This window comes from Streptomyces sp. NPDC012825 (genome assembly GCF_042900925.1).
In the GTDB taxonomy this organism is placed as follows: Bacteria; Actinomycetota; Actinomycetes; order Streptomycetales; family Streptomycetaceae; genus Streptomyces.
Window position 1 is genome coordinate 1 of record NZ_JBIBBZ010000013.1, and the last position, 44,086, is coordinate 44,086.

Consider the following 44,086-nt stretch of genomic DNA (forward strand, 5'->3'; position numbering starts at 1 on the left):
CAACCCGCAAGACAACGCCAATCAGCCCACAAACCGCACCCACCCATCTGGACAGCGAAACGAGAACCACACCGGACAAGAACGCGAGAACTCCCACGCCGCCCACGAGCGGGCAAGCGAGCGGGCCGGCGAGCGAGCGTTGAACCCGGACTCAGAGTCAGGGACGGGCGAAGTGGCGGGCGGCGGCCACGAAGGCCTCGGTGGCGCCTGCGGCGTCCTGCCGGAGGCACGGCGTGTCGGCTTCCGGAGCGCCGCGCAGGGCGTAGGAGGCCTGCGCGGCGCGTCCGCGGCCGACGCCAGAGCAGGGACGAGGATCGCGACCAAGACCCGCGGGGTCTCGATCACGGTCCGGGTGGCGTGCAGCTCCGTACCGACCGGCAACCAAACGACCCGCATCATCACCACAAACGTCAGCACCAAACCGGCATCCCTGACAACAGCCGAGCCACCCACGACAACCCACTGAACAGCAGAGAGCTCGATACTCACCCACTGACATCACAATGCCGAACCACCACCGACAAAAACCCGCAGATCATCACAGTCATGGACTGGCCCCTAAGGGGGTGTCTGATCTGATCGCTGCCCTCGTGTTGTTGGGTAAGAGGATCTCTTCCGAACACTTGGGGAACTGGTTGAAAAGCGATAGGTCTTTGGTGAAGTGGTTCAACCCGGCCAATATTCGAGGGTCGGTTGCTATCGGTCTTCTGACCGGAGCGCTCCTTCTGGGTGCCGATGTCGCGCTCAATGAATGGGTGCTCGATGAGCCTGGTAATAAGATTGTCGTGGAGGTTACTCCACCCATTCCGAGATGCACTGTGGCACAGATTCCGGCTTCTTAAGTAAAGGGGGGCGGAGAGGAGCCCAGCACCCCCGGTGCTGGGCTCCTACCACTACTACTGTACAGTCTCTCTACGAGACTTTACTGATCATCTTAACATGCGAATCACTCCCTTCCTCATTCTCTTTGCACTGTCGAGCAATTCTCACCCTTGCCCGACGTTCGGCGTTCGGTTTCCTTGGGGTTTGGCCTAGCCCGTGCTTCCTCCTTGCGCGGCCCTTAGCTGTTCTCAGACCTCTTTTCTGGTGTGGACGGTTGCGATCCTGCCTGTCGCGGCCGTCAGGGTTCTTCAGTCGTCGGCGAGCATCATGATGGCTACCGAGTCACCTTGCAGTGCTGCCCGGTGCCACCAGATCTGAGCTTCTTCTTCGCCTTCGAACAGTTCGGTCAGCTCTGCGACCCTGCGCAGAGCGTGGCTTTCAAGTGGCTCCTTATTTTCTCGTTCCAACAGGGTCTGAAGCTCTGCCAAGAAGCGTGGATCCGACGCTTCTTGGGAGGTGCTTCGGTGCGCTGGCCGGGGATCTCCCCCCGAGGAGGGGAGGGAAAATCCCTCCCCCCGCCGGTCGAGTTGCCCGGCGCCGGCCGTAGGAGTGTGGACGACATCGAATGCCGTGACCATCAGTTCCTCGATAGCTGCGCTGGATTCCCTCTTGAGGTAATCAGCGGCCAGACTCAGACGCGCTTCTAGTGCGTCCATTGTCTGCCTCTTTCCCTAACGCTCTCCGAGGAGCTCACGCAACATCTGCATGGCCTTGATGCGGTAGCGGCTCGCGGTCTTCGGGGCGAGGCCCTCGGATTCGGCGAACGCTGCCACGGTGTTCCCGTCGAAGTAGACGGACTCGATCAGCCTCCGGAAAATTTCCGGGAGCTGCTCGAGGGCCTGCAGTACTTCACGTACGCTTTCGGTAGCGATGAGCTCTGCTTCAATATCGCTTTCACCGACCACGTCATAGCTGGTGAGGTCGGTGGGCACGTATCCGTTCGACTTCTTCCTCTTGTAGTCGATGAATGCGCGGTTAACGGTCTTGTACGCGAGAGCCTTCTTGTGCTCCGGGTCGTGGGAGTGGTAGTCCTCCCACTTCTCCCAGAGGTTGAGGTACGCCATCTGGACCAGGTCTTCCGCCGGCGCGGCGTCGCCGTACCGCCAGAAGGCCCATCCGACCAGACGGGGCCTGGTGGTCTCCACGAACTGCGTGAAGTCCGCGTCCAGTTCGCAGGTCATGCTGCTCGTGTCGAAGGACACGGGCAGCCGGCCCACGGATACCTCGGTGGTGATGCAGTGCCGCACACCGTCGGACTCGGAGGAGGACCCGAGCGGACAGTGGACCGCACACAGAGACGTCGTGGAACCCACGGCTTCTCCCCAATCAACTCGCCGGCCCGGCAGGTGGGCCGGGGGGCCAGTACAACGCGGACGCGCTGCACCCCACTACACGAGACCAGAAGCAGACTCGGACACCCCTAGGACAGAAAACTTTTCCATTCGACCCTTGTGAATGGGCACGCCCTAGCAGCTGGCCATACACGCGACGAGCCCACGATGGCAGCGGCTTGGTCACCTCATGGCAGCCACGATCATCATCGCTGTACAGCGGGAGCCGGTCTGAACCCAGTCCTCGTTGATGACGCCCATCCAGTGCCACTGCCACGCCCGTTCACACCGGGCATCAGTCCGTCAACTCACTTCCCGCGGCCGAACCGCGCCGGTCAGCCCGTTTCCGAGGGAAGCCGGTACTCGTACTTGCGGGGCCTGAGGTCTTCCTCGGCCGGCTCCCAATCGGTGTAGAGCGTGACCTTGTCACCGCTGGCGGTGTACGGGTCGGTGCTCGTATCGATCTTGATGTCACTGACCACGTAGAGGTCAACGGTGTTGTCCTTGTCCCGTGCGTGCAGGACCTCGTTGATCGTCAGCTCCACGCTCGTCGGGGCCCCCGTGGTCCCCTTGACCTCGACATGGCGTTCCTCAGTGCCGCGCGTGCAGCGCAGGTCGTAGGGCTTGCCCAGTTTCTCGACCGTCCAGCCGTCCTTTTCGTAGTGGGCGACCGCGTGGTCCTCGGCATGCAGTTCTATGGCTTTGCGCTTCTTGGGGTCGGAGATGTAGCCGGCGCCGCGGCGGCGGCGCTGGGGTTTCTTCTTGCCCTCGACCTGCTCGGCGGTGAATCCGGGTGATTTGTCCAGGGGGACGTCTGCGGGCTGGTCGGGGTCGACGGGGATGCCGGCGAGTTCCAGGAGGCGCTGGGCGGGCATCTGGACGAGTTTGCCCATGCCGCGGTCGGTGCCGGAGCGGCGGATGGCGTCGCTTCCGGCTTCGGTAAGCGGGCCATCGGGGCCCAGGGGGACGTTGTCGAGCTTGGCCAGGGGCTCGATGCCGAAGCGCTGGGGGTACTTCAGGCGTCTCTCGGCCTCCTCGTCGGGCCAGTGCCAGGACGTGCCCTTGTAGAAGCCTCCGCGGACCTGGAAGAGGTAGAGGGTCGCGGTGTCGCTGAGCCAGTTCTCGAGCTGGACGCGCGGGGAAGCGCCCGTGGCCAGGACGGCGAACTGCGGCTCTGCGCCCTTGTACTCGGGCTTTTCTTCAGGGAAGCCCCAGGACAGGGTCTCGATGCCATGCTCGAGGTTGCGCTGGGACTCGATGCTCTGTCCCACGTGGACCATGACGAACGTCGAACTCTTCATACAGGGCATGATAAGCATGCTGTTATCGAGCCGTCGATAGAGATTCAAGTTTGATAGCCTGCTGCGGTCGGGTTCGACAGATGACGACAACTCCCAGCGTAGTGACGGCCGCTGACATTGGCTCAGCTTCGGTGTCCGCAGCGACAGGGTTTCCAGACGTTGCGGACGGGCGGCTTGAGATGGTGGTCTGGGCTGCTGGGGGTGGTGAAGAACCGGGGGAAGCGTATGTCCGACCAGTCCGCGAGAGCATCCGTGCCCGACAGCGTCACGCTTCCCGCCCCACGCACCCGGCCGGGCGCAGCGGTGCCGGGGTCACCGGTGGGCAGCGTTGCGTGTGCGGCGGGCGGGCAGGTGGGTGAGATCGCCGCCCTGGTCAACGATCCTTCGTTCATCGCCCAGTGCGTGGCCCGGTACACGGCGGCCGGGTTCGGGACGCCGGGCGCGGCCGAGGTGCGTAGCTGGCGCAACAGCTGGCCACCATTGCTCGAGGCGCTGGTGCGGGGTGGGTTGTCGGATCTGCAGGTGTATCTGGAGTACGGGACTCCGGGGGGTGGGCGGCGGCTGGACGCGTTGCTCGTCGGCGCCGGAGCGGACGGGGTGCTGGGGTTGGTGGTGGTCGAACTGAAGCAGTGGCAGACCTGCCGCGTCCTGGACGCGACCCGGGTCCAGCGCGGCGACGGGGTGGTGACGGCACATCCGGTGCATCAGGTCCACGCGTACCGGAGTTTCTTTCAGCACTGGCGGCCCAAGGCGGCGCCTGGGCTTGACGTGCGCGCGGTGGTGGTGTTGCACAACGCCAGTGCACAGGAAGGGGCGGCTCTACTGGCCGGGTCCGGCGGCGGTGCGAGGGCCGGTATTCCGGTCCTGACCGCCGACGACCTGTCCGGGCCGGCCGGGGCGCTGGCGGGGCGGCTGCTCGCCGGGGACCTGAAGGCACCGGATGCCGGTCAGGTGCAGGCGTTCGAAGGTATTCGGTGGGAGCCCTCCAGTCGTCTGCTGGAGCACGTAGGGGCCGAGCTGGAGGGCAGCAGCACGTTCGCTCTCGTAGGCGCCCAGCAGGACGCGTTCCTGCGGATCCGCGCCGCTGCGGCCCGTCACCTGCCCCCTCTCGGCGAAACCATGGTGCGGGAGGGGCCGGTCAAGGGTGCGGTCATCACCGTGAGCGGCGGACCCGGCAGCGGCAAGACCGCGCTCGCGGTACGGCTGCTCGGCCACCTCATGCGTGCCTACCCCGCGACGCGTCCCTGCTTCATCACCCCGTCCGGCACCTTGCGCGCCCACCTCCTGGACGCCGTGAGCGGACACAGCGCCGCCCGCGAACTCTTCCCCGCGGCCGGATTCCTGCGCAGCACCGCGCACCGGGCGGGCGCGCTGATCATCGACGAGGCGCAGCGCATCAAGCGCGGCGCTTCCCCGGGGCTGGCGCCGGACCTGGTCGCGGTGGTGAAGGAGGTTGCACTGGCTGTCATCTTCCTCGACGAGCGGCAGGTCATCCGGCCCGACGAAGGCGCGAGCGTCGGAGAAATACGCGCGGCCGCCCAGGGCCTGGGGCGCGAACACCACCATCTGGAACTCACCGGGTCCTTCCGCTGCGCCGGCTCGGCCGCCTACACCGCCTGGGTCGATGCGCTCCTGTACGGGACACCGGTCCCTTGGAGCGGGCACGCCGAGTACGAACTGGGTCTTGCCGGGGATCCCTTCGAGCTGCAGGAATGGATCGAGCAGGCCACCGCCGATGGGCACAGCGCCCGCACCGCCGGCGGGTTCTGCTGGCCCTGGCCCCGCACCCGCACGCGCGGAGCCACTGCCCTCCCTCTCGACATCGCCATCGATGTCCCCTGCCCCACCGGCGAGACACGTGTCTGGAGAGCAGCCTGGAACGCCCGCGACACCCTCACCGACCCCAGCGGTGCTCCCCTCGCCCCCCGCAGCCAGCTCTGGGCCACCCACACCGGCGGGCACCAGCAGATCGGCTGCATCTACACCGCCCAAGGCCTCGAGTACCACCACGCCGGCGTCATCGTCGGCCCCGACCTCACCTACAACCACGACCACTGGGAAGCCCGCCCCCACCACAGCCACGACGAAGCCCTCCGCGATCTGCCCCCGGAGCAGTACTTGCGCTACGCGCTCAACACCTACCGCGTCCTACTCACCCGCGGCACACACACCACCCGCATCCACGCCACCGACCCCACCACCCACCAGTTCCTCACCCGGCTCATCCCTCCACAGCCACCAGCTGACAAGCCGCAGAGGCGATCAAGCGCACGCCCCTGAGTTGGGACGCTGGATTCCGACGAGCCGGCCTCTGGACTGGGTGCAGGCCCAAGAACGGGCGTGCGCAAATGGTGGAACGGGAGCCCCCACCCCTTGGATCTCACACTCGCCAGGGGAACGCTCGAAGGAGCTACACAGAGAAGGCCTCTGCTATACATAGATGATGGTAGTTTAGGGGCGTCGACATGAGGGGGATCCGATGAGGGTGACCGTGTTCCAGTTCGAGGGAACTCCTGAGGAACTGGATGCCTCGCAGGTACTGAAGGAGTTGGCAGACCAACACCGTGGCCCCGTTTCGGTGACCACCAAAGACGGCCCGGACGATGTGATGCTGCCGGCCCGAATTCCGGGAGTGGCCGACGAGGGGCAGGAAACAGTACGTCAGCTACTGGGCCGCAGCCCGGCTCCCGACCTGTTCATCCGGTTTCTCCAGAAAACGACCCAGTGGGACAACGTCGGCGTCTACGGCATCAAGCGTAAGAACGCACTGCCCGACGCTCCCCTGGACTACAGCCGCTACCTGCGCCTGCGCCGGCAGGGATCCCAGTTCGGCGGCTTCGCCTACGTCTACGCGGAGTACAGCACCATCAATCTCCGGCTCAGCTACAGCCAGCAGCAGCTCGACGAGCTCGGCATCAAAGCCGCCCGGACCCTAACCACCGGGCACCGGGAGTACCGCGTCAGCGTCGACCTCACCGACGAGACAAGCCTGACCGACGCCCTTCAGCTGGCCGAACTCGCCTACAGCGTCACCTGAACGCAGTCGGCACATCGCACCGAGCAGTCAGGCGAAGCGGCGGGCGGCGGCCACGAAAGGCCTTAGTGGCGCCCGTGGCGTTCTGCCGGCCCGGTGACACAGGAACAGCGCCTGTCCGGGAGCTGCGCCAGTCGACTTACGGAGCTCGGCACCCGGTGGCAGGACGGCCTTCTGCTAGTCGGGAATCTGCAGGGTGCGACAGGCCCAGCGCTGGTTCGGGAGAAGCGCAAATCGATTAGCGCTAGTCGCCATCGCGGTGGCGGGACGTGAAAGCAGAGCTAGGCCGTGGCAGGAGCCGTCAGCGCTTGGTCGCCTCGTGTCAGCTGTGACCACCGTCGCTGCACAGCGTGGGCAGGGCTAGTCCTTGCCGTCTTCGCTGGTACCTGTTCAGTGCCGCTGCCGCGCCCATCCGCCTCAGGGGGCCGTACCGCTGGCCTGTCCTGTCGTCATCTGCGGTGGAGAAGCCGACAGCGGCCCGCCCAGTGTGGGCGAGCCGCTGTCTCAACGAGTCGTTGTGCCTCAGCGTGAGGCACGCATGATGGGACTGCCTATAGAGCTGCTCCTAGGTGTAGGCATGACAGAAGGATGCTAGGCATTAGCGTCGCCTTCCATCTGTCATTCGATCGGGATGCTGCAAGTACTCCTCGATTTCTCTCACCAGGCGTTTTGCGTCTTCGCTCATCTCTGTGCCGGACGCAGCGCTCAGCGCAAGTTGAACAGCGGCGAATGTGCACGATCCGGCACTTGTGTCACTGGCTTTCCACACATACAGCGCTGAACTACCTTCTAGTACTGGGGACGAGGGCGATTCGACTGGCTGGTTATCTTGCTCCTGCCTTTCGGCATGGATGAGTTCAAGATAATCCTGCGCGTCTTCGTCGCCTCGCTCTGCCGCCAATTGCCACCAGGGAAACGCTTCATCGTCCCGGTTCAGGTATTCCAGGAGTTCTGCGATTCGGCGTGTTTCCTGTGCGGTGGCTGTGTGGGAGCACTCTCGTGCCAGCAGAAGTACTAGTTCGCTCTTGGCCTCGGTTTGCTCCCGGTCGTCCGGGCAGGGGGCGGGGGGCGGGGGCCAGCCCGAAGGCTGGCCCTCCTCCGCCTGTACAGAGTCCTCGGGTGTCCGAGGACTTGTCGAAAGGGCCTGCTCGGAGCGTTCGAGCAGGGCCCATACGGCGAGGAGCCGGATGACGTTCTGCTCGTGTTCCTTGTCCCAGGTGCTCATACGGTTACCTCCTCGCCGGTCTCGTTGATGTGCTTCTTCAGGTTCTTGATGGCCATGCGGATGTAACTCTTCACCGACTCCTCCTTAAGGCGCGGGCGCTTCCCGGCGTCTTCAGGACTGAGCTCCTGGAGGACGCACAGGGTGATGACCTGCCGCTGCCGGTCGGGAAGTTTGGCAACTAGTTCATCGATACCCTCTTTAATCATCTCGTAGGCGGCATCGGGGATGCCGATCCTGGATTCCTGTTCGGGCAGTTCCTGTATCGGCGCAAGGGCGATGCGCTGGTTACGCCGGAATTGGTCGATCACCGCGTTCTTGACCGCGGTGCGGCCGTAGGCGGCCGGGCTGCCCGGCCGCGCGATGATCTTTTCCCACGACGTGAACATGCGCATGTAAGCGACCTGTACAGCGTCTTCGGCGCTGTACAGGTCGCCGCCCGCTTCGGCCCGGGCTACGCGGAAGAACGCCGCGCTGGTCTCGAGGACGAACGCCTCGAAGTCCATGCCCCGGTCGGGCTCGGTCACGCAGCCTCCCGCGTGACGATCGCCAGATGGTCCTGCTGCGAGTGCTTGTAGAACAGCCACGCCGGCTGCCCTTCCTCGAAGCGGGCCGCGGCCCCGCCCTCCGGCAGCGCCGCCGCCATCGCGATCATCGTCGCGCGCTGCTCGCGCTCCGTGCGCGCCTGCAGGTACTCCTTCAGGCACATCTCCACCACGCTCTTCGAACGGCGCAGCGCGTAGTACGCCAGGAACATCAGCGGGAGCGAGATCCCACCCGCTCCCATCCACTCGAGCCAGGTCACCAGACCGGCCTCCCATCATCGACTCGTTGACGAGGGCGTTGACGCCCTCACCTCTTACACGCGCCGACGGGCTCGGATCCGGATGCCGCTGACCAACTTTTTTCCCGCCCACCCCAGTTGCCGCGAGTACACCTCTCTGATCAGCACAAACACAAGTCACCGTCATCACAGGGACCGGGACTTCTCCCGGCACGCCGCGCCTGAGGACGAAGGTGTGCAGAGGTGGGACCGTGTGCGCACTGAGGAACCCGCCGGTCTCGCAGGGGGTGCCCGCGGGGAGCTCCGCCGCGTTCTCGTGCAGCACGCTGGCATCCGCAGGCCGGCGAAGGCGGTCATCGGCGAGAAGAACGTCTTCGTCCCGGTGGCCCTCTCGTCGGCCTGTTCAGCGCTCCGGAACAGGGCGATAAACGGATCTGTGGAGCAGGGTTCGTGGGGCACCGCTGTCAGTGGTGGGTCTTACCGTGAGAGGTGCGGCCGAGGGCCGTCATCGCGTACCTCTCTGACTGATTGAGGGACGGTCCCCATGGCTCATCACGTTCGAGGTCACTACCGCAAGGACGGCTCCTACGTACGGCCCCATACGCGACGGTCCCGTCCGGCGTCGGGCCGTATCCCCTCCCCGCGCAGAGCCCCCGAAGCGCAGGCCGTGCCGGAGACCGTCCGCACCACCAGGGTGCGGGGGCACTACCGGGCCAACGGCTCCTATGTGCGGGCACATCACCGACAGATCGGGGCCCCGGCCGTGGTGGCGGCCGGCGGGAGCGGGTTGCTGGCGGTCGTGGTCCTGCTGATCCTGGCGGCGCTCGGCGGCGGAGGCGGCGGCGCGACGCAGGTGCCCGCTCCGTCGGCTCCGGCGAGCGTGGCGCCCGGGTTACCCCAGTAGTCGGCGGCACGAGAACGAGGGGCCCGGCCAATGGCCGGGTCCCTCGCCCTATGAGCGGTTGCTCTTGCTTCAGATGCACGCCGGCGAAGGTGATGACGGTGCCGGCGGCCGCCACAGCCTTGATGAACCACGGCTCCACCAGGTCGCTGGGCTCGGCGGGGCCGGTCCCCGTGTTCCGCGCCGTCCCGCTACGACGGGGGCAGAAGCGCAGCTCCTCCTGCTCGGGGAGCTGGCCGGGGCACTCCAAGATCACGAGGAGTGGCTTGTGTGTGACCCACTGTCAGTGCCGGGGCCTACATTGGTCGATTGCGCGGGAAGCGCGCGATCGACCAGGGGAGGGGGCTTCGGCCTTGCCGTTCATCAGGGGATACGCCAAGCGGGACGGGACAGCGGTGCGGGCGCACTGGAGGGCGCCGGCCGGGACGCACAAGCAGACCGTGCTGGCCATCGGGATCGTGGCGGCCGTGTTCATCTTCGGCGGCTCCGGCACCCCGGCAGGCGGCGCGCCGGGCGGCGGGGAGCGGTTACCGGTGCCGCGGTCCTCGTCGGGCGTGACGTATCCGATCACGTGGCCGGGCTGGGAGAAGTCCGCGTCCGGTAAGGCGCCGGCGCCGGCTCCGACCGTGTCGTATCCGATCCGGTGGCCCGGGTGGAAGCAGGCCGCGCCGCGTCCGGTGCCGGCGGTGTCCTACCCGATCAAGTGGGACCGCAGTGGAGGCGGACGGTGAGCCGGCGGCGTTCTCGGAAGGCCGACGGCAGCGAGCAGCTCCTGCTGGCCCTTGGTGCTCTGGTCATCGCGGGGTGTGTGATCGCGGCGGTGGTGGACTTCGTACGCGCGCACCCCTGGGTTCCGGTCGTCCTGGTGCTCGTCGCCGGCGCCGCGCTGGCCCTGTGGGTGGTCGCCAGGCAACGGGCCGCGCGGTGGGAGCGGGTGCGCCTGCAGGGCCTGCGCTATGCGCTGGCGCAGCTAGACGCGCTGCATCACCGGCAGTTCGAGCACGCGGTACGGGACCTGATGCAGCGCGACGGATGCGCGGACGCGGTGCAGGTCGGCGGTGCCGGGGACAACGGCGCGGACGTGAAGGCCACCGACCCCTACGGGCGGCGCTGGGTGATCCAGTGCAAACACAGGAAGAACGGCCTGGCCGGGGCGGCGGTCGGCAGCCCGGACCTGCAGGTCCTCAACGGCACCGGCCGCCCCGTACACGGAGGCGACATCGTCGTCCTGGTCACCAACGGCAGATTCTCCAAACCCGCCCTCGAATTCGCCCGCTCCCAACGGCTGCACCTGGTCGACCGCACCCTGCTCGGCACCTGGGCCAGCGGCTCCAAACCCCTGTGGGAACTACTGCGGGCCGTGCCACCACCCCGCCGGCCACTGTAACGGCGGTGACGGCCTGGTGCTCGCGCACGTCGAGAAAAATTGTTCTCGCCTCATTAGGCGAGTGTCTCCCCGGCCTGGTGCGCGCGGCGGGAGAAGTTGGGGCGGCGCCGGCGGTACTGCGTCCCAGAGCGCGTCTGGGCGCCGGGCCTCACCCGTGCGCGCCATATCGGCACGGGCTGGTACGGACCCTATCCGCCCCGGCCCACTGTTCTCTGCCACATGATCTTGACTGTTTGCCAAGTGATCTTGACTAGCAGGCCCAGAGCGCCCGCCTTCGGAACAGGGGCGGATCGGGAGGAAGCCGCTGCGGGAGGCGAGCTCAGCAATGCGTCTCGATGAAGAGGAGAACACGGCCGTCGTCCGCGGTGAATTCGTATGCCTCATGGGCCGGCAGGTCGACGGCACCGAACCGGGCTTGCGCTTCACGCCAGGCGGCTGGGCGCTCGGCTTCCGGAAGGAAACGGGGAAGCCACCGCTCGACCTGGTCGTCGTAGTAGACGCCCATCGACATCATGTCGGCGTCGACTGCCAGCCGCTTGGCCCGGCGCGGGTCTAGCAGCCCACGGGCGAGTTGCCAGTAGCAGCCATCTGCGTCAGTGAAGCCACGTGCCGCCACAGGCGAGTCGTACGAACTACCCGACTCCTCCGCCACTCGTGGCGGCAGAGCCGCCACCACCTCGGCAAGGGTCGCGGTGCGCTTCTGCTTCTTCGACACCCGCCCAGGGTGCCAGAACCGCCGCGCCGACCGTCAGTCAAAGTCGCTCGGCAAATGGTCAAGATCATGTGGCAGAGGGCACCCACGTTACGGTGCTGGGGCCGTGGTAAGTCCCTCACAGTCACACAGATGCGCGCCTGCCCTTCCACTCCACAGGACACCGCGCGCCGTCCTGCGGAGAAATCCCTCGGTAGCCGAGCGGGACAAGGGGGTGCGGCACAGCCGGACAAGGGGGTGTTCGCCTTCGATCCCAAGGGCCGGGCCGGACAGTCACACAAGCGCAGTAACACACGGCGGGGGTTACGGGGGATCGGCGCACGTCAGCCGTGTGACTACAGGTCGTGTGAACCGCTGTGTGACAACCGGCGCGCCCGGCCGCCGAGGCGCCGGGCGGCGGTCCTTCGGGGCCCACCGCCGGGCACGGTCGGGGAGGAGAACGGGCCGCCAGGGCACCGGCCGACGAGGTCGCGTCCTGAGTCGCGCCTTCGGTCGCATCCTGAGTGCCACCCCGGGTCCCATCGCCTCCGGGACGGCGTGATGCCGGAAGGCGCGGTGACCTGCTGTGCAACCGGCGATCCGAGCGGCACGCCGCACCGACTACTTGCCCCTACGAGACCCTTTGAAGAGAGCGCGTACGAAGTCCGACCCGAAGATCGGCCGGCTTGGCCGAGGCGGGACGGTACGCGGCCTTTGTGCGAGAGCGCGGGCCCGATGCTCTCGGAAAGCCTTTTCTCACTTGGCGGCGGGTGTCCACGGCGTATCTGCCATGAAGCGCTTGCGGAAGACCGTTCCGGGATCGGTGAGGGCTGCCGCGACCGCCTCTTGCGGGATCCTGTTGCCCATGGCCCGCTTGGGGACCTTGCGGTAGCCCCGGGCCCGCAGGAGTTCCTTCGCTGAAACCCAACTGTCGGCGGCCACCACAACCTCGTCCACGGCGTCGCACGCGTTGGTCGCGTCGACCAGAACCGCGTACGCGACGACAAGACCCGCCACCCGCGCCCTGGCGTCCATCCCTCCCATGCCCACTCCCTGCGACGAAGACGATAAGGCCGTGTCCGTACGGCGATGAAGATCATTCTCGCCCAATTAGGCGAGTGCCTCCTTCGCCCCGGTGCTCACGCACGGCCAGGAGGAGAAGGACGAGGGCGGCCCGGCGGTACTGCTCCCAGAGCGCGTCCGGGCGCCGGGCCTCACCCACGCACGCCATATCGGCACGGGCTACCGCCAACCCTACGGCAGCGGCATGGACGCGGTCCCGGAATCAGCCGGACCATCGCCAAGGCACCGCCGCTCGGGCCGCGGCTTGGGGAGTCCGGCTGCGCCGGGGGCGGGTTCAGCGGCCCACTCGCCAGCGGCCGCGCGTTCAGCGGCGATGCGGGCGCGCAGGTCACGGACGGCGGGCTCGGGAAGAACGGGGCCGGGGCCGAGGGGACGGCGTCGTGCGGTACTCACCGCCCCAGTCTCCCGCCCCTGCACCACCCCGATTACCGGTTACAGGCCCGCGGAACGCCTTTCCACGCCGCTCAGAGGCCGGTCCGGGGCGATGCTTCGGAGCTGTAACCGGTAACCGGCCCGCCCCGAACACCTCCCGTGCCACCGTCCCCACGCCCGGCGTCGTGCGGTACTCACCGCCCGGTGGGGCCACCGGTGCCGACGGTGGTCCGGGCGTACGTCATCGAGGTGACATACCGCGCCAGCCGCAGACGTACACGACGAGCGCAGCCAGGCCCCTCATCCAAAGTCCACGGGTCCGCCCCGGGGCAGTGACCCAAACGGTGCCCCTCGCAGGTCAGGCGCCACCCGGCGCGGTGCCGGCCGGGGCTTGGTAAGCCTGGCGATATGCGGCCAGGGCCGTAGTGAGTGCCGCCGAGCCTTCGGGTACCGGCCGCCGGGCACGAGTGGGAGCCGGGGACTGGCCGCCGGGCCGGGGCGGGAGCGCCTGCCGACAAGGTCGCGTCCTGGGTCACGCCCTCGGTCCCCTCCTGGGTGCCGCCCCGGGTCGCGACCCAAGTGCCGCCCCGGGTCGCATCGCCTCCAAGGCGGCATGACGCCGGAAGGCGCGGTGACCTGCTGTGCAGTGGCCAATCCCGCCGCCCCGGCGCACCGACTACTTGTCCCTGGGGCTCTTGGTGACGCGTGACCCCAGGACTCAAGCAACGAGCGGCGGGCCTCAAGGGCCCGTCATGCGGTCCGTCGTGGAACGGATCTACGACGGACTTGCGACGGACCGGCATGACGGACCTGACCAGGGAGAGCACCGAAAACCCGGGAGAGAGGGAAAACGGCCCGCCCCGGGCCGGGGGCGGGCCGGCGGTCAGAGCTTCAGCGCGGCGGCCACCGCGGCGGCGAACAGGGCGCCGAAGGCCACGGAGACACCCAGCGGGGCGGCAAGGCGGGGGTGACGCCAGACCAGGTAGACCGGCACCGACAGCACCGCGAAGCCGGTGATGAACAGGAGCAGCAGGACCAAAGTGGTGGTCGTGGACATGGAGGGTCCCCTTGAGGTGTGGGTGTGCGATGGCCGGTCGGATAACGCGGCGGTCCGCACCCTGACCCGGCGGGAAGTTAGCCGCGCAACCCCGGCAGACTCACCCACCCCGCAGGCCCATTCAATAGATTCCGGAAGGGCCGGGACATGGCGAACGGCTCGCACCATCCGCCCGATGGTGCGAGCCGTTCGCCAACCCGAGAGCCGGCCGGAAGGGGGGAACCGGCCGACTCTTCCTTCACAGGGGGGGCCTGTGGACTCCACACCCGTATGCCCCCGAACCCCGCGCCCATCCCCCCGACTTTCCGGGAAGAGGCCGGCGGGTCAGGGCGGGCCGTCGTTGCTCGACGAAGTCGCCGCGGCCTACAGCAGGACCTCGGTGGCGATCCATGTGGCGAGCGCGTCGACTCCCAGGACGGTGAAGACGAGGCCCATGACCGAGGCCAGCCATCCTGCGAACGTGACGGCCAGCGTCACAAACAGCGTGTTTCGCAGTCTGTCATCCAGCTCGTCGTCCAGCCCCAGAAGTTTCGTGAGCAGTCCCAGAACGAAAACACGGCAGGCCAGGGCGACCAGGGCGGTCACGATCATCACGGCGATGCCGGGGCCCGGGTCGGCCACCAGTGCGGCCATGAACGTCAGCCAGAGCACCCAGCCGAGGTAGGTCGTCAGCGCGACGCAGCAGTAACCGAGCCAGGGTGGCCGCGCCTCCGCCTGCTCCTCCGGGGGCGGAGGCGGAGGGAAGTCCTCGATGCCATCGTTGGGCCGATGAATGGTGGGCGGGTGGGGCGGGGGGCCGCAGGTGACCGGGCCCGAGGTCGAGGTCGAGGTCGTGAAAGGGGTGTTCGGCGTTCCGAATTCGACGCCCGTGTCCGTGAAGAAGCCGGACTCCTGGTCAAGACCCTGAAAGGACCCGGCCCAGCGGTATCCCTCCGTGTGCCGGACGATCCTGCCGGGCCCGGCAGTCCTGACCGGCGTTGACACCCCGGGAACCGTGCCCGCCTGCTCCTCGATGAGCCGTCGGTTCTGCTTTCGCAGGACCTCGACCTCCCCGCGCAGCCTGTCGGCCTGTTTGTGCTGTTCGGCGAGCTCGGTCTCCATCTGGCGGGTGTAGTCCTGGGCGTGCCGCAGATTCTTGTCCTGCTTCTCGATCCGGCCGAGAGCCTGCCGCAGCTGGTCGGTGAGACGGCCGGTGCGGTCTTCCAGCTCGGTCAGACGGGTCTCGGCGAGCTGCTGCGACCGTTTGTGTTCTTCGGTGAGGCGGCCGTACTCGTACTGGAGCCAGGTGAGCTGTGCGGACGGTGAGCCGCTGGCGGCGTAGGCCGCCTTGCACAACCCCTCCAGGCGCGCATACGCCTGTTCGTCCAGGGGATGGCCCCGCTCGGCGAGGGCCGCCCGCAACCTCGGCAGGTCCCCGGGGTGCAGGAGACGGTCGGCGCTGAGATACCGGGACAGAGCCGAGGGACCGAAAGGAAGACCTTCGGTGATCGCCTTCTGGGTGCCGCCCGCGGCCAGATAGCCGGCCATGGCCTCCCGCAACGCCGCCGCGTAAGCCTGCGACGGGGCGGTTGCGCCCCCGCCCGTCGAACGCTCCATCCGCTCCCCCGTCCCCTGGCTTTAAGGACATTCGATTCTCCTCCATCCCCCGCCAGCCCGCCATCACATGAACAGCCATACCAGGCAGGGGTGTTGCCAGTTGCCGGGAACAGGCCGTTCCCACTCCCGCAACCCTCACCGCCGCTCGAAGCTGATGTCCGGCGACCGCACACGGCGGACGCGAACACAGCACAAGCGAAAGAGGTCACCCCATGGCCGGCACCCCGAACCTGATCCCCGCCTCCGTCACCGCCGTCAGCGGACTTGCGACCGTCATGGCCGGCGCACCCTGGTGGGGCGTCGTCATCTGCCTCGTCCTCACCCTCACCGCCACCTCCGTACAGACCCTCTTCCCCCAGGACTCCCCCGACCGCCGCACCTGGTGGACCAACCGCCGCACCCACCGCCAGCAGCACCAGAAGCACCAGCAGAACACCCCGCCCACACCCCCCGCGTAACCACAGCCTCCCGCTACGGGACACCTGGGCGGCCGGAACAGTTCCTGGCCGATCCGTCCGACCGGATCAGAACCCCGGAGGACCTTTCGTCAGGGGACTGCGGGAGTAGCCGACGGGGCCGGGCAGGGCGTTCCTGCCCGGCCCCGTAGACGGTGGTCAGCCGAAATCGAGCGTCTCCTGCGCGAAACCGTCCAGCGCCGGAATCGATCGGGGCAGGGACGGCGGGGCACCGTCCTGGTCGGCGGCCCTCCAGCGCTCGACGAGCTCGTCCTTCCAGCCCCTGGGCGGAGGCCAGGAAACGCCCCAGGCGGCGAGCTGGTCACGCTTCCACCCGCCAGCGGGCGTCCGGACGGCCTCGATCACCTCGTGGTCCTGGTCCCCGACGACCAGCAGCGCGGCCGCGGCCGCGCGGGGCTTGTCGGTGCTGGTCTCCTCGACGCGCTCGATGCCGCCGAACCCGTCGCCGAAGTAGGAGCCGATCGCGATGATCGCGGCCGCCGACACGACCGCGTACATCAGCCGCTCACCCCTGGAGGTCTGAAGCCCGGCGTTGGGCGCCGGCGCGGTCCACCGGTAGACCAGCCAGCCCACCATCAGCGCGGCCAACAGGAAGAAGCCGCTGATCAGGTCGAACCTGACGTCCAGCGACGCCGCCCCCGCCCGGGAACGGCCGCCAGGGTGAGGCCGCAGGCGATCACGGATACGTTCAAGGTGGCCCCTTGGGTCCGGGGGCCCGCCGCCGGGACTGGACATCTTCGAGGCGGGCCCCTGCTTCACCGGACCCACCCCGGGCCCGGCTTCCACCTCTTCGCGGGAGAAGCACGGACCCCGACAGCACGAAGGCCCAACTCTCCTTTGAAGAAGGGAAGCGGGCCCAAGACCCGTATACACGGAATTCCGGGAGCTCGCATTCCCTGCCGATTTCCGTCTCACCTGCCAAGACAACGCAGGTCATGGGGCACTTCCCTCATTCCCCGGATGGCAATTACATACGTAATGACCAGTTTTGGGATGCGGTCGCGTGGGGGTGAGATCCTCATAGCCGAGGCCGATCACCGCCTTCGTCGCCAGCGCAGCAGCGTCGCGGCCAGCTCGGGCAGCGCCCGCACCACGGCGACGACGTCGGAGCGGTGGGCTCGCAGGATCGCCGTCATGCAGACGGCCGTGGCGCACACGAGGGCCACACACAGCACGGTGAGCATGGCGGCGGTGTAGGGGTCGATGGGCATGGGTGTCCTCCTGGTGGTCGAGAAAAAGTCCTCCCGTCCCGGACAGGCCGAGGGCTGGTGGCAGCACGGTGAGGACCGGACGGCTGAGCCAATGCCTCCGGGTCGTCAAGAACCGGAAGCGCTGTACGGCGATCCGGGCGCCTTGCACGCCGCGCCCGGACAAGAAGGTGCGGGGTGCGGCAGCAGGCGGGTGTACGGGCGTCGGGGCGGGGTGAACAGCGGCTGGGGTCCGTTCCCTTGACCAGCGGGTGGTCAAGGGGGTGCGGCCTTGGAGTGCAAGGCGGTCAAGGAGGTGCGCGCCTTCGATCCGGGCGGGCCGGCCGCCAGGGAGGACTGTCACATGAGGCGTTGTCACACAAGGCGCCAAGTGGGAGTTTGAGGGCATCGGTCGAGATCAGTCCGTGTGACTGACAGGTCGTGTTACTCCGCGTGTTACTGGTGGCGGGGTCGGGTCGGCGGGTCACCGCAGCACCACGACCAGGGCGAGGAGAGCGACGAGGGTGGGGGCCCAGGTGCCGCAGACGGTCAGCGGCTGGGCGAAGCGCGGGTGGCGCAGGACGACGTAGCCAAGGACGCCGATGTAGAGCGGGAGGACGAGGGCCAGGAGCAGGACGACGAGCAGGGCGAGCGTGGACACGGTGGTTCTCCTTCGGGTGCTTGGAGGCGCTCCGGGTGAGCGCCGGGGCAACAGTCCGGCGTGACGGGCGGTGGATCGAGTTCTCGCGAAAATCCGTTCAGCACCCCTGCGGGCACAGGAGCGGAAGGATTCGCGAACGCTTGACGGGCACCGTGAGCACGGTTCGCCGGGTTGGCGAGAGCACCTTGCGACGCGGCACACCAAGGCACGCAACTCCTGGTCACGATGGACACGGCGAAGGCCGCATTCAATAGCTGACCTGGGACTTTCCCGGGCGGTCGGCGTATTGAATGCGGCCTGAGGTACTGCTACGAGGCGGGCTGAACGCTCCTGTCCTACGACTTGGTTATTTGGGGGTGGCAGCCATTTGTTACGCGGAGTGGCCTACGTCACCCTGCGAGGACGAGACCAGGGTGTGGGCAGGTTGTTCTACAAGTTGCCCCCAGGTGCCGGACGCAGAGGCCCGTGTGAGGCTGTGACCTGCATGTCAAAGGGTCTGAGGGGGAGGTCGGCGCCGCTGACTACTTCTCTGTGGGAGCCCTCCAGGACCTACAGAGGCCCGACCCCGAGGGAAACCGTCGGCCTCGCCGGGGGCGCACGTACCGGCGGCGGTGACGGCCTGGTGCTCGCGCACAGCGGGGAGGATCGTTCTCGCCTCATTAGGCGAACGCCTCCCCTGCCCGGTGCGCGCACGGCGGGAGAAGTTGGGGCGGCCCGACGGTACTGCCCCCGGAGAGCGAGCCCCCTGGGCGCCGGGCCTGGCCCGTGCACGCCATATCGGCACGGGCTGAGCGGACCCTAGCGGCTAGCCCGCCACGGTCGCGCCATGGGTCCCGCCCTGAGTCGCCTCCTGGGTGCTGCCCCGGGTCACACCCTGGGTTGCGTCCTGGGTCGTGCTGCCTTTCCCGCGGTGGAGCCCGGATTGGCGGTCTGACCTGGTGTGCAGTCGTGGTTTCCGGTCAGGCGGCACGCTGATTACTTGTTCCTGCCGCCCTCCGGCACGGACAGCTCGCCGGCAGCAAGTCCGGTCAGGCCGGGCCCGAGACGTCGCCGCGCGGGCCGCTGGAGGATCGACGGTGTCGTGGCTTTGAAGCAAATAGACAGCGGCTCTGAGTGCGGGGTCGCCTGACCGTTAAGACATCGGCCAGCGCTGCAGGTGGCTCCTGGCAAACGTAATGCCGGTGCCACCTGCAGAGCCTGTTCGTAGTGGTGTCAGCAGACGGGGACATCCCAGTCGGTGTTGGTGGGCGGCTGCTGACCGGGGGTATCTCCGTTCATGAAGGTGTTGGCGACGGCGTAGTAGCCCTTCCAGGGGCTAGTGGCGATGCGGTACCACCAGCCGTCGGGGTTGGCGCTTTTGATCTCGGGTGCATGAACGCGGCATTCGACGTCGACCCAGGTGTTCTTGGGGGGATCCGGGTGCCGGGGCCTATGGCGCCGTAGGGGTTTTCGAAGGTCGGTGAGCCGTGGCTGCCGGTCTGCTCGCGCACCGTGTGCTTGGCCGGCGGAGGTGGCGGTGGGGGTTCGCTCGTTTGGGCTCGAGTCGGGAGCGGCGGGGCAGGGGTGGTCGGCGACGGGGCGGGGGTGGAAATAGCCGGCAGCGGGGCGGCGGTGGGGGTGGGGGTGGGGGTGGGGGTGGGAACCGGACCGGGTGTGGTGGAGGGGGGCGGTTCGGGTGTGGGGTCGGGTGGGGCGGGGGGCAGGGGGTGGAGTTCGAGCAGCCGCTGGGTGGTGCAGACAGGGGTGCGGATCTGCTCGGTGACAGGGATGAAGGCGGAGTAGATGTAACCCTCCGCACCAGGTTCAGGGCTGCCCTAGGCCTGGATAACGTAGAACCAGCGCTTGCGTGTGGACGGGTAGCCCTCGGGTGCGCGCAGGGAGTCAATCCAGCACCACATCTGCACGGACGCGGCGTCGGGGAGGTAGGCCACGGCGGACTCGGGACAGTCGTTGGTGCCGTAGGGGCTGAGCCCGGGGCAGGGCCGGATCTTGACCGGTGTGCCCGGGGTGTCGGTCTTCACCTTGCTCAGGCCCGCGGTGCGGGTGATCTCCGGGTGGGGCTGCTGGGAGGGCTTGGTGGCCATCTCGACAGTGGTTTTGTCGTTCATGGTGGGGCCGGGGCGGGCGGCGAGATAGTCGACGGAGGCGGCGGCGGCCACGAGCGCGGTGATCGCCGCCGTCTTGAGCGCGGTCCTGCGCGGGCGGGGCCCGGCGGGACGGGTGTAGGGGTCGGGTGCCACGGAACGCTCCTGTCTTGAGGACGCGGCGGTACGGGCGGCGGCTGGTTCAGCAGGCGGGCAGCGAGTCGCGGCCGGTGTCGACGTACACGGCCGGGGCCCAGGCCTGGACGGGGCTGGTCATCCGGTACCAGATGCCCTGGAGGCCTCGTTCCCTGGCTGTGTCGGGCCCGGGGTAGGCGGTGCCGGCCTTGACGGGGCGGCCGCCGGTGACCTGGCACTGCACGACGAGAGTGTCCCCGCGGTTGAAGTCCCATGTTTTGCCGGGGTCTTCGCCCTTGCGGTAGGAGGAGGAGACCTTGACGATGTCGGACTGCGACCCGCCGCCCCCGCCGTCGTTGGACCAGGCGAAGGCCGCATCAACCCCTGAGACGCCGGGCGGGGAAGTATTCGCCGGCGTGCTCTGCTCCGTGGCGTCGCCCGTGCCGGGCGAGGCGGGCGGCGCAGAGGACCCGCCCGTCACGCCGGCCGTGGGTGTGGGGGTGCCGGCCTTGCCGGAGGGCGGCATCGCGGTGTCGTCGTCGGTGAGGAGCGTGCCCAGCTTCATCGAGCCGAGGACCACGGCGGCCAGTACGAGGACCGTGGCGGTGGCCAGGGCCGGCTTCGACTTCCACCATGGCCGCCCGGGGACGAAGTCCCCTTCGGGCGGCACCGGTCCGGGGACGGGCAGGGGTTCCTTCTCCCCGGAGTGGACGTCCGTCCGCTCCGCACCGGTCACGGGCGGTGCGACGGGGGCGGAGGTCTCGCGAGGTTGGGGCGGGAAGCGTTCGCCCGGGTCTCCCCCGCACCGGCGGTAGGCGTCGGCCCACTTCCGCGCGAAGGAGGTGGTGTCCTCGATGCCCTGGTGCTCGGCGCAGATACGGACGAGGAGCTCGACCTTGTGCCACTCCGGCCGGGTGTCGGGCAGCCGCCTGTCGAGGAGCTGGCTGAAGGTGTTGGTGCTGTCGTAGGAGCGAAGGTGCTGCGGGTGGCGCCTGGCTATGTCCCGGCTCCGCTCGGGGAGTTTGTCGAAGGGGACTCCTGCGGTCTCCCGCAGGGTACGCAGCGCCTGCCGGTACTCCTTCCAGCCCTGCGCCTGGTCTAACTGCTCCCGCCATGTGGCCATGTACGCCGCCCCTTCCACGACTCGTGCCGAGAGTTAAGCACCCCCGGCAGCCCAGGTGACCCGGATGTAGCGTTCAGTGGCCTATACACGGTCATGTCGATCTTGTACATCTGCCGTATGCGTGAGCCGCTGACCTCGGTGAACGGCATTCACCAGAGCGCAGAAAAATACCGGAACGATCTTCACTGGAAGAGGCCCCGGCCAGCGCTGTTCCCTCGAATCAAGCCGCTCCGCACAGCCGCCCGCATCCACCCGTCCGGACACGGGGGCAGGAGACCAGAGAGGAAACGCCGCCGATGGCCACCACCAACCCGCACGCCCAGGAACCGACAAGGACCGAGAAGATCATGGCGATCATCATCGCCGTCCTGTCGGGCATCATCGCCGCCCTCGTCGCCTACATGATCACCCGTCACCTCGGCGGCACCCCGCTCGTGGGCGCATGCTGCGCCGGCGTCAGCTTCGGCGCCGCCCTGGGCATCGTCATGGCCATCGAGGAGAAGCTCGGCCTGCTGTAATCCCCACCCCGCACGTCCGCCCGGTGGCCCGGATCGCTTTCCGGCCGGGAGATAGCCCGAAGAGCGCAAGGCGCTGCAAGGTTAAAAATGTCAGTCGGTGGGGCCGTGCATGTGAGAAGCCACGGAAAACCGGGCCGGCACGCCCACCATACCCGGCCACGCTCCATCCCCGAAGACCCAAGGAGACGAACGTGATCCCCCGCGGCCGCCCCGTTCTGAACGAAACCGACATCGCCCGCCGCGCCGGCGTATCGCTGGCCACCTGGCGCCGCAAGCACGCCGCCGTCTTCCGCGAACATGTCCCCGACCTGCTCCCCGGCAGCCGCTGCCTCCTCTACGGCCTCGCCCAGACCGACGCCTACCTGAAGGGCCGGTCCATCCCCGAGCTGCCCGAGGGCGAGCACCCCGACGATCTGCTGACCGCCGACGACGTCGCGCAGATCCTCGGCATCAACACCGGCACCGTCCGCGCCTACGCCACCCAAGGCCACCTCTCCCCCGGCACCACCCGCTACGGCGCCCGCCTGTGGACCCGCCGCGAAGTCCTTGAGCGTCGCGACAACGCCCCCGGACAAGGCAAAGGCGGCGGGCGGCGTGCCGGTGAGCCCCAGGGTCCTCGCAAAGCCCACGCCTACGAGAACGACCCCCGCCTGGCCGTCGCCGCCCAGGCCCTCGCCACCGCGGCCCCCGGCACCCCCAAAGGCCGTATCGCCGCCGAACTCGCGGAAGTCCACGGCCACACCCCCCGCACCTGGGAACGCCTCCTCACCACCGCCGCGGCCACCCAACACCCCGGCGACGAAGGCCAGACCCGACTGTGAACAGGCATACCCACGGCAGACGGCGCCCCACGGCCAGAGCTGCTAGCGGTTCCACCCCCGCAGGCGCGGGAAACAGTTCTGAACAGTGCCGGTAGCCCGATCGAGCAGAGGACCATCGCCGCGAGCGCAGAGAGCAGGGTGCGTTCATGCACGGGGCGCTGACGGTGCTGGGTCCATCCCCACGGGCACGAGGAGCAGTCGGGGCCGCTGATCTCGGTGCGGACGGGGGCGGGTCGATCCCCGCAGGCGCAGGGAGCAGAGGACGTGCCACTCCAGTTGCTTGCACGGCTCGGGTCCATCCCCGCAGGCGCGGGGAGCAGAGGGTGACGTGCGGGGCGGTGCCGAGGGGGGAGGGTCCATCCCCGCGGGCGCGGAGAGCAGAGGTCGTCGCCCTGGGTGATGCCCTCGGAGCCGGGTCCATCCCTGCGGGCGCGGGGAGCAGCTAATCCGTGCGTGCGACCCTCGGCGCAGCTTGGGTCCACCCCCGCAGGCGCGGGGAGCAGTACGGCACGCCGCCGGAGCGCCCGGGCGAGCGGGGACCATCCCCGCGGGCGCGGGGAGCAGCATCACAGGTGGCCTCCGTTCATCAGCGTCCGGGGTCCATCCCCGCAGGCGCGGGGAGCAGGCCACGCTGATGGTCGTGGCCCCGGCGGAGACGGGTCCATCCCCGCGGGCGCGGGGAGCAGATGTGCAGGCCGTCGAGGTAGATCGCGTTCGCGGGTCCATCCCCGCGGGCGCGGGGAGCAGTCCTTCCCGCCGAGGGAGAACACCCACTTGAAGGGTTCATCCCCGCGGGCGGGGGAACAGACCGAGGTCAGCCGCATGTTCGGCGTGCCGCCAGGTCCATCCCCGCAGGCGCGGGGAGCAGCTGTACGTCAGGTTGGCGTTCGCGCCAGCGCGGGGTCCATCCCCGCGGGTGCGGGGAGCAGTCCTGGCCGTCCTGGTACTCGTCCGGCGTTTCGGGGCCATCCCTGCGGGCGCGGGGAGCAGGCCAATGCGCAGGTCACCGCGTGACCGTGGTTGGGTCCATCCCCGCGGGGGCGGGGAGCAGCACTCATCGTTACCGCGATCGAGGCTCTGTCCGCAGCCCAGGAGCCCGACGCCACCTGACCCCCAACGGCGAATAGGGCCCCTCCGCCCGAAGTCGGAGAGGGCGATGTCATGCCTAAACCGGGGCTTACCCTTCCGCTTCAGCGGCGCGGGCGATCTTGCGGAGTGTCTCGCGGGAGTAGCCGGTCACGCGGCCGATGTCGGCCTGCTTGATGGCCTCGTCCTGGCGTGCGGCGGAAATCTTGGCGTACAGGGCGGCGCGCTTGGCGTCCACCACGGCTTCAGCCTCCCGCAGTTCGTTCATGGCAGAGGCGATGTCGTCGAGGGTGCTCATGCCCTCATAATGCCACCCGAGATTGGCCAAGTAAAGTAGGCCAACCATGGTTGACATGCCAGCCGGGGGGGACCATCCCCGCGGACGCGGGGAGCAGCGCATCGTCATGAGGGCTCTACGGTCTGGGGTGGGGCCATCCCCGCGGGCGCGGGGAGCAGACGCCGCCGTTGATGTGGTCGGCGTGCTTGGCGGGTCCATCCCTGCGGGCGCGGGGAGCAGTGGGCATCGACTCCGGTGTCCGTGGCGCTGATGGGTCCATCCCCGCGAGCGCGAGGAGCAGACGTTCGTCGGCTGCAAGGTCACCAGCGCGGAGGGTCCATCCCCGCGGGCGCGGGGAGCAGCGCCCGTCGCTGGTTCGTACGCTGGAAGAGGCGGGTCCATCCCCGCGGGCGCGGGGAGCAGTATGGCGCCGTCTCTCCCCATGCCCTCGCATGGGGTCCATCCCCGCAGGCGCGGGGAGCAGGGGCCGCGGGCTCGGGGAGTTCAAGCCCGCCGGGGTCCATCCCCGCAGGCGCGGGGAGCAGTGCGGGGTGGAGAGCCACACGGAGCCCGTGACGGGTCCATCCCCGCAGGCGCGGGGAGCAGCGTGGACGGGCCGAATTCGGGCGGGGGGCCTGAGGTCCATCCCCGCAGGCGCGGGGAGCAGTTGATCTGCCACAGACCGACACACCCGATGGAGGGTCCATCCCCGCAGGCGCGGGGAGCAGATGGAGGTGAGCGGGAAGAGGCAGGGGGCAGGGGGTCCATCCCCGCAGGCGCGGGGAGCAGCGGGCGGACTGGTCGGTGTGCCAGCGGCGGGCGGGTCCATCCCCGCAGGCGCGGGGAGCAGGACGGTGGTCTGGGTGGTGCGGGCGATGCGCTGGGTCCATCCCCGCAGGCGCGGGGAGCAGTCGCAGAACGCTTTCCGGGGCGTCCCCGGGGTGGGTCCATCCCCGCAGGCGCGGGGAGCAGATGGAGGCTAAGCGATTTCATGGGGTCGTTCGGGGTCCATCCCCGCAGGCGCGGGGAGCAGGTGTCGAGGGCGTCGGCGAGGCGCTCGGCCGCGGGTCCATCCCCGCAGGCGCGGGGAGCAGCGCCCCCCCCACACGAAAGGAGAAACCGGCATGGGTCCATCCCCGCAGGCGCGGGGAGCAGACCGGCAGCCTGCGGCCCGCGTTCCGCGCCTCGGGTCCATCCCCGCAGGCGCGGGGAGCAGCGTCACCTGGAACGGGCCGTGTGCTCACGAGGGGGTCCATCCCCGCAGGCGCGGGGAGCAGGGCCGGGTCCTGTTCGAGAAGCTGGGCGACAAGGGTCCATCCCCGCAGGCGCGGGGAGCAGTCTCGGTGGCCGATGCCGACGGTGTCGCCAGTAGGTCCATCCCCGCAGGCGCGGGGAGCAGCCGCAGCCCGAGCCTGAACCGCCGGCACCGCCGGGTCCATCCCCGCAGGCGCGGGGAGCAGGTCTACGTCCTCCGGCAGAAGGTGCACCCGGGGGGTCCATCCCCGCAGGCGCGGGGAGCAGCCTTCCTGACCTGCAGTTCTATCCCAACAACTACTCCCCTGGAACCACTTTCACCGAAACGGACAAAATACCCAAACATGTTCCGCCGCCCACCAGACGATAGGTCACTTCCACAAGCACGGAAAGCAGTTGGTCGGGGTGACTGTCGCTATATTCATCCGGGCCTATCCCTGCAAGGAAGCAAACCGGCGTTCTGGCGCCCAGCACCTGGGGCAGGCCCCATCTCTATGAGCTCGGGGACATGCGACGAGCGCGACGGTCTACCCCGAGCCGAGGGGCCACTCCTGCAGGCACAGGGAGCACGTGGACACGGAGAAGGTAGATCTCGGATCTGCCCCTACAGCTCGGGAATAGTCAGCGCTCCCCACAGGAAGGTCATCAGAACTACGGCACGGAGCGTTCATCGTCTAAGGAGATGGAGAACAAGAGGAACGAGGACACCGAGAACGCCTGTGCCGACTTGCCACCATTCCGGCTGCGTCCACCATTCCATGACAGAGAACTCCTATTCGAGAGTGGGCCGTTAATACGTAGCTCACCTTTCCAGTAAGACATGAAGGAACAATACGAAGAACGGGAAGGCTTGATCTGTTGTTTGAGTCCCCCGGGAACGACACGCACAACCGGGTACGTGGGGTTAGTCAGCCATTCTGGTGTAGTCGCTAACCTGATCAGACCAGGTTGCCTGCAGGGATGGCCCCAATACGAAGAACGGGCAGAAGATGCTCCCCGCACACCGCGGGGACGGGGGCAAGCGTGCTTGGTATAGCCTCTTTGCTCCCCGCGGGCTTCCTGGTCTTTTCCTGCCCGTCCCAGGCCTACCGGCCCCCGAAACGGCGTCGCTTTGAGGCCTTGCTCCACCCCGGCTTACTGGCAGAGCTGCTCGGTGCTGCGGGTGTGTTGGGTGAGGGGCGGTGGATGAGGGTGATGCCCTCGTGGTCGATGGGGTGCCAGGCGTGGTCGAAGGTGCGGAAGGTGTAGCCCTGCTCGTTGTTGGTGGTGTAGGCAAGGAGGGCTCGGCCTTGTCCGGCGTACTGCTGGACTTCGTGCCAGAGGATGTCGCGGATACGTGCCGAGGGGTTGCCGACGAAGACGCCGGCTGAGATCTCGAGGAGCCAGCGGGTCAGAAATCCTCGCAGGCCGGCCGGGCAGTTGGTGAGGACGATGACGGTCACCAGGTAAGCACCATTTCGTCGTGGCTGGTGTGTTCGGTGTCGCCGTAGTTGCGGCCCGCCGGGACGTGTTCGTTGCGGTCGCTCTGCAGGGTGACGACGTCCCAGGCGATGTCATCGCCCGAGGTGGTGGTGCCGGTGCCCAGGAGGAGCTGTTTGATGTCGTTGACGCAGCGGTCGAGCAGGGCTGTCTCGTGGATGCGGTCGCGTAGGGCTCTGCGGGTGCGCGAGCCGATGTCCTCTTCGCTTTGTGCGGCGACGTCGAAGGCCAGGGGGATGCCGATGTCGGTTTTGTAGAGGTCGGCGATGTCCAGGACGAAGGAGAGTTCGTGACCGGAGTGGACGAAGCCGAGGGCTGGGCTGCATCCCAGTGAGGTGACGACGGCGTGGGCGACGCCGTACATGCACTGGGCGGCTGCGGTGATGGCCTGGTTGACGGCGTCGCCGGCGGTGAAGTCGCCGGGGACGTACTTGCGGCCGTGCCAGGGGATTCCGGTGCGTTCGGCATGGGTTCGGTAGCACTTCTTGACGCGGTCGCCTTCGTGGCCGAGGAGTTCTCGGCGGGTGAGGCTTGTGGGGTCCTCGTCGGGGAAGCGGAGCTGGTACATGGCTCGGGCGACGGCGAGGCGGGAGCGGTTGTTGGCCCATTGGGCGGCTTGGGCTTCGGCGAGTTTGGAGGAGCGGGTCAGGGCGCGGCCGCTGGCGTAGTAGCGCACGCTGTGTTCTCCGACCCAGGTGACGGCGGCGCCGGTCTCGCCCAGGACGCTCATGGCCTGGTGGGTGATGCGGGTGCCGGGGCCCAGGAGGAGGGTGCCGATGGTGGCTGCGGGGATGTGGCTGGTGCCGTTGGCGTCGGTGGCGGTGATGGCGTTGGCGTCGCGGTGGATCGTGCAGCGTTCGAGGTAGATGAAGGAGAGGCGTTCGCTTGTGCGGGTGAGTTCGCGCGGGGTGTGGGCGCTTCGCCGGGAGACGGTCGTCATGGGGTGGCTTCTTGTGGGAGCGGGGCGAGCGTCATCAGTCCGCATCCGTAGGCCTTGGCCTTGCCGAGGCCTTGGGTGAGGGTGCGGCGCATCAGGTCGGGGTCGGTGATTTCCAGGCGGCCGTCGTAGGTGACGGTGACGAGGGTGACGGGTTTGCCGCGTCGGGTGCCTGGGGGCGGTGTTTTGCCGAAGGTGGAGGTGTGGTGGTCGCGGACGGTGAGCTGGTAGCGGTCTCCGTGGTGTTCGTGGCCCTGGTGGGTGGTGCCTTGGGGCAGCAGCCGCTTGTCCTTGGGTTTTTCGAGTACGCGGAAGCCGCCGCGTTCCTGGCGGGCGGGGTCGAGGAGCCATCCCATCTGGTGGTGCGGGGTCAGGTGGGCGGTGCGTTTGCGTGGCTCGTCGTCGGTGCGGCGGATGTGGTGGACGGGGTTGGCCGTCAGGCGGAAGTCCCAGTGGGTGCCTGCGGTCAGGTTGTCGAGGAAGGGGGTGTAGGAGCGGGTCTGCCATCCGGGGCCGTCGACCAGGGCGGTTGGCCATCCGGCTTGTTCGACCAGGTGGGTGAGGTCGGGGGCGTCGGGGCTGACGAGGTAGAGGAGGACTTCGCCGGGGGCGTTGTGATCCAGGCGCCACAGGACTCTGGGGGTGCCTGGGGTGGGCTGGTCGGTGGGCAGCAGGGTGGGGAAGGAGGACATGACGGCTGCGTGCAGGACCTGGCGGGAGGCCAGCAGGCGGCGGGCGCCGGTGCGGGCGGTGTTCACCCTGAAGCGGGTCAGGTACATCAGCGGCTCTCTTCTGGCAGCGCGTCGAACGGGTCGTGCTGGGGCGGCGTGGTGGTCGGGAGCTCGACGTCGGTGCGGACGATCGTGCGCAGGGCGTGGCGTCGGTGTTCGGCGGCGAAGCTGACCGGCTGGTCGCGCAGGGTGTCGGTGTCCGTGGTGGGGTCGGTTGCCTCGTAGAGGACGGGGAGTTTCACGGCGCTGTGGCCGGTGTGCTTTTTGGTGTGGTGGGGGGAGGCCTGCCAGGGTTCGTGCCGCAGGGCTTGGAGGAGGTCTTTGTCGGGGTGGAGGCTGAGTTCGAGGGGGCGGGCGGGCGGGCAGGAGCGCCGGCCGAGGAAGGGCGGGTAGGCCGGGGTGCGCAGGGCCTGGTGCAGGTCGGTGAGGAGGGCGGGGGGTCCTTCGACGGCGGCGACGAAGACGGCGTCGGCGAGGTAGAAGCGTTCGGACAGCGGCATGGACTTTTCGGTTTCCCAGTGGATGGCTGTCTGGAAGTCGCGCAGCCGGGTGCCGGGCTGGTCGATCCGTACGCCGAAGCGCAGTGCGCTCAAGGGGCGCAGGCGGTCGTCGTCGCCGCGCTGGATGCCTTGTGCGGAGGCGAGGAGGCCGATGACTGCGCTTTTGGTGGGGGCCGGCTCGGTGGTGCGGCGGGAGAAACGGGCCGCGGCCCCCCAGGACTGCAGGGGGCCGGCGAGCAGGAGGGTGAGGGTGCTCATGCGGGCGTGTCCAGGCGTTCGGTGACGGCCTGTCCGACGGCGGCGACGAGCGCGGAGAGGCTGTCCGTGTCGGTGCCGATGCCGCTGAGCTTGTGGGTGTTGGGGCCCACGCGCAGGACCCAGGTAAGGGTGGAGGTGTCGTCGCCGTAGGCGCGCTCGATGTCGGGGATGTACTCGGCCAGGCGCTCGGCGGCTGCGCGGACGTGTCCGCTCTGGTCGCCGCGTACGGCTTCTTCGAAGGCGGCGACGAAGCTGATGGGGCGGGTGGTGCGGAGCTTGACGATGACGGCTTCGGGCAGGGTGTGGTTGCCGAAGGTGTTGATCTTTCCCTGGGGCAGGGACTCGACGAAGCTGTGGACGAAGGCTTCGACGGCGCGGCGCACGGGGGTGGTCTTCGATTCGTCTTCGCGCAGGCCCTGGCCGAGGTTGTCGGCCAGCTGGTGGATGCCGAGGGCGGCGTAGCGGTAGAGGGTGGCGGAGTTGAAGTCGACGGTGCCGATCATGCCGGCGCCGGGTTCGTCGTCCTTGTTCTCGTCGTCGACGGCCGTGTAGTAGTCCGACTCGTTGTCGACGCGGTGGACGCTGAGGGCGTGGGCGACCTGGACGGCAGCGTCGACGTTGATGTCGGTGACGTCGGCGACCATGCGGCCGAACAGGGCGATGTCGACGGAGTGGCGGGTATCGGCGTGGGCCTTGGCGCGGTCCTTGTTCTTCTTGTCCTTGAAGAACGTCTTGCTGTCCGCGGCGGCTTCGAGGGCGAGCTCGGCCAGGTTGTCGAGCTGGCGGGAGCTGAGGAACATCAGGTATTTGGCCTCCGGGAGCGGCTCGGGCTCGCCGTTCTTCTTCGCGGCGTCGGCCTTGCGCTTGGGGACCTCGATCTTCAGGCCGGCGGCCTGGACGACTTCGGCGGCGAGCTGCTCGGCCCGGGCTGCTTCGAGCGAGGGGTCGGCGGCGGTGATCCGGGCGGCGATGACCTCGACGATCTTCTTGGTGCGCACGCCGAGCTCGTGGGGGTCCAGGAGCTGCTCGTCCTTGAAGTAGGCGCGGGTGGCGCGCTTCCATGCCTGGCTGGAGACCCGGGCCCGGGGCACGCCGCCGTAGACGGCGGTCTTGGGGGCTCCGGTGTCGTCGCGGTTGAGGTTGCTCGGCGGGACGGTCTGCAGGGCGTGCACGTCGAGGTAGAAGCGGTTCACAGGGTGTCCTTGTCGGTGGCGGCGGGGAGGGCGGCAGAAGGGTCGTCGGCGGGGTTGTCCTGCTCGGGCCTGCGGTCGCGGTGGTCCTGCCAGGCGTGGAAGGAGCGGCCCCAGGCGATGCGTACGCGGTCGGCTCCGCCGGGCCACTGCCACTGGTAGAGCTGTCCGGCGAGCAGGGCGTAGTCGAGGGGGACGTCTTGTCGGCGAAGGAGGGTGACGATGTCGCGCAGGCGCTGGGCGAGGGTGGTCAGGTCGGGTGCGTTTCCGGCGCGGACCAGGCGCTTGCGCAGGGAGTCGTCGATGTCGTTGGCCGGCATCAGGCGGTGGACGGCGGCTCCCAGGCCCCGGGGGCGTTCGCGTCGGTGGGTCTGGTGCATGCCGGTGCCGCGGGACTGCTGGTGCAAGGCCCACAGGGTCAGGGCGGTGTGCAGGGCGTCTTCGGCGCGGGCGAGTTCGTTCTCGCTGAGGGGGCGGCCGTTGCGGCGTGCGGTGTGCAGGGACTGGGCGTCGATGAGGTCCCACAGGTCGGGGAGCTGACCGGCGGGCTTGCCCGCTTCGCGGCGCAGACGGGCCAAGGCGCCGACGGCTTTGGCGTCGTCGCTGAGGTAGCCGTGCTGCCAGCGGCCGAGGTGCTCCTGCGCGAGGCGGGTGACCAGGTCGACTACCGAGTCCGTGCTCGTGGTGGTGGTGGTCATGTGTGCACCTTCGGGGAGGGTCCGGTCTCGGTGTCCGGGGCGGAGGGCTGTTCGGGAAAGGCGGGCAGGCCGAGGTTCTTGCGGAGCCGTGCCCGGAACCACTTGTCGGCGAGGGCGGAGTTGAGCCAGAGGCTGCCCTGCTTGGAGGACACGAGGCGGCCTTGCCAGGCCGCGTCGCCGGCCTCGGCGACCAGCTGCCGCCCGTGCCGGGTCAGGATCGTGTGGACCTGCGCCTTCCATGCCTCGCGCTGCTCGAAGGGGTCCTCGGCCTGGCCGAGGTGCGCCAGCCAGGCCCGGTAGGGGCCTTCGAGTTCGGCGAAGGCGCGGTCGCGGGCGGTGAGGCGGGGGCTTTCGTTCTCCGAGCCGGCGGCGCGCTCGAGGTCGGTGGCGAGGTCGCCGAGGGTGTTGACCGCGAGTTCGGCGTCCTTGACGGCGTCGATGGCCTGGATGGCGTAGTCGCGGTCCTGCTCGTGCAGCAGGGCCACGTCCATGGTCAGGTGGTCGTCGACGACCTCGTCGACGACCGACTGCTGGGTTCCGTAGACGGTGGCGATGATGCGGGCCTTGATGAGGAATCCGCGCTTGAGTTTGCGGCGTGTGACCAGGCGGGCGGTCCAGTCGAGGATTCCGGGGCGCAGGTGGGAGGGCGGGCCGGAGCCGTCGGGCCGGTTCTGTTCGCGGTCGGCGACCAGGGAGGCCAGCCCGCGCCAGGCCGAGCGCTCCGGGGCGTGTTCGCGCGGCAGGTAGACGAGAGGTTCGCCGTGCTTCTTCTCCTGCGCCGGGCTGCGGCGCCAGGCGGTCATCGGCTCGCGGGTGTGCATGTTGCGGGCGGTCAGGGGATCGCCGTAGCCGAGGACCACTGCGGTGACTCCGTCGGCGTCGGCGTGCAGGCGCAGGCGGCGGCTCTGCCAGGTGTACAGGTCGCGCAGGCCCGCCGGAGGGCGCTCGGCCCCCTGGGGGCCGAGCTCGCGCCTCCAGGCCGGCAGGTCTGGCAGGCCCTTGGTGTCGAAGTCCACCGCGTCGGCTGCCACCAGGTTGAGCAGCAGCGTCTCGCGCAGGTTCCGCCCTTCGGCGAACACCCCTCCCAGGCTGCCGGCCCAGCCCACTCCCAGGGGGTAGACCTTCCCGCCCTTGGCACGCCGGTCGCCCACCATGCCGCTTTTGATGCCGGAGGTGTCGTAGGCGTGGGCGTGGACCACCCACCGTGCGGCCTCGGCGAAGCCGAGCCGGCCGACCTCGGGCAGCCGGGCGGAGAAGAACGGCTCGCCGTTGGGCACGTCCGCGACGATGCGGTTGAGTGAGGCCACCTCGTTCTTCTCCGTGCGCAGACCGGCCGTCTGGAAGAAGGGCGCCTGGTCATCGAGGAGATCGAACCTGCCACGGTGCTCGTCGAGGTATCCAGTAAGGGCGTCGAAGCAGTGCGGGTCGGCCCACAGCCGGGCCCAGTGCTCGATGTCCCTCGGTCCGTCGAAGGCGTCGTGGGCCATGGCCAGCAGAAGCCGCAGCAGGGCGAACTCCTGGGTGGGCAGGTCGCCGGTGAGCCGTCTGAGGTCTGCGGCCTGCGTGAACACATCGCGCAGCGACAACTCCTCCTGGGTGCCGTCGCAGCGCAGCACGCCGATCCACGGCTGCCGTGTCAGGTCGAACGTCAATGGCTTCTGGTCCGCCTCGTGCGTTTCAGGCACGGGTCACCTCAAGTCCGTCGGTCGTGGAATACCGCAGGGCGAAGCCTGCCAGGCGGGTCTGACAGTCCTCGTCCAGCGCAAGGATCAGCTCGCCGGCCAGCCAGGAACTCTCCTTGGTCTGCCAGGCGTCGACGACGAGTTGTTCGAGTTCGGCGATGGCCCGGTCCATCACCTCACCGGAGAACTCCTGCGGCAGCCGAAGTGCGCTGGCCGCGGCCGCGCGTGCGGCCAGGGTCACCGGGACCTGATCCTGCGGCAGGTCCAGCCCGCCGAGCCGGCGGCCCTTGCGGTCCTCACCGAGCCACGGAACGGTCGTCAGCCCTCCGTCGGCCCGTCTGCGGACCACGATGACCTCCAGGCTCTCCCGGCTGTCACGGACCTGGGCCCGCCCCGCCGGGGTGTCGTCCGTGTCCCCGGTCCCTGCGGCGACCCAGCCGAAGAGCGGCTCACCCGGCCTGCCGATGCCGCCGAGCCGGAACACGGCCGCTTTCTCCCGCTGCCGGGCCCGCTGCGCCTCGTGCTGCGCCCGAGCGCCGTCCAAAGCCTCCTGCCACCCCGCAGGCACCTGCACGGTGTCGGCGTAGGCGCCCTGGACCAGCGCACTGATGTCCTGCGGCAGTCTCACCGGTCTCACCTCCCCTGCCTCCAGATGCGGCAGCAGTGCCGCGGCCGACCTGAGCAGCGGATACCTCTGGTAGACGGCGGCCGACCCCCGTACCGGCACCGGTACGGGGGTGGACCAGTCGGCGCCGGTCACCAGGCAGCGCGGCCGGCGCAGTCCTGCGGGCCGGTCCTGCTGGTCCTTGCCGCGCAGGTGCCGGTGCAGGCGGCCCATCCGCTGCAGCAGCAGGTCGACCGGGCACAGATCGGTGACCAGCAGGTCGAAGTCCACGTCCAGGGACTGCTCGGCCACCTGGCTGGCCACCACGATGTGCCGGCCCACCGGGCGGTCGACTGCCGGTGACGGCGGCCCGAACCGGCGCAGCAGCTCCTTGTCGTTCGCCGCCCGGTCCATGTCGAGGAAACGGGCGTGCGCGACGGTGACGTCGTCGCCGAACCTCTGCCGCAGCACACGCGCCGTCTCCACCACCCGCCTGACCGTGTTGCGCACCACCAGCGCGCACCCGCCGCCGGCGAGTTCCCTGTCCAAACGGTCCGCCAGAACGACGAGATCGTCCTCCAGGCACTCCAGCCGCACCGCCGTTTCCCGCCCCGAGGCGGCCGGGCTGCGCACCAACGGTCTCCCGCCGGCCGTCACGGCGGTCAGCAGCGGGTAGTCCCCCGCCTCGGCGACCGCATCGAAAGCCGCATCCTCGCCGGCACCGGCGTAGGCCTCGACGAGCTCGCGCCTGCGGGCAGCCGGAAGCGTCGCCGACAAGATCACCACCGGCACCCCGTACGCGCCCAGCCATGCAAGAACACGGTCGAGGTACACGCTCATGTAGGTGTCGTAGGCGTGCGCCTCGTCGATGACGACGACCTTTCCCGCCACCGCCAGATGCCTCAGTGCCAGGTGCTTGCTCTTCAGCCCGGCGAACAGCAGCTGGTCCACCGTCCCGGCCACGAACGACGACAGCATCGCCTTCTTCCGCCCCCGCAGCCAGGTGTGAGCCACCAGCTCGGCGCCGGCCTCACCCCGCCCAAAGGGCCGCTCGCCGCGGCCAGCGGCGTCCATGTCGACGCCGGCCACGGGCCCGGCGCCTCGCATCAGGTCGGTGAAGTCGTCGTTCAACGCGGCCTTCGAGTGCGCCAGGAGCACCGAATGAGACCGGCCCTCCAACGAAGGAAGACGATCGAGCCACTTCAGCAACCGGGGGAACATGGCGTTGCCGGTGGCCATCGTCGGCAAGGCGAAGAACACCCCTCCCGCGCCCGAGCGGGCCGCGAAGATCTCCGCCACCGCCAGCGCGGCCTCGGTCTTCCCCTCCCCCATCGGCGCCTCGATCACCATCAGCCCCGGCACCTGCATGGCCCGGGCCAGCTCCACCGCCTCCGCCTGGACAGGACGCACCGACGCCCCGGAAGGAAGCGCGAACCTGGACTCGAACAGCTCCTGAACACTGCCCTGCGGCTCCGCGGGCCGCCACGGGCCCGGCAGATCGAGCTTGCGCCACGCGGCAGCAGCACGCTCCGCACCGAAAAGCGGCTCTTCCATCGGGTGATAGGGAAACAGCTCCGGATTACTGGCGATCCAATCCGCGACGATCACCAGCGCCGTCAGCACGACCTGTACCGGCTGCGGCAGCTTCACCGCCCGCCACGCACCAAGCCGCTCCCGCACCCCGTACTCATCAGCGCAGGCCTCCAGCAGCTCCCCCTGCACCCGCTGCCACACCGCCCGGCTCCTGCCCGGCGTCCGCAACAGATACCCGCGGTCCTCCAACGCGTTGATCTGCGCGTCCTCCGGCGGAATCCCGTGATGCCCGCCCACCACCACCGTGAACTGCCAGCACTCCTGCGCATCCCACCCGCACGCCTCCTCCAGCCACTGCCCCAGCAGCAGCTGGCCGGCCAGCCCGTGCGGCGCCAGCGCCCGGTCCGGGCCCATCGCCTCCCGCGACCGCATCTCCAAACCCCCCGCCCGCATCCGATCCGCCAGGCCCTCGACCTGACAAGCGAACGCCGGAGTCGCCTTACCGATGTCATGCACCGCGGCCAGCCACACCGCCAGCAGCCGCCCGTCCGCCTCACCACCCGGCAACACCCGCCCGATCAGACGGCGCACACTCCACGGCAGCCACCCATCCCACAACAGCCCCGCCACCGCGGCACTGTCCTCCATGTGCTGCCACAACGGCAGCCACCCCTGCGAGTCCCGGTCATGCTTGCCCCACAGCTCAAGCACCAGACCCTCAAGACGACCCCGCAAACCGAAACAGCCCTCTCCCCCACCTGCCATGCAAAAGAAATACACCCCACCCCCACACCCACAAGACAAGATCCAGAAACAAGCCAGAAACCCCGACCAGAACCCACAACAAGCAGCTACAACAACAACCATGACGTAACGTCAGCCAGTTACCGACCCCACAGAACCCACCCGCCACCAACGGACTTGGCCCAGGGTCCATCCCCGCAGGCGCGGGGAGCAGTCCTTGGTTGGTGCTGTTCGGGTGCCGTGGAGGGGCCATCCCCGCGGACGCGGGGAGCAGCGGCCAAGTCGTTCGGGTCCGACCTGTGGGGCCTGGGTCCATCCCCGCGGGCGCGGGGAGCAGCGTGACCCGTCCGGACCTGTCGGCGTACCACGCGGGTCCATCCCTGCGGGTGCGGGGAGCAGGCCGACGCCGCCGCGACCGACACGGCATTGCCGGGTCCATCCCCGCAAGCGCGGGGAGCAGGGTGGCGCGACCTCCGAGGACGAGGACATCGAGGGTCCATCCCCGCGAACGCGGGGAGCAGTCCACCCTCTCCGCGACGACCACGCCGTCCTCGGGTCCATCCCCGCGAGCGCGGGGAGCAGGGAGGTGGTGGGGGGGGACTCCGACGATCCGCCAGGTCCATCCCCGTGGGCGTGGGGAGCAGCCGAGCCACCGGGCAGCCCCGTACAGCTTCCCGGGTCCATCCCCGCGAGCGCGGGGAGCAGCTGCTGTTCGCCCCGGAGGTCATGGGCGATGAGGGTCCATCCCCGCGAGCGCGGGGAGCAGAGCGAGGACACCCCGACGAGCTTCCAGTCGTTGGGTCCATCCCCGCGAGCGCGGGGAGCAGGTGGTGTCGATCGCGCCCGGGTCCCAGTGGTCGGGTCCATCCCCGCGAGCGCGGGGAGCAGTACGGCCGGACCCTGCGCGGGTATGCCGCCGTGGGTCCATCCCCGTGAGCGCGGGGAGCAGCGCCCGTAGTACTTCGCCGTCCAGCTCGGAACGGGTCCATCCCCGCGAGCGCGGGGAGCAGCGCCACCGAGGCCGACATGTCCGCCGAGGACCGGGTCCATCCCCGCGAGCGCGGGGAGCAGCAGCTCTTCGCCCTCGTCGTTCTCGTCGCCGGGGGTCCATCCCCGCGAGCGCGGGGAGCAGCGCCACCGAGGCCGACATGTCCGCCGAGGACCGGGTCCATCCCCGCGAGCGCGGGGAGCAGGGTGAGCGTCGGGCTGTTCGTTCTGGAGGTACTGGGTCCATCCCCGCGAGCGCGGGGAGCAGCGCCACCGAGGCCGACATGTCCGCCGAGGACCGGGTCCATCCCCGCGGGCGCAGGGAGCAGCCCGCACCTTGATTGACCGGCACGCCGACCTGAGGTCCATCCCCGCGGGCGCGGGGAGCAGGCGAGGGCGTGGGGGGAGACGGGGCCATACGTGGGTCTATTCCCGTAGGCGCGGGGAGCAGGTCAGCCCCCGGCGGGCCGCGTAGTCCACGATGGGTCCATCCCCGCGGGTGCGGGGGGCAGGCGCCGAGGTTGCCCTTGAGGTCGGGCAGGGCGGGTCCATCCCCGCAGGCGCGGAGAGCAGCACGTCGCGATCATGCCCACGCTCACCACGTCGGGTCATCCCCGCAGGCGCGGGGAGCAGGCCGCCGTCATCGTCGCCCTGACCGGGCTCGCGGGTCCATCCCCGCGGGCGCGGGGAGCAGCGCCTGGTACAGGATCGGCCCGGTCAGGGGCCGGGTCCATCCCCGCGGGCGCGGGGAGCAGGCCTGGCACTGCGGGCAGTCCGCAGGCCGGGGGGGTCCATCCCCGCGGGCGCGGGGAGCAGTACTCCTGGAAGGTCTCCAGGAGGTCTTCCGCAGGTCCATCCCCGCGGGCGCGGGGAGCAGTGAGTCCCGACCTTGCGGTCGGTTCCCAGAACGGGTCCATCCCCGCGGGCGCGGGGAGCAGAAGGAGCCCGTGCACGTGCCCCAGCGGATCGGGGGTCCATCCCCGCAAGCACGGGGAGCAGTACTTCGCGTGTTCCTTGCCGATGCCCAGGTGGGGTCTATCCCCGCGGGCGCGGGGAACAGATAGCCACACTCGCTGCGACATCCCACAGATGGGGTCCATCCCCGCGAGCGCGGGGAGCAGAGACTCAGAGCCGATGGTGCTGTCCACCGGGCGGGGCCATCCCCGCGGGCGCGGGGAGCAGTCGGCCCTCACTCCACGCATGCGCAAGATCAAGGGTCCATTCCCGCGAACGCGGGGAACAGGCGAGCGGATCGGCGCGTGCCTCTCCATGCTGGGGTCCATCCCTGCGAGCGCGGGGAGCAGTCCGGGTTGCGTACGCCCTGCACTCCGTCGTCGGGGCCATCCCTGCGAGCGCGGGAAGCAGCACGACTACACCCCGGAAAACGTCCCGTACCCAGGTCCATCCCCGCGGGCGCGGGGAGCAGATGAGGCCGACCGACGGCGTGCCGTTCTTCGCGGGTTCATCCCCGCAGGCGCGGGGAGCAGAGCAGTCGGCGCGTGCCGGGCTCAACGTCGTCGGGCCCATCCCCGCAGGCGCGGGGAATAGCCTCAGGGCACCCCGGACGCGTGCGGCCTGGAGGGTCCATCCCCGCGGGCGCGGGGAGCAGAGGGCAGCTCTCTGCGGTGCAGGGGGCCCAAGCGGGTCCATCCCCGCAGGCGCGGGAGCAGCCGACTACGGTCGGCGTGGCGGCCCGAGCCGGGGGTCCATCCCCGCGGGCGCGGGGAGCAGCCCAAGCCGCGTCAGGCCGCCCCGACCACCCCGGGTCCATCCCCGCGGGCGCGGGGAGAGTTGGACTCCTCGACGAACAACGCCGTGTAGTCGGGTTCATCCCCGCAGGCGCAGGGAGCAGGGCTTCGTCCAAGAGGATCATCCACTCCATGGTGAGTCGATCCCCGCGGGCGCGGGGAGTAGATCGTGGGGTCCTCGACCTGGAACGCTGGGTCGGGTCTATCCCCGCAGGCGCGGGGAGCAGGCCTTGGCCAGCACCTGCCAGCCGGCCGGGTCGGGTCCATCCCCGCGTGTGCGGGGAGCAGATCCCGACGCCAGCGGCCGGGCCGGCGGTGCCGGGTCCATCCCCGCGTGTGCGGGGAGCAGCTGGTGCGTGCCTTCGCAGGGTACGTGGGTGCGGGTCCATCCCCGCGGGCGCGGGGAGCAGCGCTGGATCCGCGACCCCCACCCGACAGATCCGGGTCCATCCCCGCGAGCGCGGGGAGCAGCCTGACGGGGCGGCGACCAGGCAGACGGTGGCGGGTCCATCCCCGCTGGCGCGGGGAGCAGTGGGTGTAGGCGGCGTGGGTAATCAAGGCGGTGGGTCCATCCCCGCGGGCGCGGGGAGCAGGTCAACACGCCCTTGCGGGATGCCTCCGGACGGGGTCCATCCCCGCGGGTGCGGGGAGCAGGCCTCGATCGGCTGGTGGTGGCGGTGACGGAGGGGTCCATCCCCGCGGGCGCGGGGAGCAGCGGGGAGCCGCTGGCGAGCCAATCCCTCACACGGGTCCATCCCCGCGGGCGCGGGGAGCAGGCCGGGGATCTTGTTCGCCCCGTAGATCAGCCAGGGTCCATCCCCGCGGGCGCGGGGAGCAGTGGCTGTAGTCCAGGACTACGGCCGGGGTCTGGGGTCCATCCCCGCGGGCGCGGGGAGCAGCCCGCCCCGGCGCCGGGCCCGTTGGGTGCGTTGGGTCCATCCCCGCGGGCGCGGGGAGCAGACCGTCACGGGCCCGGTCCACAAACCGCCGTCGGGTCCATCCCCGCGGGCGCGGGGAGCAGCCGCCCTGCACGGCAGTCACCGACCGGGACAGGGGTCCATCCCCGCGGGCGCGGGGAGCAGCACCCGACGACACCGGGCGTGCCTGACGACACGGGTCCATCCCCGCGGGCGCGGGGAGCAGGCGGCTTGTTCGAGCATCACGTTTCCCCCTCCGGGTCCATCCCCGCGGGCGCGGGGAGCAGGAACGCCTCGGGTCCTTCCACTCGAAACACACGGGTCCATCCCCGCGGGCGCGGGGAGCAGAGGTCGTGCTGGGTGATGTAGTCGGCCATGGCGGGTCCATCCCCGCGGGCGCGGGGAGCAGCAGGCCCGCCTCCACGCCGCCCAACTCGACGGGGGGTCCATCCCCGCGGGCGCGGGGAGCAGACCTCGCGATCCTGGAGGCGACGGTCAGGAGAGGGTCCATCCCCGCGGGCGCGGGGAGCAGCTGCATATAAGTAGCCATTTCAAGTACCGAGGGGGTCCATCCCCGCGGGCGCGGGGAGCAGATCGACACCGAGCGCGGTCGCCAGCTCGCCAAGGGTCCATCCCCGCGGGCGCGGGGAGCAGGACCGCCCCTGCGCAAGCGCGCTGATCTGCGCGGGTCCATCCCCGCGGGCGCGGGGAGCAGTCCCTCACGAGCACGGTGCCCGCGACGATTTCGGGTCCATCCCCGCGGGCGCGGGGAGCAGGTCGGGGCGATCAGGTCCGGATAGACCTTGTGGGGTCCATCCCCGCGGGCGCGGGGAGCAGTCCTGAAGCTCGCCGCCGCTTACGGCCTCGACGGGTCCATCCCCGCGGGCGCGGGGAGCAGGAAGGTGTCACGGTTGAGGCATTCGGCGAGGAGGGTCCATCCCCGCGGGCGCGGGGAGCAGAGCCTGACCACCGTCGGCATGATGGTGGGCGCGGGTCCATCCCCGCGGGCGCGGGGAGCAGTCTTCCTGACCTGCAGTTCTACCCCACCAACAGTCCCCTCAGAACTACTTTCACCGAAACGCACAAATCACCCAATACGCATTCCATCACCCAGCAAATGGCAGACCACCCCATGCCGGTAAGGGCAAGGTTCCAGTCGAATCCCGCTTCCGGTCAGGGGCCCCTGACCTCCTCCACGGAGACATCGGCCGGGCAGGCAGGGCGTGGGCGGGGCCGGCGCAGAGGCCGGAGCGGACGTGGAACGGGCGGGGCAACCCGGTCCATGCGGTGGCACTGGGCCCATCCCCGCGTGCGCGGGGAGCAGTGGAACATGAACAGGTTGTTGATCAGGGCCGGGGATCCATCCCCGCGGGCACGGGGAGCAGGCCTCGACCCAGGCCTCGGCCTCGGAGCCCGAGGGGCCATCCCCGCAGGCGCGGGGAGCAGCTCACCTACCTCGGGCGCGGGGAGAACGTGCAGGGTCCATCCCCGCGGGCGCGGGGAGCAGCGTATTTCCGGGAGGCAGCTCTACGACTACCAGGGTCTATCCCCGCGAGCGCGGGGAACAGTCCTCCTTCGGACACGCGATCATGCCCGGCCTGGGTCCATCCCCGTGTGCGCGGGGAGCAGGCGCCCCCCTAACGTGTCGTCTGACGCCTATCAGCACCACGTAGCGAACTCTTCCTACTTCACTCTGGACCTTCATCCGGCCCCCGGTATCTACCGGGGGCCTCGTCGTGCTGCCCGGAGGACTGCCGTGCCTACGTTCGAGACCACCACCCGCGTCACCACCGACTTCGACCGCCTTATCCCCGTACAGCGCCATCGCTTCCGCCGCGCCGTCCTCGAGACCTTCGTCCCCGACCTGCGCACCGGACGCGTCTTCCACCCCGGCCTCCGTATCAAGGGCGTCTGCTCCGCCCCGGGCGTCTACGAGCGGGTCTGTCAATCAAACGGTGTAATGAGGGTGGTTGGGGTTACTGACGGGCTGCGGAGAGCCGGCCGTCGAAGGTGATGTCGAAGGTGTTCAGGGCGATCTTCCAGTGCAGGGTCCAGCGGGTCTGTCCCTTGCCGGTCGGGTCGAGCGACATGATGGCCATGTAGACGCACTTCAACGCGGCCTGCTCGTTGGGGAAGTGTCCGCGGGCCTTGACCGCCCGCCGGATCCTGGCGTTCACGGACTCGATCGCGTTGGTGGTGCAGACGATGCGGCAAGCCTCGGTGTCGAACCGCAGGAACGGGGTGAACTCTTCCCAGGCGTTCTTCCCAGAGCCTGACAATCGCGGGATACTTCCGGCCCTACGTGTCGGCGAACCCGGTGAACCGTTCGAGTGCGGCCTCCTCGGTCGGCGCCGTGTAGACCGGTTTGGGGAGCTTGGCGATCTTGTCCCAGTCCTGGCGGGCGGCATAGCGGAAGGAGTTCCGCAGCAGCTGGACCACGCAGGTCTGCACGATCGTCCTTGGCCAGGCGGCCTCGACCGCGTCGAGCAGGCCCTTCAGGCCGTCGCAGACGGGCATGAGGACGTCGCCCGCACCGCAGTTTTGATCTCGGTGAGGATGTGCATCCAGCGCTTGGCGCCCTCGCCACCGTATCCGGCCCACAGCCCCGGAATCTCGCGCCGGCCTTCGACGGTGACGGCCAGGGCCAGGTAGATCGGCCGGTTGGCGACGGCGCCGTCGCGGATTTTCACATGGATCGCGTCGATGAACACGACCGGATAAACCGCCCCGGGTCGGGGGCCGGTTCTGCCACTCGGCCATGCCATCGAGGACCCTGTCGGTGATCGTGGAGATCGCCTGGCGCGAGACATCGGCCCATAGACCTCGGCGAGGTGGGCCTGGACCTCGCCGATGGTCAGGCCCTTGGCGGACAGCGAGATGACCCTCTCATCCACCCCGGTCAGGCGCTTCTGCCGCTTCTTGACGATCTTCGGCTCGAACGAGCCGTCGCGGTTGCGGGGCACGGATATCTCCACCGGCCCGACATCGGTCAGCACGGTCTTGACGTGGGTGCCGTTGCGGGAGTTACCGCCGTTCTTCCCTGCCAGGCCATGCTTGTCATAGCCGAGGTGGTCGGTGATCTCGCCCTCTAGGGCGGACTCCAGCAGCCGCTCGTCAGCTACTGCAGCAGCCCGCCTTCGCCAGTCAGCTGCAGTCCCTTGGCATGAGCCAGGGACACCAGCTCGTCGATCAGCCGGTCGTCCACCACCCTCGCCGGCTGAGGCTTTACCGCCTTGCTGATCTCGGTCTCGGCCACGTTCTCACTGGTCATCGGTGCATCCTCCATGATCGCGAGTACACCGAACGATTTGCAGTCCCTGCTAGTACGACAGCCGGTGACCGCTGGGTAGGGACTTGGGATCATGGCCGGATACTTCCGATGTCCCGTGCCTCTTGAGTATGCAAAAAGGCGTACTTGACAGAACAAATTTACGAAAGACCACGTGGTAGGCGCGCTGTACTCACGAGTCACTTGGCGCATGGCTGGTTACTGCAGCCAAATAATCAAGCCTCATTTACAGGGACCGTTGTGCGTACCGTCCTGGTTGCTGTTGGCTATGCCTCAAGACGGACGACTGGTGATCTACGAGAGGAGTTCCTGGGCATGGCGAAGATCAAAATAAACCCTGCTCGGTACAGCCAGTTCGGTTCGGCGGAGGGGAGCATCTTCTGTCTGGTGACGAACCGCGAGCTCGAGAACGAGCTGGAAATCGTCAAAGAAGCCCCATACGCCGAGTATCGAACGGTATTCATCGGTGCGGGTGATGACTTCGAGGCCATGCTCGCCGACGGAACGATTCCTCAGCGGTCTCACTCCTTGGTCATTTCGCCCTACCGGTTCTTCGAGTCTCCCTCCGAAGAAGTTCTCGGCCAGAACCGCAAGCTGATGGGGATGGCCTGCAACTCGACGCCGGCCGATCTCGACATCATCCGGCACTTCATCGGTGTCATCGAGAACACCTCTGCCAAGGAGCAGGGTGAGTTCAGCGACCGGTTCTTCGAGCTTGCCGAGTCCACGGATAACCTGCTCTACATAGATGAGCGCCACGGCACGCGAGCCGTACTCGATCACCTCGCGGACGGCCTGATCTGGAATCAGCAGGCGGGCCCCCTCGAATGGGGTGAGCAGCAGATCGTTCCCTCCGGGGAAATCAGTGTCCTGCCGATGCAAATCGTTGAGTTCGACGAGAAGCTGCACCTTCCGCTCGAAGGCAGCATCGCGCTCCGCGGATTCCCCATCCTGCACAGCGGTACGCCCTCGTTCACCCGCAAAGACCAGAGCCGTCTCGCCGGGAAGCTCGCTGGACTCGAGCACGAAGCAGTGGTCTGCGACATCACCAAGGGAACAATCACCTCGCTGCGGCCCTTCCGTAAGGAAGGAGCCGAGGTCGCCAAGGTCTTCGATGCCATGTTCGAAATAGACTCCCGCTACACGCTGGTCTGGGAGATCGGACATGCCCTCAACACGAGCCTGGACATTCTTCCGGGCAATCACGCCATGAACGAGGTGTACGGGGGTGAAAGGGGCTGCCTCCACTGGGGGCTGGGCCTGACACCCTTCACTCAGTACCACCTCGACATCATCTCGCCGGATACCACCGTCTACACCGAAAGCGGTGACGTGGTTCTGGGCGAAAAAGGCGGCGCTCCGAGCGTCCGCATGGCCGCTGTCCGCTGACCGGCCACGAGTGGATCGGACGAGCGCGAAATCCAATACGAAGGGTAGGTGAATGTCATGAAGAAGACCATCAAGGTCCGCAAGAACAGCAACTACCTCGGCACCCTCCTGGGCTGAGGCAGAACTGCCCACGCCGG

36 protein-coding genes, 1 pseudogene and 3 CRISPR repeat arrays are annotated in these 44,086 nt (G+C 68.9%); of the genes and pseudogenes, 10 read left to right on the forward strand and 27 right to left on the reverse strand.

The features are described from left to right. The coding region (locus ACFY7E_RS23800; protein WP_389487917.1) for a hypothetical protein at positions 1 to 466 on the forward strand (466 nt) is incomplete at its 5' end. Positions 467 to 1,130: 664 nt separating this feature from the next. Here the strand turns inward: ACFY7E_RS23800 and ACFY7E_RS23805 are convergent. The 3 genes from ACFY7E_RS23805 to ACFY7E_RS23815 all read right to left on the reverse strand — a co-directional run bounded on the left by ACFY7E_RS23805 (position 1,131) and on the right by ACFY7E_RS23815 (position 3,514). After that, positions 1,131 to 1,538, reverse strand: a complete 408-nt coding sequence (locus ACFY7E_RS23805; protein ID WP_389487919.1) for a hypothetical protein — start codon at positions 1,536 to 1,538, stop codon at positions 1,131 to 1,133. Positions 1,539 to 1,553: 15 nt separating this feature from the next. Next, positions 1,554 to 2,195 carry an RNA polymerase sigma factor gene (locus ACFY7E_RS23810; RefSeq protein WP_389487921.1) on the reverse strand — a complete coding sequence of 214 codons (642 nt, stop codon included), beginning with the start codon at positions 2,193 to 2,195 and terminating at the stop codon, positions 1,554 to 1,556. 353 nt (positions 2,196 to 2,548) lie between these two features. Continuing rightward, positions 2,549 to 3,514 carry a protein NO VEIN domain-containing protein gene (locus ACFY7E_RS23815; protein WP_389487923.1) on the reverse strand — a complete coding sequence of 322 codons (966 nt, stop codon included), beginning with the start codon at positions 3,512 to 3,514 and terminating at the stop codon, positions 2,549 to 2,551. Positions 3,515 to 3,865: 351 nt separating this feature from the next. Between ACFY7E_RS23815 and ACFY7E_RS23820 the strand changes: the two genes are divergently transcribed. Both ACFY7E_RS23820 and ACFY7E_RS23825 read left to right on the forward strand, forming a co-directional pair. Further along, positions 3,866 to 5,794 (forward strand): DNA/RNA helicase domain-containing protein, encoded by a 1,929-nt coding sequence (locus ACFY7E_RS23820; protein ID WP_389487925.1) that lies wholly within the window; start codon positions 3,866 to 3,868, stop codon positions 5,792 to 5,794. Between the two features lie 211 nt (positions 5,795 to 6,005). Continuing rightward, complete coding sequence (locus tag ACFY7E_RS23825; RefSeq protein WP_389487927.1) at positions 6,006 to 6,551, forward strand: hypothetical protein; 546 nt, start codon at positions 6,006 to 6,008, stop codon at positions 6,549 to 6,551. 595 nt (positions 6,552 to 7,146) lie between these two features. On the opposite strand, the gene ACFY7E_RS23830 is transcribed toward ACFY7E_RS23825, so the two are convergent. The 3 genes from ACFY7E_RS23830 to ACFY7E_RS23840 are packed head-to-tail and all read right to left on the reverse strand — an operon-like array spanning position 7,147 to position 8,557. Beyond that, positions 7,147 to 7,773, reverse strand: coding sequence for a hypothetical protein (locus ACFY7E_RS23830; protein ID WP_389487929.1), 627 nt, complete (start codon positions 7,771 to 7,773; stop codon positions 7,147 to 7,149). Then, positions 7,770 to 8,297 (reverse strand): RNA polymerase sigma factor, encoded by a 528-nt coding sequence (locus tag ACFY7E_RS23835; protein ID WP_389487931.1) that lies wholly within the window; start codon positions 8,295 to 8,297, stop codon positions 7,770 to 7,772. The genes ACFY7E_RS23830 and ACFY7E_RS23835 overlap by 4 nt, the downstream gene beginning before the upstream one ends. Then, a complete protein-coding gene (locus ACFY7E_RS23840) occupies positions 8,294 to 8,557 on the reverse strand; it encodes a hypothetical protein (protein ID WP_389487933.1) in 264 nt (87 codons plus the stop codon). The genes ACFY7E_RS23835 and ACFY7E_RS23840 overlap by 4 nt, the downstream gene beginning before the upstream one ends. A gap of 664 nt (positions 8,558 to 9,221) precedes the next feature. Between ACFY7E_RS23840 and ACFY7E_RS23845 the strand changes: the two genes are divergently transcribed. The 3 genes from ACFY7E_RS23845 (at position 9,222) to ACFY7E_RS23855 (ending at position 10,842) form a co-directional block, all read left to right on the forward strand. Beyond that, positions 9,222 to 9,458 (forward strand): hypothetical protein, encoded by a 237-nt coding sequence (locus ACFY7E_RS23845; protein ID WP_389487935.1) that lies wholly within the window; start codon positions 9,222 to 9,224, stop codon positions 9,456 to 9,458. A 437-nt stretch (positions 9,459 to 9,895) separates the two neighbouring features. Beyond that, positions 9,896 to 10,186: a hypothetical protein gene (locus ACFY7E_RS23850; RefSeq protein ID WP_389487937.1), complete on the forward strand. Its 291-nt coding sequence runs from the start codon at positions 9,896 to 9,898 to the stop codon at positions 10,184 to 10,186. Then, positions 10,183 to 10,842, forward strand: coding sequence for a restriction endonuclease (locus tag ACFY7E_RS23855; RefSeq protein ID WP_389487939.1), 660 nt, complete (start codon positions 10,183 to 10,185; stop codon positions 10,840 to 10,842). Before ACFY7E_RS23850 ends, ACFY7E_RS23855 begins: the two co-directional genes overlap by 4 nt. A 319-nt stretch (positions 10,843 to 11,161) precedes the next feature. On the opposite strand, the gene ACFY7E_RS23860 is transcribed toward ACFY7E_RS23855, so the two are convergent. The 4 genes from ACFY7E_RS23860 to ACFY7E_RS23875 all read right to left on the reverse strand — a co-directional run bounded on the left by ACFY7E_RS23860 (position 11,162) and on the right by ACFY7E_RS23875 (position 15,641). After that, positions 11,162 to 11,557 (reverse strand): hypothetical protein, encoded by a 396-nt coding sequence (locus ACFY7E_RS23860; protein ID WP_389487941.1) that lies wholly within the window; start codon positions 11,555 to 11,557, stop codon positions 11,162 to 11,164. A gap of 732 nt (positions 11,558 to 12,289) precedes the next feature. Continuing rightward, positions 12,290 to 12,577, reverse strand: a complete 288-nt coding sequence (locus tag ACFY7E_RS23865) for a hypothetical protein (protein WP_389487943.1) — start codon at positions 12,575 to 12,577, stop codon at positions 12,290 to 12,292. A gap of 1,294 nt (positions 12,578 to 13,871) precedes the next feature. Next, positions 13,872 to 14,045, reverse strand: a complete 174-nt coding sequence (locus ACFY7E_RS23870; RefSeq protein WP_389487945.1) for a hypothetical protein — start codon at positions 14,043 to 14,045, stop codon at positions 13,872 to 13,874. A 363-nt stretch (positions 14,046 to 14,408) separates the two neighbouring features. Beyond that, the gene (locus ACFY7E_RS23875) at positions 14,409 to 15,641 is read right to left on the reverse strand and encodes a hypothetical protein (RefSeq protein ID WP_389487947.1); all 1,233 of its coding nucleotides are present in this window, start codon (positions 15,639 to 15,641) and stop codon (positions 14,409 to 14,411) included. A gap of 212 nt (positions 15,642 to 15,853) precedes the next feature. Between ACFY7E_RS23875 and ACFY7E_RS23880 the strand changes: the two genes are divergently transcribed. Continuing rightward, positions 15,854 to 16,099, forward strand: coding sequence for a hypothetical protein (locus ACFY7E_RS23880; RefSeq protein ID WP_389487951.1), 246 nt, complete (start codon positions 15,854 to 15,856; stop codon positions 16,097 to 16,099). Between the two features lie 156 nt (positions 16,100 to 16,255). On the opposite strand, the gene ACFY7E_RS23885 is transcribed toward ACFY7E_RS23880, so the two are convergent. The 5 genes from ACFY7E_RS23885 to ACFY7E_RS23905 all read right to left on the reverse strand — a co-directional run bounded on the left by ACFY7E_RS23885 (position 16,256) and on the right by ACFY7E_RS23905 (position 21,307). Then, entirely contained in the window at positions 16,256 to 16,876 is a 621-nt protein-coding gene (locus ACFY7E_RS23885) for a hypothetical protein (protein WP_389487953.1), read from the reverse strand. 275 nt (positions 16,877 to 17,151) lie between these two features. Further along, positions 17,152 to 17,328, reverse strand: a complete 177-nt coding sequence (locus ACFY7E_RS23890) for a hypothetical protein (protein ID WP_389487955.1) — start codon at positions 17,326 to 17,328, stop codon at positions 17,152 to 17,154. Between the two features lie 460 nt (positions 17,329 to 17,788). Then, on the reverse strand, positions 17,789 to 17,965 hold the full coding sequence (locus ACFY7E_RS23895) for a hypothetical protein (RefSeq protein WP_389487957.1): 177 nt from the start codon (positions 17,963 to 17,965) through the stop codon (positions 17,789 to 17,791). A 1,814-nt stretch (positions 17,966 to 19,779) separates the two neighbouring features. Beyond that, the gene (locus ACFY7E_RS23900) at positions 19,780 to 20,205 is read right to left on the reverse strand and encodes a hypothetical protein (protein WP_389487959.1); all 426 of its coding nucleotides are present in this window, start codon (positions 20,203 to 20,205) and stop codon (positions 19,780 to 19,782) included. A 46-nt stretch (positions 20,206 to 20,251) separates the two neighbouring features. Then, positions 20,252 to 21,307: a hypothetical protein gene (locus tag ACFY7E_RS23905; protein ID WP_389487961.1), complete on the reverse strand. Its 1,056-nt coding sequence runs from the start codon at positions 21,305 to 21,307 to the stop codon at positions 20,252 to 20,254. 296 nt (positions 21,308 to 21,603) lie between these two features. Between ACFY7E_RS23905 and ACFY7E_RS23910 the strand changes: the two genes are divergently transcribed. Together ACFY7E_RS23910 and ACFY7E_RS23915 are read left to right on the forward strand one after the other, a co-directional pair. After that, complete coding sequence (locus ACFY7E_RS23910; RefSeq protein WP_389487963.1) at positions 21,604 to 21,825, forward strand: hypothetical protein; 222 nt, start codon at positions 21,604 to 21,606, stop codon at positions 21,823 to 21,825. A 191-nt stretch (positions 21,826 to 22,016) separates the two neighbouring features. After that, complete coding sequence (locus ACFY7E_RS23915) at positions 22,017 to 22,646, forward strand: helix-turn-helix domain-containing protein (RefSeq protein ID WP_389487965.1); 630 nt, start codon at positions 22,017 to 22,019, stop codon at positions 22,644 to 22,646. Positions 22,647 to 22,754: 108 nt separating this feature from the next. After that, positions 22,755 to 23,697: direct repeats of the CRISPR family, unit length 29 nt; unit sequence GGGTCCATCCCCGCAGGCGCGGGGAGCAG. Positions 23,698 to 23,823: 126 nt separating this feature from the next. Here ACFY7E_RS23915 and ACFY7E_RS23920 read toward each other — a convergent pair. The 12 genes and pseudogenes from ACFY7E_RS23920 to ACFY7E_RS23975 all read right to left on the reverse strand — a co-directional run bounded on the left by ACFY7E_RS23920 (position 23,824) and on the right by ACFY7E_RS23975 (position 42,542). Further along, the gene (locus ACFY7E_RS23920; RefSeq protein ID WP_389487967.1) at positions 23,824 to 24,030 is read right to left on the reverse strand and encodes a hypothetical protein; all 207 of its coding nucleotides are present in this window, start codon (positions 24,028 to 24,030) and stop codon (positions 23,824 to 23,826) included. 68 nt (positions 24,031 to 24,098) lie between these two features. Beyond that, positions 24,099 to 25,530: a CRISPR direct-repeat array (repeat unit 29 nt; unit sequence GGGTCCATCCCCGCAGGCGCGGGGAGCAG). Positions 25,531 to 26,348: 818 nt separating this feature from the next. Beyond that, positions 26,349 to 26,705 (reverse strand): type I-E CRISPR-associated endoribonuclease Cas2e, encoded by a 357-nt coding sequence (gene cas2e / locus ACFY7E_RS23925; protein WP_389487969.1) that lies wholly within the window; start codon positions 26,703 to 26,705, stop codon positions 26,349 to 26,351. Further along, a complete protein-coding gene (gene cas1e / locus ACFY7E_RS23930; RefSeq protein WP_389487971.1) occupies positions 26,702 to 27,682 on the reverse strand; it encodes a type I-E CRISPR-associated endonuclease Cas1e in 981 nt (326 codons plus the stop codon). Before cas1e ends, cas2e begins: the two co-directional genes overlap by 4 nt. After that, a complete protein-coding gene (gene cas6e / locus ACFY7E_RS23935) occupies positions 27,679 to 28,458 on the reverse strand; it encodes a type I-E CRISPR-associated protein Cas6/Cse3/CasE (protein ID WP_389487973.1) in 780 nt (259 codons plus the stop codon). The genes cas1e and cas6e overlap by 4 nt, the downstream gene beginning before the upstream one ends. Continuing rightward, positions 28,458 to 29,168, reverse strand: coding sequence for a type I-E CRISPR-associated protein Cas5/CasD (cas5e, locus tag ACFY7E_RS23940; RefSeq protein WP_389487975.1), 711 nt, complete (start codon positions 29,166 to 29,168; stop codon positions 28,458 to 28,460). Before cas5e ends, cas6e begins: the two co-directional genes overlap by 1 nt. Next, positions 29,165 to 30,361 (reverse strand): type I-E CRISPR-associated protein Cas7/Cse4/CasC, encoded by a 1,197-nt coding sequence (gene cas7e, locus ACFY7E_RS23945; RefSeq protein ID WP_389487976.1) that lies wholly within the window; start codon positions 30,359 to 30,361, stop codon positions 29,165 to 29,167. The genes cas5e and cas7e overlap by 4 nt, the downstream gene beginning before the upstream one ends. Beyond that, complete coding sequence (gene casB / locus ACFY7E_RS23950; RefSeq protein ID WP_389487978.1) at positions 30,358 to 31,056, reverse strand: type I-E CRISPR-associated protein Cse2/CasB; 699 nt, start codon at positions 31,054 to 31,056, stop codon at positions 30,358 to 30,360. The genes cas7e and casB overlap by 4 nt, the downstream gene beginning before the upstream one ends. Next, complete coding sequence (gene casA, locus ACFY7E_RS23955) at positions 31,053 to 32,741, reverse strand: type I-E CRISPR-associated protein Cse1/CasA (RefSeq protein ID WP_389487980.1); 1,689 nt, start codon at positions 32,739 to 32,741, stop codon at positions 31,053 to 31,055. Before casA ends, casB begins: the two co-directional genes overlap by 4 nt. After that, on the reverse strand, positions 32,734 to 35,523 hold the full coding sequence (cas3, locus tag ACFY7E_RS23960) for a CRISPR-associated helicase Cas3' (protein ID WP_389488212.1): 2,790 nt from the start codon (positions 35,521 to 35,523) through the stop codon (positions 32,734 to 32,736). Before cas3 ends, casA begins: the two co-directional genes overlap by 8 nt. A gap of 281 nt (positions 35,524 to 35,804) precedes the next feature. Beyond that, a CRISPR array of direct repeats spans positions 35,805 to 40,291; the repeat unit is 29 nt; unit sequence GGGTCCATCCCCGCGGGCGCGGGGAGCAG. Positions 40,292 to 41,247: 956 nt separating this feature from the next. Then, positions 41,248 to 41,550 carry a transposase gene (locus ACFY7E_RS23965; protein WP_389487982.1) on the reverse strand — a complete coding sequence of 101 codons (303 nt, stop codon included), beginning with the start codon at positions 41,548 to 41,550 and terminating at the stop codon, positions 41,248 to 41,250. A gap of 19 nt (positions 41,551 to 41,569) precedes the next feature. Continuing rightward, positions 41,570 to 42,378, reverse strand: a pseudogene (locus tag ACFY7E_RS23970) (IS256 family transposase). Between the two features lie 11 nt (positions 42,379 to 42,389). After that, a complete protein-coding gene (locus ACFY7E_RS23975) occupies positions 42,390 to 42,542 on the reverse strand; it encodes a hypothetical protein (protein ID WP_389487984.1) in 153 nt (50 codons plus the stop codon). Positions 42,543 to 42,875: 333 nt separating this feature from the next. On the opposite strand from ACFY7E_RS23975, the gene ACFY7E_RS23980 reads away from it, so the two are divergent. Then, positions 42,876 to 43,949: a hypothetical protein gene (locus tag ACFY7E_RS23980; RefSeq protein WP_389487986.1), complete on the forward strand. Its 1,074-nt coding sequence runs from the start codon at positions 42,876 to 42,878 to the stop codon at positions 43,947 to 43,949. The last annotated feature ends 137 nt before the right edge of the window (positions 43,950 to 44,086 follow it).

Bases quoted from the DNA above. Each gene is read 5' to 3' on its own strand.
- ACFY7E_RS23815 (WP_389487923.1), bottom strand. From the start codon at position 3,514: ATGAAGAGTTCGACGTTCGTCATGGTCCACGTGGGACAGAGCATCGAG.
- ACFY7E_RS23865 (WP_389487943.1), bottom strand. From the start codon at position 12,577: ATGGGAGGGATGGACGCCAGGGCGCGGGTGGCGGGTCTTGTCGTCGCG.
- ACFY7E_RS23910 (WP_389487963.1), top strand. From the start codon at position 21,604: ATGGCCACCACCAACCCGCACGCCCAGGAACCGACAAGGACCGAGAAG.
- casB (WP_389487978.1), bottom strand. From the start codon at position 31,056: ATGACCACCACCACCACGAGCACGGACTCGGTAGTCGACCTGGTCACC.
- ACFY7E_RS23805 (WP_389487919.1), bottom strand. From the start codon at position 1,538: ATGGACGCACTAGAAGCGCGTCTGAGTCTGGCCGCTGATTACCTCAAG.
- cas3 (WP_389488212.1), bottom strand. From the start codon at position 35,523: ATGGAGGACAGTGCCGCGGTGGCGGGGCTGTTGTGGGATGGGTGGCTG.
- cas6e (WP_389487973.1), bottom strand. From the start codon at position 28,458: ATGTACCTGACCCGCTTCAGGGTGAACACCGCCCGCACCGGCGCCCGC.
- ACFY7E_RS23975 (WP_389487984.1), bottom strand. From the start codon at position 42,542: ATGACCAGTGAGAACGTGGCCGAGACCGAGATCAGCAAGGCGGTAAAG.
- ACFY7E_RS23880 (WP_389487951.1), top strand. From the start codon at position 15,854: ATGGCCGGCACCCCGAACCTGATCCCCGCCTCCGTCACCGCCGTCAGC.
- cas5e (WP_389487975.1), bottom strand. From the start codon at position 29,168: ATGAGCACCCTCACCCTCCTGCTCGCCGGCCCCCTGCAGTCCTGGGGG.
- ACFY7E_RS23890 (WP_389487955.1), bottom strand. From the start codon at position 17,328: ATGCCCATCGACCCCTACACCGCCGCCATGCTCACCGTGCTGTGTGTG.
- ACFY7E_RS23875 (WP_389487947.1), bottom strand. From the start codon at position 15,641: ATGGAGCGTTCGACGGGCGGGGGCGCAACCGCCCCGTCGCAGGCTTAC.
- ACFY7E_RS23920 (WP_389487967.1), bottom strand. From the start codon at position 24,030: ATGAGCACCCTCGACGACATCGCCTCTGCCATGAACGAACTGCGGGAG.
- cas1e (WP_389487971.1), bottom strand. From the start codon at position 27,682: ATGACGACCGTCTCCCGGCGAAGCGCCCACACCCCGCGCGAACTCACC.
- ACFY7E_RS23870 (WP_389487945.1), bottom strand. From the start codon at position 14,045: ATGTCCACGACCACCACTTTGGTCCTGCTGCTCCTGTTCATCACCGGC.
- ACFY7E_RS23830 (WP_389487929.1), bottom strand. From the start codon at position 7,773: ATGAGCACCTGGGACAAGGAACACGAGCAGAACGTCATCCGGCTCCTC.
- ACFY7E_RS23840 (WP_389487933.1), bottom strand. From the start codon at position 8,557: ATGGGAGCGGGTGGGATCTCGCTCCCGCTGATGTTCCTGGCGTACTAC.
- ACFY7E_RS23905 (WP_389487961.1), bottom strand. From the start codon at position 21,307: ATGGCCACATGGCGGGAGCAGTTAGACCAGGCGCAGGGCTGGAAGGAG.
- ACFY7E_RS23980 (WP_389487986.1), top strand. From the start codon at position 42,876: ATGGCGAAGATCAAAATAAACCCTGCTCGGTACAGCCAGTTCGGTTCG.